At 45.4% G+C, this 50205-nt stretch carries 46 protein-coding genes and 1 pseudogene (1 of these 47 cut by a window edge); 24 read left to right on the plus strand and 23 right to left on the minus strand.

Going from position 1 to position 50205, the window contains the following annotated elements:
* Positions 1-635: the 3' portion of a YihY/virulence factor BrkB family protein gene (locus tag QUB77_RS01235; RefSeq protein WP_333169771.1), read on the plus strand. 391 nt of this gene lie to the left of the window's left edge; the window shows 635 of its 1026 coding nt (coding positions 392-1026); its start codon lies off the left edge, out of view; its stop codon occupies positions 633-635.
* Positions 636-866: 231 nt separating this feature from the next.
* Complete coding sequence (locus QUB77_RS01240) at positions 867-1529, plus strand: hypothetical protein (RefSeq protein WP_333169772.1); 663 nt, start codon at positions 867-869, stop codon at positions 1527-1529.
* Positions 1530-1693: 164 nt separating this feature from the next.
* Here the strand turns inward: QUB77_RS01240 and QUB77_RS01245 are convergent, their stop codons facing one another.
* From QUB77_RS01245 to QUB77_RS01260, 4 genes are all read right to left on the minus strand, one after another.
* Entirely contained in the window at positions 1694-2386 is a 693-nt protein-coding gene (locus QUB77_RS01245; protein WP_333169773.1) for an MAE_28990/MAE_18760 family HEPN-like nuclease, read from the minus strand.
* Between the two features lie 96 nt (positions 2387-2482).
* Positions 2483-3016: a DUF262 domain-containing protein gene (locus QUB77_RS01250; RefSeq protein ID WP_333169774.1), complete on the minus strand. Its 534-nt coding sequence runs from the start codon at positions 3014-3016 to the stop codon at positions 2483-2485.
* Between the two features lie 326 nt (positions 3017-3342).
* Positions 3343-3483 (minus strand): hypothetical protein, encoded by a 141-nt coding sequence (locus tag QUB77_RS01255; protein ID WP_333169775.1) that lies wholly within the window; start codon positions 3481-3483, stop codon positions 3343-3345.
* A gap of 46 nt (positions 3484-3529) precedes the next feature.
* Complete coding sequence (locus tag QUB77_RS01260) at positions 3530-3904, minus strand: DUF1257 domain-containing protein (RefSeq protein ID WP_333169777.1); 375 nt, start codon at positions 3902-3904, stop codon at positions 3530-3532.
* A gap of 251 nt (positions 3905-4155) precedes the next feature.
* Between QUB77_RS01260 and QUB77_RS01265 the strand changes: the two genes are divergently transcribed.
* From QUB77_RS01265 to QUB77_RS01275, 3 genes are all read left to right on the plus strand, one after another.
* On the plus strand, positions 4156-5346 hold the full coding sequence (locus tag QUB77_RS01265) for a WD40 repeat domain-containing protein (protein ID WP_333169779.1): 1191 nt from the start codon (positions 4156-4158) through the stop codon (positions 5344-5346).
* A gap of 580 nt (positions 5347-5926) precedes the next feature.
* Complete coding sequence (locus tag QUB77_RS01270; RefSeq protein WP_333169781.1) at positions 5927-8299, plus strand: PAS domain S-box protein; 2373 nt, start codon at positions 5927-5929, stop codon at positions 8297-8299.
* Positions 8299-9960, plus strand: coding sequence for an EAL domain-containing protein (locus QUB77_RS01275; protein ID WP_333169782.1), 1662 nt, complete (start codon positions 8299-8301; stop codon positions 9958-9960). Before QUB77_RS01270 ends, QUB77_RS01275 begins: the two co-directional genes overlap by 1 nt.
* A 485-nt stretch (positions 9961-10445) precedes the next feature.
* On the opposite strand, the gene QUB77_RS01280 is transcribed toward QUB77_RS01275, so the two are convergent.
* The 3 genes from QUB77_RS01280 to QUB77_RS01290 all read right to left on the minus strand — a co-directional run bounded on the left by QUB77_RS01280 (position 10446) and on the right by QUB77_RS01290 (position 14084).
* Entirely contained in the window at positions 10446-11771 is a 1326-nt protein-coding gene (locus tag QUB77_RS01280) for an ATP-binding protein (RefSeq protein ID WP_333169783.1), read from the minus strand.
* A 239-nt stretch (positions 11772-12010) separates the two neighbouring features.
* Complete coding sequence (locus QUB77_RS01285) at positions 12011-12370, minus strand: response regulator (protein ID WP_333169784.1); 360 nt, start codon at positions 12368-12370, stop codon at positions 12011-12013.
* 382 nt (positions 12371-12752) lie between these two features.
* Positions 12753-14084 (minus strand): J domain-containing protein, encoded by a 1332-nt coding sequence (locus QUB77_RS01290; RefSeq protein WP_333169785.1) that lies wholly within the window; start codon positions 14082-14084, stop codon positions 12753-12755.
* Positions 14085-14382: 298 nt separating this feature from the next.
* Here QUB77_RS01290 and QUB77_RS01295 point away from each other — a divergent pair, with 298 nt between their 5' ends.
* The 5 genes from QUB77_RS01295 to QUB77_RS01315 all read left to right on the plus strand — a co-directional run bounded on the left by QUB77_RS01295 (position 14383) and on the right by QUB77_RS01315 (position 23762).
* Positions 14383-17742 carry a DNA polymerase I gene (locus QUB77_RS01295; protein WP_333169786.1) on the plus strand — a complete coding sequence of 1120 codons (3360 nt, stop codon included), beginning with the start codon at positions 14383-14385 and terminating at the stop codon, positions 17740-17742.
* Positions 17743-17753: 11 nt separating this feature from the next.
* Positions 17754-18326: a thermonuclease family protein gene (locus QUB77_RS01300; protein ID WP_333169787.1), complete on the plus strand. Its 573-nt coding sequence runs from the start codon at positions 17754-17756 to the stop codon at positions 18324-18326.
* A gap of 531 nt (positions 18327-18857) precedes the next feature.
* Entirely contained in the window at positions 18858-19379 is a 522-nt protein-coding gene (locus tag QUB77_RS01305) for a hypothetical protein (RefSeq protein ID WP_333169788.1), read from the plus strand.
* A 368-nt stretch (positions 19380-19747) separates the two neighbouring features.
* Positions 19748-21463, plus strand: a complete 1716-nt coding sequence (locus QUB77_RS01310; RefSeq protein ID WP_333169789.1) for a HAMP domain-containing sensor histidine kinase — start codon at positions 19748-19750, stop codon at positions 21461-21463.
* Between the two features lie 550 nt (positions 21464-22013).
* On the plus strand, positions 22014-23762 hold the full coding sequence (locus QUB77_RS01315) for a calcium-binding protein (protein WP_333169791.1): 1749 nt from the start codon (positions 22014-22016) through the stop codon (positions 23760-23762).
* Positions 23763-24293: 531 nt separating this feature from the next.
* Here the strand turns inward: QUB77_RS01315 and QUB77_RS01320 are convergent.
* Positions 24294-24986: a DUF2259 domain-containing protein gene (locus QUB77_RS01320; protein WP_333169793.1), complete on the minus strand. Its 693-nt coding sequence runs from the start codon at positions 24984-24986 to the stop codon at positions 24294-24296.
* Positions 24987-25235: 249 nt separating this feature from the next.
* Here QUB77_RS01320 and QUB77_RS01325 point away from each other — a divergent pair, with 249 nt between their 5' ends.
* Positions 25236-25391 carry a hypothetical protein gene (locus tag QUB77_RS01325; protein WP_333169794.1) on the plus strand — a complete coding sequence of 52 codons (156 nt, stop codon included), beginning with the start codon at positions 25236-25238 and terminating at the stop codon, positions 25389-25391.
* Positions 25392-25396: 5 nt separating this feature from the next.
* On the plus strand, positions 25397-28012 hold the full coding sequence (gene clpB / locus QUB77_RS01330) for an ATP-dependent chaperone ClpB (RefSeq protein ID WP_333169795.1): 2616 nt from the start codon (positions 25397-25399) through the stop codon (positions 28010-28012).
* 190 nt (positions 28013-28202) lie between these two features.
* Here the strand turns inward: clpB and QUB77_RS01340 are convergent.
* The 3 genes and pseudogenes from QUB77_RS01340 to QUB77_RS01350 all read right to left on the minus strand — a co-directional run.
* A pseudogene (locus tag QUB77_RS01340) lies at positions 28203-28338 on the minus strand (DUF4277 domain-containing protein); the annotation flags it as partial.
* 313 nt (positions 28339-28651) lie between these two features.
* Complete coding sequence (locus QUB77_RS01345; RefSeq protein WP_333169797.1) at positions 28652-28858, minus strand: hypothetical protein; 207 nt, start codon at positions 28856-28858, stop codon at positions 28652-28654.
* A gap of 138 nt (positions 28859-28996) precedes the next feature.
* Complete coding sequence (locus QUB77_RS01350) at positions 28997-29491, minus strand: hypothetical protein (protein WP_333169798.1); 495 nt, start codon at positions 29489-29491, stop codon at positions 28997-28999.
* 250 nt (positions 29492-29741) lie between these two features.
* On the opposite strand from QUB77_RS01350, the gene QUB77_RS01355 reads away from it, so the two are divergent.
* From QUB77_RS01355 to QUB77_RS01365, 3 genes are all read left to right on the plus strand, one after another.
* Entirely contained in the window at positions 29742-30104 is a 363-nt protein-coding gene (locus tag QUB77_RS01355; RefSeq protein ID WP_333169800.1) for a hypothetical protein, read from the plus strand.
* A gap of 138 nt (positions 30105-30242) precedes the next feature.
* Positions 30243-30458: a hypothetical protein gene (locus QUB77_RS01360; RefSeq protein WP_333169802.1), complete on the plus strand. Its 216-nt coding sequence runs from the start codon at positions 30243-30245 to the stop codon at positions 30456-30458.
* Between the two features lie 5 nt (positions 30459-30463).
* Positions 30464-30868, plus strand: a complete 405-nt coding sequence (locus QUB77_RS01365; protein ID WP_333169804.1) for a hypothetical protein — start codon at positions 30464-30466, stop codon at positions 30866-30868.
* Between the two features lie 13 nt (positions 30869-30881).
* On the opposite strand, the gene QUB77_RS01370 is transcribed toward QUB77_RS01365, so the two are convergent.
* Positions 30882-31130 carry a hypothetical protein gene (locus QUB77_RS01370; RefSeq protein ID WP_333169806.1) on the minus strand — a complete coding sequence of 83 codons (249 nt, stop codon included), beginning with the start codon at positions 31128-31130 and terminating at the stop codon, positions 30882-30884.
* 87 nt (positions 31131-31217) lie between these two features.
* Positions 31218-32750: a threonine ammonia-lyase, biosynthetic gene (gene ilvA / locus QUB77_RS01375; protein WP_333169949.1), complete on the minus strand. Its 1533-nt coding sequence runs from the start codon at positions 32748-32750 to the stop codon at positions 31218-31220.
* 238 nt (positions 32751-32988) lie between these two features.
* Between ilvA and QUB77_RS01380 the strand changes: the two genes are divergently transcribed.
* Complete coding sequence (locus QUB77_RS01380; RefSeq protein ID WP_333169807.1) at positions 32989-33543, plus strand: GNAT family N-acetyltransferase; 555 nt, start codon at positions 32989-32991, stop codon at positions 33541-33543.
* Positions 33544-33634: 91 nt separating this feature from the next.
* Here QUB77_RS01380 and QUB77_RS01385 read toward each other — a convergent pair whose 3' ends face one another.
* The 6 genes from QUB77_RS01385 to QUB77_RS01410 form a co-directional block, all read right to left on the minus strand.
* Complete coding sequence (locus QUB77_RS01385) at positions 33635-34204, minus strand: hypothetical protein (RefSeq protein ID WP_333169809.1); 570 nt, start codon at positions 34202-34204, stop codon at positions 33635-33637.
* A 188-nt stretch (positions 34205-34392) separates the two neighbouring features.
* The gene (locus tag QUB77_RS01390; RefSeq protein WP_333169811.1) at positions 34393-35250 is read right to left on the minus strand and encodes a bifunctional class I SAM-dependent methyltransferase/HIT family protein; all 858 of its coding nucleotides are present in this window, start codon (positions 35248-35250) and stop codon (positions 34393-34395) included.
* A 21-nt stretch (positions 35251-35271) separates the two neighbouring features.
* Positions 35272-35877 carry a hypothetical protein gene (locus tag QUB77_RS01395; RefSeq protein WP_333169812.1) on the minus strand — a complete coding sequence of 202 codons (606 nt, stop codon included), beginning with the start codon at positions 35875-35877 and terminating at the stop codon, positions 35272-35274.
* A 31-nt stretch (positions 35878-35908) separates the two neighbouring features.
* Positions 35909-37507: an Hsp70 family protein gene (locus tag QUB77_RS01400; protein ID WP_333169814.1), complete on the minus strand. Its 1599-nt coding sequence runs from the start codon at positions 37505-37507 to the stop codon at positions 35909-35911.
* Positions 37508-37617: 110 nt separating this feature from the next.
* Positions 37618-38400: an XRE family transcriptional regulator gene (locus QUB77_RS01405; protein WP_333169816.1), complete on the minus strand. Its 783-nt coding sequence runs from the start codon at positions 38398-38400 to the stop codon at positions 37618-37620.
* An 11-nt stretch (positions 38401-38411) separates the two neighbouring features.
* A complete protein-coding gene (locus QUB77_RS01410; RefSeq protein WP_333169818.1) occupies positions 38412-38624 on the minus strand; it encodes a DUF2997 domain-containing protein in 213 nt (70 codons plus the stop codon).
* 82 nt (positions 38625-38706) lie between these two features.
* Between QUB77_RS01410 and QUB77_RS01415 the strand changes: the two genes are divergently transcribed.
* Positions 38707-39729, plus strand: coding sequence for a low specificity L-threonine aldolase (locus QUB77_RS01415; protein ID WP_333169819.1), 1023 nt, complete (start codon positions 38707-38709; stop codon positions 39727-39729).
* 200 nt (positions 39730-39929) lie between these two features.
* Here QUB77_RS01415 and QUB77_RS01420 read toward each other — a convergent pair whose 3' ends face one another.
* Together QUB77_RS01420 and QUB77_RS01425 are read right to left on the minus strand one after the other, a co-directional pair.
* Complete coding sequence (locus QUB77_RS01420; protein WP_190737102.1) at positions 39930-40328, minus strand: DUF4112 domain-containing protein; 399 nt, start codon at positions 40326-40328, stop codon at positions 39930-39932.
* 71 nt (positions 40329-40399) lie between these two features.
* Positions 40400-40738, minus strand: coding sequence for a helix-turn-helix domain-containing protein (locus QUB77_RS01425; RefSeq protein ID WP_333042695.1), 339 nt, complete (start codon positions 40736-40738; stop codon positions 40400-40402).
* Between the two features lie 116 nt (positions 40739-40854).
* Between QUB77_RS01425 and QUB77_RS01430 the strand changes: the two genes are divergently transcribed.
* On the plus strand, positions 40855-41553 hold the full coding sequence (locus QUB77_RS01430) for a pirin family protein (protein ID WP_333169822.1): 699 nt from the start codon (positions 40855-40857) through the stop codon (positions 41551-41553).
* Positions 41554-41793: 240 nt separating this feature from the next.
* Entirely contained in the window at positions 41794-42000 is a 207-nt protein-coding gene (locus tag QUB77_RS01435) for a hypothetical protein (RefSeq protein ID WP_333169823.1), read from the plus strand.
* Positions 42001-42162: 162 nt separating this feature from the next.
* Here QUB77_RS01435 and QUB77_RS01440 read toward each other — a convergent pair whose 3' ends face one another.
* Positions 42163-43386, minus strand: a complete 1224-nt coding sequence (locus QUB77_RS01440; RefSeq protein ID WP_333169826.1) for an RNA-guided endonuclease TnpB family protein — start codon at positions 43384-43386, stop codon at positions 42163-42165.
* A 164-nt stretch (positions 43387-43550) separates the two neighbouring features.
* Between QUB77_RS01440 and QUB77_RS01445 the strand changes: the two genes are divergently transcribed.
* Together QUB77_RS01445 and QUB77_RS01450 are read left to right on the plus strand one after the other, a co-directional pair.
* Entirely contained in the window at positions 43551-45194 is a 1644-nt protein-coding gene (locus QUB77_RS01445; RefSeq protein WP_333169828.1) for a trypsin-like peptidase domain-containing protein, read from the plus strand.
* 112 nt (positions 45195-45306) lie between these two features.
* Positions 45307-45954, plus strand: coding sequence for a Uma2 family endonuclease (locus tag QUB77_RS01450; RefSeq protein ID WP_333169830.1), 648 nt, complete (start codon positions 45307-45309; stop codon positions 45952-45954).
* Positions 45955-46027: 73 nt separating this feature from the next.
* Here the strand turns inward: QUB77_RS01450 and QUB77_RS01455 are convergent, their stop codons facing one another.
* Positions 46028-46225 carry a helix-turn-helix transcriptional regulator gene (locus QUB77_RS01455; RefSeq protein WP_332970604.1) on the minus strand — a complete coding sequence of 66 codons (198 nt, stop codon included), beginning with the start codon at positions 46223-46225 and terminating at the stop codon, positions 46028-46030.
* Positions 46226-46379: 154 nt separating this feature from the next.
* Between QUB77_RS01455 and QUB77_RS01460 the strand changes: the two genes are divergently transcribed.
* The 3 genes from QUB77_RS01460 to QUB77_RS31630 form a co-directional block, all read left to right on the plus strand.
* On the plus strand, positions 46380-46607 hold the full coding sequence (locus QUB77_RS01460; RefSeq protein WP_333169832.1) for a hypothetical protein: 228 nt from the start codon (positions 46380-46382) through the stop codon (positions 46605-46607).
* A 323-nt stretch (positions 46608-46930) separates the two neighbouring features.
* Positions 46931-48256, plus strand: a complete 1326-nt coding sequence (locus QUB77_RS01465) for a transposase (protein WP_333169834.1) — start codon at positions 46931-46933, stop codon at positions 48254-48256.
* A gap of 182 nt (positions 48257-48438) precedes the next feature.
* The coding region (locus QUB77_RS31630) for an ATP-binding cassette domain-containing protein (RefSeq protein ID WP_445251703.1) at positions 48439-50205 on the plus strand (1767 nt) is incomplete at its 3' end.

Consider the following 50205-nt stretch of genomic DNA (forward strand, 5'->3'; position numbering starts at 1 on the left):
TTCTTGCCTCGATTTGGGCATTTTCTGGAGTAATGAGCGCGGCGATGGCTGCACTCGATCGCATCCATGAAACCCCGAGCGATCGAACTAGACCATTTTGGAAAGCCAAACTTATTTCTCTGACCCTGAGTATCGGTACAATTATACTATTGATTTTGGCATCGGGAGTAGTATTTGTCAGCGACTTAATTGTCCAAGCTATTGCCCGCCAGAGTTGCCTGCTGGAGTCCGTCGCCAATTGCGATTTAAAAGATGTCCAAAATTGCTTGCTCATCGTCGGCAATTGCCCTTTAGAGTCGCAACTATTAGGTGCTTGGCGGCTGTGGCGGTGGCCGATTTCTTTGGGAATTGTATCACTAGCCTTTGCCTTTATTTACCGCTACGGGCCTAGCCGCCGTCAACCAGATATTCCTATTGTGTCAGGAGCTGTTTTTGCTGCTATTTTGTGGGCGCTATTTTCAGCTTTCTTTCGGTTTTATGTTTTGCATTTGGGCAATTTTAGTTGGGCTTACGGCACAATCGGAAGTTTTATTGTGTTGCTGCTGTGGCTGGATCTTTCTTCTTTGGTGATGCTGATCGGCGCTCAGTTGAATGTGACCGTGGGAAAGGCAATTAAACAATCAAAATTCAAATAATTTGTTAATTGTTAATTCTTATTTGTTATTTGCCGGATGCTGGCTTACCGACGGAGTAAAGTGCTGAGGATACCCGCAACAAAAGACAGCAAAATAAGTATCCAAATGACACCACCGGGAATGAAGGTCAAGATCCCAACACCTCTAAGAATCCAAACTAGGAGGGTGAGGGCCAGGATAGTCAAAAAGATGCGGGTAGATAGTCGCATTTGAAATCTAGGAGAATTAGTCATGTTGAATCTTAAAATTTTGTCTGGATCAATGATAGCTGTTTTATTGGCGATCGGCAGTTACCTCACCTTAATTTCCACTCCCGGTTCCACTGTTGCGCCTGGGGCTACAAATGTGCTGGGAGAAGCGGCAAATGCTGCTCAAAAAACACCTTCTGCAAGTTTAACAATTTCCGCTCGCACAATTGGAGCGGCCAAGGTGGGGATGACTTTCGGACAATTGAAAAAGGCTCTCGGTTCCACAGCACAGTTTAAGGTACAGTCTCCTTTTATGGTAGACTTTGATGCTGTGGCTGTCAGCCAGTCGGGAAAAGTGCAATATCGGATTATCTACGCTGCGGGTACAAAGCTAAAAGATACCGATGTCATTGAACTTTTGATGACTGAAAATGCTAATTATAAAACAGTTCAGGGCGTCGGGCCGGGAATGACTTTGAAACAAGCTGAGGCAATTTACGGCAAAGCGACTTTATCTTATAACGTGGATAATGAGATGAGAGAAGGGGTTGTATTTGCCAAGCAACCCACTAGAAACATTATGTTTGTTCCCAAGGCTGAAGGCAAACAATTTGGGGGAGTTTATGGCGCTGGTCAAGGGGGATTTTATCAGACTAATAAGTATCAGCCGAATGCTGTTATTAAGTCTGTGATGGTGCGGAAGTAAGTTATCAGTCCTGGACGCAAAAACCCGGTTTTTTAACGTAATTGCGTCATTTTAGGTTGATGGCGCGAGAAAGCGGGTTTTTTGCTGTTTCTGCGGGCTGTAATGCGTCTTCTGGGCAAAAAAAAACCGATTTCTAACCACCTCTGCGTCCAGGACTATAAAAATTAAGGATTAACTGTGGGTAACTCCAAATACTCTTCGTTGTCCAGATAATCTCTAATGTTCTCCAGTATTTGACGCAAATACTCTAGGGCTTCTTCCTTAATTTTTAAGAGTTCCTCAATCGTCTTATCTCGCCCCACTTCCTCAAAAGACTTAATCCCGTGTGCTAAGTCATTTCTATTACTTTTAATAACTACAAGGTTTTGCCCGTTTTTTGTTTTAGCAAAGTCTGTTTGATATGAAAAATCATATTTTTCTGCTATTTCTTTAATCAACCTAGCATCCACATTTCCTGAAAATAGTTTTTCGCGATCAAATGTAGCTGTGATGATATCAGTAGAGAGTTGGTGAATTGTTAAATAAAGTTTCTTAGGAGAACGATTTTTAAGATTTTGGAGGACAATCAGTTTGATTTCTGGTTTTAGTTGGTCAAAGGAGATTGCTTTATTTTTGAACTCCTCAAATATGGCTTCAATGGCATTTCGCATAGTGGATTCAACTAGGTTATACAGTAACAAAAAACCATTAGCTTTGAGAGTTTTTGCTAACTCGGGATCGATGCTTTTAATTTTGTATTTGCCAGGAGTATCGAGGAAAGCTAACTTCGTTGTCTGTTTTTCCAAGCTCTCCAGAAAAATGAAGTAATCATTCACCTCTTTGGCGCGTGTATTAAAGTCTAAGAGTAGAGTATTCATGATTGACCTAGCAGTTAATCGGCGGCACAATTACTTTGTTTCTCAAACTGGTTCCCTGAGATTGTGTGCCGTATTGAAAATGTATTTACTTTGCCCTTAAAATGTTTGTGTGCGTTCAAATAAATCTATTCGGGCTTCCTTACTTGCAACTTGGGTTAGTTGGATAATGCGAATTCTAATTCTGTTGAAGTTCCTCTGGCGAGGAAGCAGCAAATCTGCAAACTTAAATCCATTTAATTGCTTTAATTTTTTGAGTCCACTTAAGGTTAATTCGTTGTTAACAAATCTAGTTAGGCTAATAATGCGTTGTGCACCATCTACGATCTCTAAACGTGCTTCATCATTTTCATCATGACCGATCTCAACAACGAATATATAAGGTATTGGCAGCCCCCAAATTACCGATTCGATAAACTTTGATTGCCTTTCGTCATTCCACACAAGTTCACGTACGTAGTCCGGAATAAACAACTTATTAGTATCATCGTTAATTCCTTCCCTATATTTTTGAACGAGTATTTCGACTGGATACTCTTTCGTGTCGTAATTAATTTGCTTCTGCTTGTCGCGAATTTCCATTTCAGCAGCATTTCTGCGTTGAAGCGTAATTTCTTCTAGTTTCGATCGCATATTTTTAAGTAACGAGAAAGTGTTGTGGATATGATAATTTTACCACAGCCCAAGGTTGATAAATTCCTGTTCTGTTCGTAGAATTTTAGTCTTGAGGCCACCCCAGTATAAATTCTGATTTGGCTGAGAGGGTACGGACGATCGCACTTATCCAAAAAAAGTGCGCTCACAAATCTTTAGTTAACCGAAGTTGCCGCAAAAATTAGCATTTATAACGCGCTGCTGACGGAATTGGCAGGGCGGCCCAACGCAGATAAACGGTGACTGTCCCCACTGGAATCGAAGACAACCTCAAACTTAACGTGAGGTATAGTTTGTCGCAAAAACTAAAAATGCCCGTCTGCATCTGAACGACTGCAGAAGCGGGCGACAATCATCCATTGATGAGTCGGTAACAGACGGGCGATCGCGCCAACAATGCCAACTACCAGCGCCAGGATAATTAGTACGATCGCCGATCGCCACATGGTGATTCCTCTTGATAGGTAAAAACGAGTTAATCCAGGGCGAATCTTAAACCCATCGACCCACTACAACTCTGAGCGTTCCATCTGCCAAAGTTTCCTCTTCTTCAATATGAAAACCCTCTGACTGCACCGCCGCCATCAAACTTTTGCGCGCGTATTTCTGACTAATTGAATTGACAAAATCCTGCTGGTTAATTCGAGCGCCCCAAAAATCCGCCACCAATTCATAATCCTCTCCGCTGCGACGAAAACCCAAATCGTAACCATTGGATTGCCGAATCACGTACTCGGCATTAGTTTGGTCACCCCGATAACCCCGTACCTGCACATTGCACTCTACTTGATAACCCAACTCTTCCAACACTTGATGTAGCAGTTCGCCGTTCTTGATCTGAACCTTGATCGTTGTGAAGTGTGACATATCACTTTCGGATTTTTGTGTGAAACGCTAATTTGATTATAATACTATAAACTGCACCAGTCAATAAGTTAGAAGTGGCGCTCTTAAGAGAGGTTTGAGCGTCACCGAAAGCAGCAAGGGTACAAGCCCCCGGATTCATCTGTGCAGAAATTAACAACCTAGTATCCGATTACAATTACCCCGATTTATCCGTGAGTTCGGTTTTTTAAATCGTCCAATTATTCAATCTAAAATCTAAAATCTAAAATCCTATGATCGCCGACAATTCTAACCAACCCAGAGAATATGATGCCGTCCTCGGCGGCCAAAGTCAAATCCCGATCGCCGGCGCAGTTTTGGGAGGCATCGCCGGGGTCAAGCAGCGCTTCAACAGTCCTAGTATCGAGTCGCGGATTGCCGCTGTTAAAGATGCTCCTAAATACGGAGGCGCTGGTTTAAATTTAGCAATGGAGGCGCTGCTTGACCCCGCAGCAGAAGTGCAGCAAGTTGCTTATTTAATTTTGCGGCCGAGGACAGAACCTCTAGTGCGCCAAGCTTTAAAAAACTTCGTGCCTTACAAGCTTTTTGACTGCATCCGCACTGTCAAAACTGGCACAAATCTTGCCATTAGTCCCGGAGGATCTCGCACGGCGAGTTTGCACGGGAAAATAATTAGAATTTGCGATGTAGATCCAGGAGAAATACTCTATACTGTTGACAAGTATCCCCGCGCTCAAGAAACTTTTGTGCTTTGCCAAGAAAGTGAAGTGTTTGTGAGGAGTAGAAATACTCCGAAACACCGGGCGATCGAAATTTGGCAGGGAGGAGAATTGCAGCATACTTCCCTCGGACATGAAGCGGAAATTAGCGCAATTGTCGTCAGTCCCGACAGTCAAGTTATCGCCAGCGGTTCGGCAGACACTACTATCAAAATTTGGAATTTAGAGACGGGAAAGTTAATCTGTACTTTTGGCAATCTTTTAACTTGGGGAGCTCATAAAGCAGGAATTGTTAGTCTTGCTTTTAGCCCGATCGCACAAACTCTCGCTAGCAGCAGTTCTGACGGTACAATTAAACTGTGGAACCTCCGCAGCAGAGAGTGCTCCCAAACAATTAAGGGTTATGCGAATTGTCTGGCTTTGGGTCCAGACGGGCAGACTTTGGCTACTGGCGGCTGGGACAGAAACATTCAACTGCGACAGCTATCGAATCCAGATAGTTCAATCACATTGGCAGGGCATTTTAACTCGATAAATGCGATCGCCTTTAGTCCCGACGGACGCACTGTTGTCAGTGCTAGTGCGGATGGTAATATCAAATTTTGGAATGCCAGTACCGGCGAACATATTCACACTCTCAACGGACATCAAAACTCTGTTACTTGTCTTACTTTTAGCAGCGATGGTGCAACTATTATCAGTGGCAGTTTAGATAAAACTGTCAAAATTTGGGGAGTTAATTGAAGGAAGAAGGAAGTTCGGCAACGGATTCTGTAACGGATGTAGCGGATGGAATAAATAGGGAATAGGGCATAGGGAATAGGGAATAGGGCATAGGGCATAGGGCATAGGGCATAGGGCATAGAAAATAGGGCAGAAGGCAGAAGGCAGAAGGCAGAAGGCAGAAAGAAGAGGGAATCGACCTCATGATTTTCAAAACTTAAGTACCTCCTAACCATTCAGCCGCTGCCTATATTTCAATTGTCCCGATTCCCTCTTCCTCGGTGCGTGAATCTACGCAAACAAATATAATAATTTTACAATCCCAGTTCCTGTGCAAACCTAGAATTGCGGAACTGCTTTTTGCACTACTACAAATAATTACCGTAAAAATACCGATTAGCAGGCATTATTCAGCTTATTATAATTTGTGAACTGTCGCCGAAAAGCCTGAGCGATCCGCAATTTCTGAATCCTTTAAAGTAGCTTTAATATATCGCATCTGGGTCGGATGAGTATTCCTGCTAATTGTAATATTTGACTTAAAAAGTTTATGCTTAAAAGATAGGCTGGGGTTAAATATACAGTGCGCCCTAGAGTAACCATGTCACACTGCAACCAATCCATCTCTCGTTCCCGCAATCTCGCAGAAATGTGCGATACTGCTGCCAGTTGGCAGCAAAAAGCCGATCGACTAACGGTAGAATTAAGCAGCACCCAGGAACTGCTTCACGCAGAAATCGATCGGCTCAAACAAGCCAACGAAACCCTTCACGCCGCTGTCTGTTGTGCCCCAATTTTTTTGTGGGCAACAGACAGAGAAGGCAAGTTAACCCTTGCAGCAGGGAAAGGATTAGAAAATTTGGGACTCAAACCAAGTGCAACTGTCGGGCTGTCGATTTGTGAAGTTTACAGCAGCCAGCCAGATATCTTAGAAAATATTGCTGAGGTATTAGCAGGAAACGATCGTACTTGGAACATCCGAGAGAGGCATTTTATTCACGAAATTCGATCGGCAGCGCTGCGAGATGGAAACGGCGAAGTTGTCGGGGCAGTGGGTGTTTCTACTGAAATTACCGAGCGCGAGCAGTTGATCGCAACTCTGGAAACGGCAAATCAAGAATTAGAACAGAGACTTCAGCAGCAGACTGCATTCTTCAATGCAGCACTTGCCGAAAGCGAAAAAAAGTACCGCAACCTCGTAGAAACCTCCCAAGAATTGATTTGGTCGATCGATATTGAAGGCCTCTTGACTTTTGTCAATTCCGCCGCCAAACGCATCTATGGTTACGAACCGCCAGAAATGATCGGACGCCGCTTCACCGATTTTTTAGTTCCCGAGCAAGAAAGTAGACCAAGAGAAATATTTGCCCAACTTTTAGCGAGAACCAAAATTCAGCCACAAACCGCTAATTCTCCTTACGAAACAGTACACATTCGTAAAGACGGTACTCCCGTTCACCTGCGCGTCAAAAGCATCGTCAACCAAGCTGAAAACGGCGCTATTTTAGGCTTGTGCGGAACGGCGACAGATATTAGCGAGCACAAGCGATCGGAAGAAGCACTCCAAGAAGCTACAGACCAACTTCGGGCCGTTTTGGATGCTGTACCCGGACTGATTTCTTGGATCAGTTCAGATTTGCGGTATATTGGAGTCAACCAGCACTTAGCAACCTCATTCAACCTGTCTCCTGAAAGCTTTGTCGGTCAAGAAATCAACTTTCTCGACAAAGGCTCGACTTTCGGAGAACTGATCCGAATCTTTTTTAACAGTTCATCTCAGCAAACCTGCCAAGAAATAGAAATAGAAATTAACGGTTTCGTCCGCAACTATTTGATAGTAGCTCAGAAATATCATCAGGGAACCGCAGCAGTTTCTGTAGGAATAGACATTACCGACCGCAAGCGTGCCGAAGCTCTCAAAAACCAATTGATCTGCTCGCTGCAAGAATCAGAACACAAATTTCGTAGCCTTTATGAAGCCACCAGCGACGCAGTAATGTTGCTTGACGAAAAGGAGTTTTTTGACTGCAACCCCGCCACCTTAAAAATATTTTGCTGTAGCAACACAAAACAATTTTACGGCAAGAAGCTGAGCGACTTTTCTCCACAATTTCAGCCTAGCGGACAAGACTCATCCAGTCTAGCAATACAGAGAATATCGACAGCAATGCAAACAGGTAGCTGTCGTTTTGACTGGGTACACAAACGACTCGACGGTTCAGAATTTCCCGCTGAAGTGCTGTTAAATGCAATGGAAATTAACGGACGAAAAGTAATTCAAGCAGTAGTGCGGGATATTACAGATCGCAAGCGCGACGAAGATGGCATCAAAGCATCCCTTGCCGAAAAAGAAGTTCTCCTCAAAGAAATTCACCACCGCGTCAAAAACAACCTCCAAGTTATTTCCAGTTTGCTCAAACTTCAATCCCGCTACATCCAAGACAGCCACGTTAGTGAAATGTTAAAAGAAAGTCAAAACCGAGTCAGATCAATGGCCCTGGTTCACCAACAATTGTATCAATCCAAAGACTTGTCAAACATTGACTTTGCTGAATACATCCAAAATCTCGCCCACAATTTATTCCAAGCTTATGAAAATCATGCAGAAGGCGTCAACTTGCAAACAAATATTGCGCCGTGTTCTCTCAATATTGATACGGCAGTTCCTTGCGGCTTAGTTATCAACGAGCTTGTGACAAATGCCCTCAAATATGCCTTTAAAGGACAAGTTAAAGGTAAAATTAACATAGATTTCACTTTAGATAATAACAGAGTTTGCGTGCTAACTGTAAGCGACAGCGGCATTGGTTTTCCTCAAGACTTAGATTATCGCAAAGCCCGAACATTGGGTTTGCGACTGGTCGGGTCTTTAGTCAAGCAAATCCGGGGGGAAATAGAACTGTTAGAAACTGCGGGCACGACTTTTAGAATAACCTTTTGTCAACCCAAATTGCACTTGGAGGAGAAAAATTAGTGTCCAACAACAAAATTCTGATAGTTGAAGACGAGAGCATCATTGCAGAAGACATTTCCGACAGTTTGATATCTCTAGGATATAGAATAACTGGCATGGTCTATTCGGGAGAAGAAGCGATTGAATCGGCAGCCAATTTGCGCCCGGATTTAGTTTTAATGGATGTTAACCTGCAAGGAGAAATCGACGGCATTACAGCAGCAGAAGAAATTCGCTTGCGCTTTCAAATTCCAGTAGTTTATCTGACAGCTTATGCCGATGAAACTACTTTGCGACGAGTCAATAGTACAAAACCGTTCGGCTATATTGTCAAGCCATTTGAAGAAAAAAACTTGCACACAACTATTCAACTGGCACTCTACCGACATCAGTATGACAGCTTGACCAACCTGCCGAATCGTTCATTTTTGCGAGAAAAGTTAAGTCGAGTATTAGATGGTCAAAAAGAATTGTCAGGAGTCATTCCAGTTGTCACGCTTAGCTTAGATAAAATCAACCGCATTAACAGTACCTGGGGACACGATATCGGCGACTCAGTGCTTTGCAGCATCGCCCAGCGGCTAACTAACTGCATGGACAACATTAATATTGTTGCTCGTTTGGAAGCGGCAGAATTCGCGCTGATTCTCAAACCAGTTGCAGAAAAACAGGATGTGGCTAAGATTGCTCAAAATATTTTAGATATTGTATCCCAAGGTATGATTCTCAAAGATTGCGAAGTCTCTGTCACTGCTAGTATGGGAATCTGCTTGTATCCCGGAGACGGCACCGACGGAGATGAAATGCTGAAAAATGCTTATATAGCAATGTATCAATCTCAGCAAAAAGGCGGCAATACTTATCATTTTTATACTGCCAAGAATGCTAATTTTTTTATCAATACACTTCTTCAAGAAACTTGCTTGCGCCATGCTTTAAAAAGCTCAGAGTTTGAAGTATACTATCAGCCGCAAATAGACATTAAAACACGTAAAATTATTGGTGCTGAAGCTTTGGTGCGCTGGAATCATCCAGAACGGGGGCGAGTTTCCCCGGGGGAATTTATTCCAATGGCTGAAGAAATGGGCTTGATTGCACCGTTGGGCGAATGGGTATTAGAGACTGCTTGCCGGCAAACTAAAACATGGCAAAGAGCAGGTTTACCGCCCCTGCGAGTGGCAGTTAACGTATCAGCCCGTCAATTCGAGCGCAAAAATTTCACGGAAAGAGTCAGGGAGATATTAACAGAAACTGGTCTCGATCCCAAGTGTTTGGAATTAGAACTGACGGAAAGTCTGGTTTTGCAAGACGAAATTGCAGCAGCTAAAGCTTTTACGGTGTGGAGAGATATGGGGATTAGGATAGCAATTGATGATTTTGGAATGGGATATTCTTCTTTGAGTTATCCAAAAAGGTTTCCGTTTGATGCGATCAAAATAGACAAGAGTTTTATTCGCGACATTGCAGACGATCCCCAAAATGCAGCGATTACAATAGCCATTATTCAAATGGCACACTGCATGAACATGAGTGTGATTGCTGAGGGGGTAGAAAATGAGTCGGAACTTGCTTTTTTGTGCGAGCATGAGTGCGACGAAATTCAAGGTTATTTTTTCAGTCAAGCTTTGCCTAGGGCTGAGTTTGAAGCCCTGCTGAAAAGCGATAAGTGCTGGGATCTATAGGAGAAGGAAGAAGTCCGATGGCATCGGGCATAAGGCATCGGGCATCGGGCATCGGGCATCGCGCATCGGGCATCGGGCATCGGGCATCGCGCATACCTCACCACGCTTGAGAACCGCTATAATAGGTAATTAGTAATTGGTGTAATACCAATTTTTTATGAGGCCCCGTAGAATCCGAGCCCCCCTAGCCCCCCGCGTCCGGGGGGGACAAGAGTCCGATCTTTCGTCCCCCGACTATCCGCGAGAGGCGAGGGGGATCGAGATATGTGCAACTTCACATTAAATTGGTATTAGAAATTACTAAATAATTATAAAAAATGCCAATGTCCTGACAAAGAATTAGCACAACATTTTTCTTGAAATAAAAAGATAATTAAATCTAGATTGTGTGATTTGGCAGAGTCTGGTTTTCCTATCCATTTGACTAATACTGCTGTGAGTCAAGTGGAAGAAGTGACACGGAACCAGACAACGGGATCAACTACTTATGATTCTAAGGGTAGAGAAAGGGTGAATACAGCCCCTTGACCGGGCTTACTACTGGCTGTAATACTGCCTCCATGGGCTTCAATAATGCGTCTGGCAATCGCTAGACCCAGACCAACCCCATTCTTACTAGAGCGGCTCGTGGTGTAAAACTGTTCAAAAATGCGAGGTAAATCGGTTTCAGGAATGCCGCTTCCCTGGTCTCGAATTGAAATCAGAGCCTGTTGCTTGTTGCTAGAGGCAGCAATGAAAATACGAGCATTGGGGGTAGAGTACTTAATCGCATTGTCTAAGAGATTCAAAAAAGCCTGTAATAAGCGTTCCGAATCGCCCATAATCCGAAGGTCAGCAACATCAACTTCTACAGTCACGTTTTTAGCCTGCATACGAACTTCCATTGCTCTAATCGCACGGCTGATGACACTTTCTAAGGGAATGGCTTGGATTTCTAATAGCGTGACACCCGCTTCTAAGCGTCCTAAATCAAGCAAATCGTGAATTAAGCCCGAAAGCCGCTTCGTCTCCTCTTTGATAGTTTGAAAGAAGCGATCGCGCAACTCCAGCTCATCCACAGCGCCACGCTCCAGCGCATCAATGGTGACCTGAACATTACTCACAGGCGTCCGCAGTTCATGGGAAACATTCGCTAGGAAGGCTCTGCGTTCGTTGTCCAATGATTTCAACCGCTCACTCATACGATTCAGTTCCGTTGCGAGTTGGTCTAGTTCATTGCTTTGACGAATCACGAGTTTGTCATCAAACTGTCCTCTACCCACGCGAATCGCAAAGTTTCGCATCACCTCAATGGGTTTAGAGAGACTCCGGGCTAATCGATCGCTGACCAAGGTACAGAGAAGAATGGTAATGCCAAGGGCGGCTAAAATTGTCCAGATCACCCTTACAAACTGTTTCTGAAACTGTTCTAAAGTAATCGAGATGCGCAATATCCCCAACATCTGACCGTTGCGACTCATCGGTTTGACAATATAGAGGCGATCCTCCCTTGATAAAACCCCTTTAGTAACGCCCTGCACCGAATGACCGTCTAGTGCTTCTGAAACGCCAGATATCAGCAGCCAATTGGTGATTTGTCGATCTGTTTGAGGGTTAGAGGTGGCTAGGAGCGAACCTTGGGCATCAAATACACGGAGTGCGATATTGGCGGGTGCCCCATAGCGCCGAACAATGATCTGCACCCGTTGCATATCTTTTTCTTCGAGGGCATCTGCAACGCTCTCGCTCAGTGCTGTTGCCCAGTTTTCTAAATCTGTCTGACGAGACTGCATGAAAAAGGCATAAAACGTCCATAGGATATAACCAGACATAAGCGAGGTTCCTAAGACGATCAGGAGCAGGTAGGTAGCCAAGAGCTTCGTGTGGATTGAATTCCACCGAAGAGATGCTAACCATCTGCTCGTAAAGGAGTCTTGGGCAAAAAGTTTCATCGGCTCAAACATGGCTGGGATAAATGGTGTATCCGTTGTAAGTGATCCTAACCTAGCGCCATTGGTCATGGATTGAGCCAACCGAGCTATCAAACCCTTGAAGGATGCCTTAATCGCTTTTAAGTAGATTCCGCATGATGGCGGCGCAGCAAAGCTTTAATCCGTGCGAGCAATTCCTGCGTATTGAAGGGTTTGGTCACATAATCATCTGCCCCTGCCTCTAAGCCCAACACTTTATCCATATCTTGGTCTTTAGCCGTTAGCATCAGTATAGGCACATTAGAAAAAGCCCGGATACGCCAACACACTTCCATCCCATCAACTTCTGGCATCATCAGATCGAGCAGAATGAGGTCGGGTACTTGCTTGTGGAATTGTTTGATCGCGCTGTGTCCATCTGGTGCTGTAGTGACCTCATAGCCTTCCTTTCTCAGTGAGTAAGCAAGGCTTTCACAGAGTGGGGCTTCGTCGTCTACCAACAAAAGATGCGGCATTAGTATAAATAGTTATATTTGATATCGAATATCTCAAAGACAGGATTCACCGACATCTACCTTGAGAGGTACATCGTCTTGCTCCCGCTCAAGTTTTGCTGCTTACAAATACTAGGCAGCAAAACGATGGACAGTTACGAGCGGTTATACCAATTTAATGTGAAGTTGCACATATCTCGATCCCCCTCGCATCTCCCTGATACTCGGGGGACGAAAGATCGGACTCTTGTCCCTCCCCCGGACGCGGGGGACGCCAGGGTGATCGGATTCTACGGGGCCTCATAAAAAATTGGTATAAGAGGTAATTGGGAATTGGGAATTTTTCCGAAAAACTAAGGACTAAGGACTAATGACTAATGACTAATGACTAATTTAAAAGATACGATCGATCGCCCAACCAACTTCCCAGCCACAGCCCGAAACCCGAAGTAGCCACCAACAGGATAACCGTGTAAAGCCCGCTGCTAGTGTGGATCAACCTTTCTGCGGCTACCATCCGCGCCACAACTCCTGCAATAATGCCGATCGCAGCCCAAGCCCCATAAACAGTCTTAGACCCGGCGATAGCCAAGGCTTGGACGATCGCCTCCAAGCCCGCCCCAGCCAAAGCCCCAGCCCACGCCCCAATCCCCAGCCCGATCGCACCTCCGATCCCGACGGGGCCGCCCGAATGCCCACCTACTTCCGCCGCCAGCCCGCACATCAAGCCAACAACCGCCCAACAGAGGGCCGCCACCAACACCTTGACCCAATTCCCAGAACCCGTTCCAGCCATCAATCCCACCACTGTCACCACTCCCGCGACAGCCAAAACAGCAGCCACAGCCCGCGACTCGGCCTCGGAACTGGCGATCGCCCCCAAACCAGCCCCAACGGCGCCCCAAGCAGCCCCTGTTCTCATTCCTCCCGCCTGAAAACCGGCGATCGACCCCCCCACCGCCCCAGCCAAAACTAAGGCCGCCAGCCACACTTTAGGCGTTGCTGAACCCTCCGCCAGCAAAATCGCGGCCCACAGCCAATCTGCACCGCAGATTAAAGCCCACATCCACAGCGGGGCGGCTGATACCGTCAAAATCCAACCGGTCAAAGCGTAACTCGCCACGGCGATTGCCAGGGGCCACCAAGGGAAGCTTGAATAGTGTTGAGATGGCCGCACTTCCCTCGGCGGGCTTGGCGGTTTTGAGTATTGAGTTGAAAATTCTGTTTTCCTTCTCGAGGTCAGCTTTCGATAGTTTTGAGATGGCCGTGCTTCCCTCGCAACGCTTCGCCCTGGGTGCTTTCTGCCCCCCGATGCTTGACGATTGTTAGTGGTAAATCGTTTCTTGCTTGATGAGTTTTTTTGAGTGAGAAATTTTTGGGAGGCGGCTTTTGGGCGGGTTTGACGGCGCTGGGAACCACGCCTGGCGGCTGATTTTCCAGAACGCCTTCTCAGCGGCTTTTCCGGCGCAGGGGGCGGTGGCTGCTGAAACTGTTTTTCGATCGACCTCGATTCAGGCTGACTCAGAAACGACAGCAACTGCTGGTAAGCTTCATTAATTTCTGTTAATCTTTGGTGAGCTTTTTGTTGCAGGCGGTCATTGTTGGCAAACCGATCGGGATGCCACACAAACGCTAAATCCCTGTAAGCGCGCTTAATGTCTTCTAAGGAAGTTCCAGGCTCTATTTCGAGGATTTCGTAGCATCGATTAATGTCAGCCATAGGCTTCGGGCAGGTTTTTGTAAATTCGCGTGAAGCGAAGCTATCCCGTAGGGAATCATACTTAACATCTTCTACTATTCTCAGCCAAGCTGCACAGTAAGCCGCTCCCCGCTCAAGTGTCAAGCGTCCTCAAGTCTGCGGGCCAGTCGATTTTAGATTTTAGATTTTAGATTTTGGATTTTGGATTTTGGATTGAATAATTGGGGATGACTGATGATATAAGAGTTTAGAGCTTGTTGGCAGTTGGATTCTTTGCTTGAACAGTTATGACAACTGGCTACAATGAGAAAATCCTTTCGTGCGATCGGGATCTGTGTCTGTGTCGGAAAATCAAGCACCCACCTTCATCTTAGTTGACGGCCACTCCCTGGCCTTTCGCTCCTACTTCGCCTTTGCCAAAAGTCGAGACGGAGGCTTGCGAACTACGACGGGCATTCCCACCAGCGTCTGTTTTGGCTTTCTCAAGTCGCTGCTGGAAGTTATGGCGGCCCACGACCCCCAGTACATGGCGATCGCCTTTGACCTCGCCACGCCCACATTTCGCCACGAAGCAGACGACACCTACAAAGCGGGTCGAGCCGAAACACCGGAAGATTTTAAGCCGGATATGAAAAACCTGCAAGAATTGCTCACCTATTTGAATTTACCTGCCATAACTGCTCCGGGCTACGAGGCGGACGATGTTTTGGGGACTTTGGCAAACAAAGCCAGCGCGGCCGGTTATCAGGTCAAAATCCTCACGGGCGATCGCGATTTGTTTCAATTAGTAGAAACCGAAAAACAAATCAGCGTATTATATTTGAGTACCGATGAACTCAGGCGATCGGGCAAAGGCAAATCCCAAGAATACGGCCCGGAAGCTGTCAAAGAAAAACTCGGTATTTTGCCCGAACAAGTAATAGATTACAAAGCTTTGTGCGGCGACAAATCCGACAACATCCCCGGAGTCAAAGGCATCGGCGACAAAACCGCACTGCAATTGCTGGAAGCTTACAATTCCCTGGATGGAATTTATGCAGCCATCGATGAGATTAAAGGAGCAACTAAGAAAAAGCTAGAAGAAGGCAAAGAAGCTGCTTATCATTCTCAACGCATGGCGACAATTGTCCAAGACGTGCCCTTAGAAATCAACTTAGAAGATTGCCAGCTTATAGGTTTTGACGAATCAGCCTTGATTCCGATGCTGGAAAAGTTGGAATTTAAAACATTTTTAAGCAAAGTTAAACAAATTCAAAAGCGTTTTGGTGGCCCTGAACAGCCATTAGAAAAGGGCGGGCAAGATGCCCACCCCACAATCAATTCAATGGAGAGTGGAACAGGCATCTTGCCTGTTGCCGACAGTGGAACAGGCATCTTGCCTGTTGCAAAGGGCGGGCAAGATGCCCACCCCAAAATAGATAAGTCACCTCAAACTTCTGAAAGTTCAGAAGAAAATGCCTTATGGTTTTGGAGTTATGATGATACCGCCGCTCAGCAACCGCCAATTAAACCCCGAATAATTCAAACAACCGAACAGTTAAACGAATTAGTCGAACTGCTGCAAACCTTCACCGACAAAGCCTCACCCGTAGCGTGGGATACCGAAACCACCGCCCTCGAACCGCGAGACGCCGAATTAGTCGGAATTGGCTGCTGCTGGGGAATCGGTGAAGAGGATGTCGCTTACATTCCCACGGGACATAAAACGGGCAAAAACTTGGACAAAGCCACAGTTTTAAATGCTTTGCGTCCGATTTTGGAAAGCGAGAATTATCCGAAAGCGCTGCAAAATGCTAAGTTCGATCGATCGATCCTACGCTGTCAGGGAATCAAACTAGCCGGAGTCGTCTTCGACACCATGCTAGCCAGTTACGTACTCAATCCCGAAACCAGCCACAGCCTCAGCGAACTGATAAAAAAACACTTAGTCGATTCAGAAGAAAATCACAGTGTCAGCGAATCGTTAAGGGAATACTTACGCAAGAATCCCAACAGTTATAATCAATTAGTACCAAAAAACAAAACAATTGCTGACATCAGTATTGTAAAAGTAGCCGGATACTGCGGCATGGATGTTTACACTACATTTCACTTAGTAGGTAAACTTAGAGCAGAATTGGATAAAGCTGATGAATCTAGCTTTCCCGATAAGTCTTTGCAGAAGTTGCTGCTGGAAGTAGAACAGCCCCTAGAACCAGTTTTAGCAGAAATGGAATATCAGGGGGTTCGCATAGACATACGACATCTTAAAGAACTCTCCAATCAACTGGAACCACAATTAGCAGCAATTGAGCAGGAAATTTATAACGCCATACCTCTTGAGGATTTCAAGGCTTATCTCGCCCAAAAACTCGAACATATCGAACCCACTTTAGGGACGGTTCCTCAGAAAGTTTACGAAGCCGTACCTAGTGCAATTTTAAAGCCTTATCTCAAGAAAATATTGCCAAAAAATAACCTTAATTTGGCTGAAATTAAGCAGAAAGTTGACAACACAGTACCGAGTGAACTTTTAAAGTTGAACTCACCATCCCAGTTGAGCGAACTGCTGTTTGACATACTCAAGCTAAACACCAAAAAGTCTCGTAAAACCGCGACCGGCTTTTACTCCACCGATGCTTCCTTCCTAGAAAATTTGCAAGGAGACCATAAGGTTATCGATGCTATCTTAGATTACCGTACCCTGCAAAAGCTTTACTCTACCTATGTAGATGCTATACCGAAGCGGGTGCGTCCCGATACTCAGCGATTGCATACTGATTTCAATCAAACTGTTACAGACACAGGTCGTCTGTCTTCTTCTAATCCTAATTTGCAGAATATTCCAATCGGTACGGAATTTTCTAAGCAAATTCGCAAGGCTTTTTTACCGGAAGAAGGTTGGCTGATGGTGTCGGCTGACTATTCTCAAATTGAACTGCGAATTTTAGCTCACTTGAGTCAAGAACCTGTGTTAATAGAAGCTTACCAAAATAACCGAGATGTGCATACCGTAACGGCTCAACTTTTGTTTGAAAAGGAAGACATAACTCCCGACGAGCGCAGGTTTGGCAAAACGATTAATTTTGGGGTAGTTTACGGTATGGGAGCGATCAAGTTTGGACGATCGATGGGCAAGACTTCCAAAGATGGCAAGGAGTTTATTGCGAAATTTAACGCTCGCTATAGTAAAGTTTTTGAATATTTGGAGAAAGTAAAAAAAGAGGCGATCGCCCTCGGATACGTTACCACAATTCTAGGTCGCCGCCGCTATTTTGAATTCGAGAGCGAAAGCCTCCGCGACTTAAAAGGCCGTAATCCCCAAGACATTCACTCCGATAGACTTAAATCTCTCAGCAGAGATGATGCCCAATCTTTGCGGGCCGCAGCCAACGCTCCCATTCAAGGTTCCAGTGCTGATATCATTAAACTTGCCATGATTGAAGTACACAAAATTTTGCAAAACTATCAGGCGCGGCTGCTGCTGCAAGTTCACGATGAATTAATCTTTGAAGTACCTCCCGATGAATGGGAAGAATTGCAACCGAAAATTAGAACTGCGATGGAAAATGCTCCTACAATTATAAGTGCGATGGAAAATGCTCTGCCGAAAAATACAAGTGCGAAGGAAAATGCGCCAGGTATGGTACCGCTAATAGTTGACATCCACGCTGGGCAAAATTGGATGGAAACTAAATAAAACACAGAAATATGAGCCAACCTAAAATCGCCATTTTCCCAACAATAAAAACCTTAAGTGCAGTTGCTCTGCTATTGCTACTATTCGGGTGTCCGCAAAAGTTAGCGCCCAACAACTATGCTGTCAAGCGAGTCAGCGACGGCGACACCCTTGTCGCTAGCGATGCCGCCGGGAAAGATATAAAAGTGCGTTTTGCCTGTGTAGATGCACCGGAAATTCCGCACAAACCTGCTGAGAAAAATAGCCCAAACTCAGCACAAAAAAATCAATTTAAGTGGGGAAATTTAGCGCACCAAAGAATGCAGCAGCTAGTCAAACAAGGGGGCGATCGCGTTGTTTTGACCGTCACCGATACTGACCGCTACGGCCGCAAAGTTAGCGAAGTTCGCTTGCCAAATGGTACATTTGCCCAAGAAGTTTTGATCCGCGAAGGATTAGCAATGGTTTACCGTCCTTACTTGAAAAACTGTCCGAGTGCAAGTGTTCTGGAACAAGGGGAAGCGGAAGCTAAGAAAAATCGCCGCGGCGTTTGGGGAGATTCTAAGTTTGTTCCTGCTTGGGAATTTCGGAAGAGTGATAAATGATGGGAAGAAGGCCCTTCGACTTCGCGATCGGGTAAAAAGAAGGAAAATGCTAGGAGTACGAGCTAACTCTTGCGTTCGGAGTTTTATTAGTCTAGTATAGCCACAAGTTTCAACCGATTTGTATATTGACAGAGACAGGATTATGTTGTTGGGGTGCAATATGGGAACCTGTATCAGACATTTACAGTCTTGGACTTACTCAGGTTTTGTTAAACCCCGTCTATACTATAAATCTTAGGTTTAGCTGCTCCGCATCGGCCCAGAAAGCGGGTTTCTAGATACCGATGCCGATCGCCCTAATTTAGTAAAATACAATCAGGACGGGGTTCTGCTCCTACAGTCCGCAATCTGTAGAGTTTCGGCGATAGCTGACGCCAGATTCATCTAAAACCAGACATGAGTTCGATCGCGCTTTTCTCCGACCTGTTTTTTCGGAAAAGTCAACAAATGTGATAGGCTCCAGATAAACTAATAGACTGCTGACAAAAGCGGTCTATTGCAATCACCCAAAATTAACTTTAAGGGACATCAATGAATTTCAAACATCTGGTTATTTCCGGCCTGGCGCTGATCCTCGGTACTGCAATTGTAGGAAATGCGATTGCTCAAGAACTAACCGACAACGAAAAAACGGTTATTTGTCGCTTGAAAACAGAAGTTGACCAGCGGAAAAGTAACGGTCAAAAATTAGTATTTGTGCCGTTGTTGGGCCAAGTTCGCAAGCAAGTTTCATCTCCTTTTAGAGCAACACTGCATCCTAATGTGGAGTATGTTTTTGTTGCCACTTGCGACGGAAATTGTCAGGATTTAAACTTATCTCTCAAGGATGAAAGCGGTCAGGAAATCGCTGCGAGTCAAAAAACAGGCGAACTGGCGTCAATCTCTTTTACTCCCCCATCCCAAGGTCAATATCAAATTACTGCTAAGCCTGGGGAATGCACGACGGCAGAGGGTTGCAGTTACGGCCTGGGAATCTTCGTTCCAGCAAGTGCAAACGTACCTAATGCTTCCAAAATTCCTGCGGAGATAGCACAATTTCGACTTTGCCAGTAGGAGAACTGCGATAGAGTTGTGGGTTGCGAGTAGAGTAGACTCTTGAATCAGAGATCTAACTCATAACTTGCAACTTATAACTCGCTACTTATAAAATCGCAACCACGCCCGACGGTGAGGACGTTCTTAATTACTCAAACCCGGCCTTTGACTGTTTCTTGGTTCTTGGTTCTTGCTTCTTGCTTCTTGCTTCTGCTATAGTTTGTTACGCATAACTCCTCCAAACTGTCAAGCCGATCGAGCTGTGGAACCCTGCAAAGACCCCACAACTGCCGAAACCTGGCTTGAAGCCAGAACTTTATTTACCCTCCGGCAGGCATCAATTAGAATATAGATGGTGCCTCTCAAAGGTGACGAGTACATTGCTCATGTCTTTAACCTTAGCTTTGAAAAATCAACTGCAGAACCGTCCTCAAATAGGGTTGAAAAGTCTGTTGGGCCGCTTAGGTATCAGGCAGAAAATCGGCTGCGGATACGCCTTGGTCATTGGTATTGCCGTTTTGGGTGCTGTGGCGGGACGGGGAGTAGAATCCTATCACAAACAGCAAGTTAGAGAAAAACTAGCGATCGACCGAGATAAAGCGGAAATCCTGACAAACCTCAATAACACGGTGCAGGAAGTCAGAATTCAGCAGCAAGAGCTCGCGAGTCTGACGACCAAACCGCAAATTTTCGATCGCCAACGCTCGGAATTCCTGACTCGCGTGGCTCAGATGAGCGGCATCCTCGAACAACTGCAAACCCTACCGCCGACGAAGAATCCCGAGATTGCCAAAGACTACGAACTGCTTCAACAGTTCGTTCAAGTCAACGGCAAAACCGTAGAATCATACTTTCAACAAGTACAAAAATTGTTGGCTGCTGCGAAATTATCTGCTTTGAATCCGAAGCAGCAGCAGGCATTGGGGCAGAACTTGAACAATTTTGTGGCGGGCGAAACTGCTTTGAAACTCAAACAGTTTTCCGAAGATTCGGCCCAACTCGCCGGCAACTTTCGCGATAAAGCAGATGAGGCATTTAGAACCTACGAGGAAGCAGAAAAACTTGGAACTCTGATTCTGGTTTGCTCTCTAGCAGTATCCGCGGGTATCGCAGCCGTACTTGCAGCATACACCAGCCGGGCGATCGCCCGCCCCTTAGAAGCCACCACCCTCATCGCCCAGCGAGTGACAGAAGAATCAAACTTTGATTTGCAAGTACCCGTCACTACTTCCGACGAAGTGGGAATGCTGGCAATTTCGCTCAACGAACTCATTCAGCGGGTAGCAGAATATACAGAAGACTTGCACGAAGCAAAAGTAGCAGCCGAAGCTGCCAACCGCTCGAAAAGTGCATTTCTCGCCAACATGAGCCACGAACTACGCACCCCCCTCAACGCCATCATTAACTACAGCGAAATGCTGCAAGAAGATGCTCAAGATTCGGGTTCAGAAGACTTTCTCCCGGACTTAGAAAAAATTCAAACCGCAGGCAAACACCTGCTGGATATGATTAGCGATATCCTCGATATTTCCAAAATAGAAGCCGGTCACGTCACCCTTTATTTGGAGAACTTCGACGTGGCAACCATGATTGAAGAAGTGATGACGACGGCTCAACCGCTAGTAGAAAAAAAAGGCAATGCTTTAGCACTGAAAACAAAAGGCGAACTCGGCACAATGTACGCCGACCAACCGAAAGTGCGACAAATTCTCCTTAATTTGCTCAGCAATGCTGCCAAATTTACCGAAAAAGGCGTCATTACTATCGGCGTCGAAAGAATTAAAATTGAAAAATCAAGACCGACGAAACACAATAAAAATAATGATATTCAATCGGGTTCAAACTACACTTCTCAAGTTTTAATGTTTCGAGTCAGCGACACCGGCATCGGCATGACAAACGAGCAATTAGAGCAGATATTTAAACCTTTTACCCAAGCTGATGCTTCGACTACTCGCAAGTACGGAGGCACGGGTTTGGGATTGACAATTAGCCAGCGTTTGTGTCAAATTCTCGGCGGCGAAATTAGCGTCGAAAGCGAAGACGGTAAAGGTTCAACTTTTATTGTCAGTCTCCCGGAACGGGTGGTAATGCAGGGATGAAGTCAAGCGATTTTAGATTTTAGATTTTAGATTTTAGATTGGAGATTTGAGATTAAAGAATTGAAGCATTGAAGCATTGACACCACGGATAAATTCGGGGGCGGGTTTATCAGATACAGGTTTTTTATTTCTGGGTCCTGAGTCGGCGAAGGAATGAATCCGGGGGCTTGTATCTTAGATGCTTTGGGTCAGGCAAGATATGGATTTTGACACGGATACACGGATTAATGATTGAGCATTCGTCAATAGTTAGGAGGCAGATGTTCAAGGACAAAGAAAGAGCGAGGAAGGAAGAGGGAAATTTTAAAATCTATTGATATAGCAACCGCCAAGGCGGTTAGGGCATAAAATGTCAATAGCCCCAATTGCCGTGCGATCGCAAAACCCATCTCCAAAGTTGTACTCTTAAATATCAATACTTCGGACAGTTTTTGATTACCCGCCGTAGAATAAGGGTTTCAAGGCTCCAAGGCGATCGAGTACCAAGGGAAAATCGAGGGTTTCAGAGTACAAACTAAAAAGAGTCCGAACTATTGAAATATCAGGGCTTATGAATATTACTCGCGTCTCAGTTGACTCAGCAGGCAATCAGGGCAATCAAGGCCCTCCCTCCTTGACCTCTCCTTCCATTTCGCCCGACGGGCGGTTTGTGGCCTTTTATTCAGGTGCCACCAACCTCGTGCCGGGGGATACTAACAATCACCGAGACATCTTCGTGCGGGACACGCTCACCAATACCATCACCCGCGTCTCTGTTGACTCAGCAGGCAATCAGGGGAACAATGACTCCTTCAGCCCCTCCATCTCAACCGACGGGCGGTTTGTGGCGTTTTCTTCTTCTGCCTCCAATCTCGTGCCGGGGGATACTAACGATTACCCTGACATCTTCGTGTGGGACACGCTAACCAATACCACCACCCGCATCTCTGTAGACTCAGAAGGCAATCAGGCGGACGATCAGATGTACTATGGCTCCATCAACCCTTCCATCTCAGCCGACGGACGGTTTGTGGCATTTGAGTCAGATGACTCCAATCTCGTGCCGGGGGATACTAACGCTAACTCTGACATCTTCGTACGGGACACCTTCACCAATACCACCACCCGCGTCTCTGTAGACTCAGCAGGCAATCAGGGGAACAATACCTCCGTAGACCCATTAACACGCTACGACGACTTTAGACGCAGCGGGTCTAAAAACTCCTCTATCTCAGCCGACGGGGGGTTTGTGGCGTTTCAATCATATTCCTCCAACCTTGTGCCGGGGGATACTAACTATAACCCTGACATTTTTGTGCGGGACACGCTTACCAATACCACCACCCGCGTCTCTGTAGACTCAGCAGGAAATGAGGGGAACTGGGAGTCCTACAATCCCTCTATTTCAGCCGACGGGCGGTTTGTAGCGTTTAGATCTGATGCCTCCAACCTCGTGCCGAATGATACTAACGAAACCTACGACATCTTCGTGCGGGACACCCTCACCAATACCACCACCCGCGTATCAGTAGATGCAGCAGGCAATCAGGCGAACGGCGACTCTTCCAACGCGTCCATTTCGATCAACGGGCGCTTTGTGGCCTTTGATTCAGGTGCCAGCAACCTTGTGCCGGGGGATACTAGCAATGCCTCCGACATCTTCGTGCGAGACACGCTCACCAATACCACCACCCGTGTGTCAGTAGATGCAGCAGGCAATCAGGGAAACAATGGCTCCTTCTACCCCTCCATCTCAGCAGATGGGCGGAGAGTAGCGTTTAATTCAGATGCCTCCAACCTCGTGCCGGGGGATACTAACAATACCCGCGATGTTTTTGTTTCTGACACCGGCAACACTCCAGGCAATAACCCTCCTGATAACAACATCAACGGCACTCCCGGCAACGACAACCTGACTGGCACCAGCGGCAACGATATTATCAACGGTGTGGAAGGGAATGACGTACTCACCGGTTTGCGAGGCAACGATATCCTTGTCGGCGGCAACGGTAGCGATATCCTGAATGGCAGCAAAGGTTTTGACACTCTCAACGGCGGTTTGGGAAACGATATTCTAGTCGGCGGTTTGGGAAACGATGTCTTTGTTTTAGGTGCCGGATTGGGAGTTGATACAATCGCTAATTTCGCCAAGTCTCAAGATACCGTGCAATTAATCAATGGCTTGACCTTCGGACAGCTATCAATTTCGCCGGGAACTGACGGCACATTAATTACAGTAGCCAGCAGCGGTGAAGTTTTAGCTTCTTTGATAGGTGTTGCTCCCAATCTCATCGGTTCTGAAGATTTCATCTCGGTCTAGAGATAGTAAACTGGTCATTTGTGAAATCACTTTTACTCAGGGAACATGATTAAAATTGGCAAACAATCCTTGGCATTAATAGGCACAGTTATTGCATTTTTGCAACCTATTTTTACCGCTTGCTTTACAATAAATTGTTAATTGTTGACTGTTGACTGTTGACTGTTGACTAGGGGTTAAAAAAATGAAAATTGCGCGAATTATTTGTTGCGAGCTTGATTCGACTTTACGCCAGACTTTTGAAGCGGGGATTTGATATCATTCCGGCGCAGCAGGATTTGATATCAATTATCAAAATAAAGAATAATTAACAACCCGATCGCGACTGACGCACAGACTCTATCTGTAGGTGCGCCGTGTGCACCTTACATATAGCAATCCTTGCAGGAGTCGTAAATTTTTACCCCACCCCAGCCCTCCCCTGACTAAGGGGAGGGAGTAAGAAATTCACAAATGATGCGAGGATTGCTATATCGGGGTTCTGCGTAAGTTTTGATAATTCCCAGGTTTTGACCTGGGAATATAGCAAGCCTACAGAACAAAGCCTTGTACAACAGTAGTTTTCAAGACTCCCTCAAAAGTGCGTTCTGTCTTGTCCACCAGGACAACAACACTGCGCCCGTTCGGAGACAAACGAACTTCTCGGATTGAATAAGAGAACACCCAATCTTGAAAATTGTTCAGCGATCCGAGGACACGCTGCCGACCGTTATGATTAATTACAAGACGCATTGCGGCGCTTTCTTTGCCAGGGGGAGTAGTTTTTTGCCGCTGTTCCAGGCGAATTTGTAAAGGCTTTGCGGTATTGACTTTGACGGCGACTGTCTCGCTTCCATTGGCTCCGGGAGTACGAGAAATAATGTTCAGTTTAGTTCCAGCTTGAGGAGGAGTTAACTTCAATGTTTGCCTGTTATTCCAACTTTTTTTAAGCAAGTCATCTTCTGCGATTTTAGTGCTTTTATTGGAGTCTGGCTCGCCATATGTAGTTTGGATACACCCATTTTTGATGCAGGAATTTGCAGCAACTTGGACAATTTGCAATTTTGCTTTGGGAATTCCCGCTCCTGTATCTCTGGAACTTTCTAGATACAAGTAGTAATTGCTGTCGGCGGAAAAACCAGACATCCGGTGTGCGGCACGCCAGGTATTTGCCAAAGCTTCAGGGGCTACTGCGATCGCGGCACTTGCTATAATACCTAACGAAATTAAAGGTAAAATTTTCATAGCTATATTTTCCAGGTGTGAGAGTTATAGCGGCTGTTATTGATGAGTAAAACAATAACGCTTTGGGTTTAGCTATAGGACTGTGACGCTTCTCAAGTCCTCTCTCCTATTTACATGAGTGTTTCTCCATTTTCCGCAGCAGGAGACTGTTTAAGAATATGCCGTTTTTTCAAGCGGCACTAGAAAGCATTTTTAATGTGAGAGTGGCTTTTATCCAAGAGTGCAACTTTTAGGGGCGACAGTTTGCTTTTGGCTGCCAGAGACTGCGACAAAGGACGGAAATACCTATCTACAGATAGGGGAACACCGATCCGATCGCCCTCCGCAACTCCCTACAATGACAATTGTACGGGCGATCGAGCAATTGCCTCTACAGCAGTCATCATTTTCTATTCAGGGAATTAAAATTTATGCAACCGAATAATCCAAACCAATTTACAGAAAAAGCCTGGGAAGCCCTCGCGCGCACCCCCGAAATCGTCAAAGCAGGTCAGCAGCAGCAGCTAGAAAGCGAACACTTGATGAAAGCTTTGCTGGAACAAGAATCGGGACTGGCTAGCAGCTTGTTTAACAAAGCTGGAGTTTCTGTAGCAAAATTGCGCGATCGCACTGATGAGTTTATCAGTCGTCAGCCCAAAATCACTGGAAGCGGCGGCAACGTTTATCTAGGTCGTTCTCTCGACACTTTGCTCGATCGCGCCGAAACTTATCGCAAAGAGTACGGCGATGAATTTATTTCGATCGAGCATTTGATACTAGGTTACGTTAAGGACGATCGTTTTGGCAGAAATCTACTACAAGAATTTAAACTAGATGAAGCCAAGCTCAAAGATATCATTACCCAAGTTCGGGGGAAGAACAAAGTGACCGATCAAAATCCCGAAGGCAAATACGAAGCGCTGGAAAAATACGGCCGAGATTTGACAGAAGCAGCGCGTCAAGGCAAACTCGATCCGGTAATCGGACGGGATGACGAAATCCGCCGCACGATTCAAATTTTGAGCCGTCGCACCAAAAATAATCCGGTATTGATTGGGGAACCGGGAGTCGGCAAAACTGCGATCGCCGAAGGACTCGCCCAGCGAATTATCACCGGAGATGTGCCACAATCTCTCAAAGACAGACAATTAATTAGCCTAGATATGGGCGCGTTAATTGCAGGTGCAAAATTCCGGGGAGAATTTGAAGAACGCTTGAAAGCGGTGCTCAAAGAAGTTACCGACAGCAACGGCAAAGTCATCTTATTTATCGATGAAATTCACACCGTTGTCGGTGCCGGCGCCACTCAAGGATCGATGGATGCTGGCAACTTACTTAAACCGATGTTAGCGAGGGGAGAATTGCGCTGTATCGGCGCTACAACTCTCGACGAATTCCGCAAGTACCTCGAAAAAGATGCGGCACTAGAACGCCGTTTTCAACAAGTTTATGTTGACCAACCGACAGTTGAAGATACTGTCTCGATTTTGCGGGGCTTGAAAGAACGGTACGAAGTTCACCACGGCGTTAAAATTTCTGACAGCGCCCTAGTGGCCGCGGCTACTTTGTCTACTCGATATATTAGCGATCGCTTCCTTCCAGACAAAGCCATTGACTTAGTGGACGAAGCAGCCGCTAAACTCAAAATGGAGATTACCTCCAAGCCGGAAGAACTAGACGAAATCGATCGCAGGATTTTGCAGCTAGAAATGGAAAGACTGTCGCTGCAAAAAGAAAGTAACTCTGCTTCGATCGAACGTTTGGAAAGACTGGAAAAAGACTTAGCCAACCTCAAGGAACAGCAAAACGGTTTGAATGCCCAGTGGCAATCGGAAAAAGGTGTCATCGGCAGCATTCAAAAGATTAAAGAACAGATTGATAAGGTGAATATTGAAATTCAGCAAGCTGAATTAAAATATGACCTGAACCGCGCTGCTGAGTTGAAATACGGCACGTTAACTCAGTTGCAAAAACAACTGCAAGAAGCGGAAACTCAACTGACAGCAACTCAAACCACAGGTCAAACTCTGCTGCGGGAAGAAGTTACAGAAGGTGACATTGCGGAGATTATTTCCAAGTGGACGGGAATTCCGATCAGCAAGTTGGTTGAATCGGAAATGCAGAAACTTCTGCACTTGGAAGATGAACTGCACAAGCGGGTAATCGGACAGGATGAAGCGGTGACGGCGGTTGCAGATGCAATTCAGCGATCGCGCGCAGGTTTAGCCGATCCCAATCGTCCGGTTGCGAGTTTTATCTTCCTCGGCCCCACGGGTGTTGGTAAAACTGAGTTAGCTAAAGCATTAGCGTCTTATCTGTTCGACACGGAAGAGGCGATCGTGCGAATTGATATGTCGGAATACATGGAGAAACACGCGGTTTCGCGGTTAATTGGTGCGCCTCCGGGATACGTCGGCTACGACGAAGGCGGACAATTAACTGAGGCTGTGCGCCGCCGTCCTTACTCCGTGATTCTATTCGATGAAATTGAGAAAGCGCACCCGGATGTATTCAACATCATGCTGCAAATTCTGGATGACGGCCGCGTTACCGATGCTCAAGGTCACACGGTAGACTTTAAGAATTCTGTGATTATTATGACATCGAATGTTGGCTCTCAATACATCTTAGATGTGGCGGGAGATAACGAACAAATGCGGAGTCGGGTGATGGAAGCGATGCGCGGAACTTTCCGCCCCGAATTCTTGAACCGGATTGATGAGATGATTATCTTCCACGGTTTGAGTAAGACGGAACTGCGGCAGATTGTGCTGTTGCAAGTTAAGCGCTTGGAAAAACGGTTAGCCGATCGCAAAATGTCTCTGAAATTGTCGGAATCTGCGATCGACTTCTTAGCAGAAATAGGTTACGATCCGGTTTACGGTGCGCGGCCTTTGAAGCGGGGAATTCAACGCGAGTTGGAAACGCAAATGGCTAAGGGTATTTTGCGGGGAGATTTTGCTGACGGCGATACCATTTTTGTGGATATCGAGAATGAAAGGTTGGCGTTTAAGCGGCTGCCGGCACAGTTAGTGACTGCCAAATAATTTGAGTAAGGTGGGCTGCGGCCCACCTTATTTTTTTGAGGGGCGATGGTTCTTTTTTTGACCGCAGATGTAGGCGGATGGACGCGGATGGACGCGGATGGGATGGCGGGCGATCGCTTGTGGCTTTGATGGCGATTTTTGTGAAGAGTTTTGTGGTTCCTACTTGATAATATTGGTCGAGTGCTCTTCCGAATCTATCGTCGTCTAGATGTTCAGGTAGTATTCCCTTTCCTATTAGATAGGATGTTGATTTTTTTACAAAAAATTGCTCGAATATGTATAATGGCGCTTAAAAATCCTAGTCCATTTAAAATCATTGCTTTCATGACTTGTCCTGGGCTGAGAATTTCTTGGGTTGTTATTCCTACTATGAAAGTTGACTTCTTCTACTAATTCCATCTTGTCTATTATGCTTGCTACTATTCCTAGATGGTCTAAATTTACGACTTTTATGGGTTCTTTGGGCTCATTCATGGTTTTTTCCTCTTTGACCCGCGATGAGTTCATTTTAACTCAAAAAGCCTGAAGTGATTGGCCAGCAATCACTTCAGGCTTAAATTTTTCAAATTTATAACCATCAATTCTGTTTAAAGACCTGCGGAATGTGGGAGAAAACAATATCTCCTTTTTTTAGCTTCACTAAATTGGCTCTCCATCTTCAAGGGTGTAAATATCAGGTTCGTCGTCAAGGAATTGAAATGCTCTTCCGCTTTGGGCTAACTGGGTTATTTCCACAGTAGAAGGATAGGGGATGTTATTAAATAGTTTTGCTTTTATTAGCAATTGCTCCTCTTCTGAGAGTGTCTGGATGATTTGTACTAAGGATTCAATGAGTTTTGTATTCATAGCTTAAAAAATCTGGGGATATTTTATTTTATTCAACAAGGCAACCTCCAATCATTGTAACAAAACAACTAAGAGCGTGAATCGAAGCTATCCCGCAGGGAATCGCCCGATCCAGTAAAATTCGGAGATAGCACAGATTTACTCCTCGAAGTCCACCTGCTTAACCTGCTCTAAAGGTATATCTAGCGCTTCTGCAATTTGCTCGTCGCTCAAACCAAAGTGCCGTAATTTATCTATTGTTTCAATCTTAGTTTGATTTTTGCTTTTCTGCTGCAAGTCGGCAGTTTCCGGCTGACTTATATCTGGGGTAGGAGTAGAGGGAGTAGAACAATTATTGACGTAGCTAATTCTGTTATTTTGAAATGTATTATTCTTGCCAAGAGTTATATTCTGATTTATCTGTCTTTCTATAACGGATTCAAGATTACTTTTTTTCACTTGTTCGCCAAACACTTCAGATAACATTTGTAAAAGCTCGTGACTAGCCTTTTTAACGTGCTGGGAGCTATAACCATAAGTTTCTGCAACCTCCGCATATCTTTGACGATTCAGTATTCCCGAAATAATTTTTCGCTGCAAGTTATTTAGACGTTTACCTGTGTTGGTATAGACAGCTTCATCGACAAATTGCAATATCTGAGGACTGTCCATAGGTGGGATGGTGAGAGAATTTTAGTTACTATAGCAAACTTTTTCCAACTTTTTCCAACTTTTTGCACCTTGGATCTCAATTTTTGGAAGTTCCAACTTTTTCCAACTTTTTCTGCTGTTGAGTTTGACTAGAGCGGTCTATCATAGAAAAAAATAAACCTAAGCTTGAATTTGCAAAGCTCAAAAGCTTTTTGAGGTAATTTAAACCCAAAAAAGGTTATTAGTTATCATTATGGCAGCATCCAACAAAAGACAAGCGAGAGAACAAGCACGCTCGGCTATCAATAAATGGGCTTTGGGATTTGCAAGTGTGGCTTGGATTCCAGGTTCTCATTATCTAATGACTGGAGGCGATGTAACAATGGTTATCCAAGTCGGGTCAATTTTTGATGTTGATATGGATAAAACTCAAGCTGGGGCAGTATTTGCTACAATTGCGGCTCCACTCATTGGCAGTAAACTTGCACACTCAGTCCTTGATTTTGTTCCTGTTTTCGGATGGGCAGCAAAATCAGTGGTAGCTGGTGGAGTTACAAAAGCTGTTGGTGAAGCACTCATTGCGTACTTTAATGATTGCTCAAATCTTGCCGAATAAAACACTACGGAATATCATACCACAGCGCGATCGCAACTAAGATACGATCGCGCCTATCTTTGTAAAACTCCCCTGGAAGTTGCAATTACTACGTTAACCTGCTACCCTTAACATAGACGCATCGTAGGAAAACAACTGATGACACTAACAGAATTACTCCCTACAATTAGACAACTGTCTGCGATCGAGAAACGAGAGTTAATCCGCATTCTAATGGCGGAAGAAGATATCATTGAGGATATTTCCCCTTTGGAACCTTACAAGATTTACTACCTACCAACACCCTACGATACTTTTGGTGCTGGTGCAGCTTTGATGCAGGCAATGAATCTGGCTAATCACAACGAAAACTGAGTATTATGCGATTTCAATACTCTACCAATGACCCCTCTCAAGATGAGTTTGATAGCCTACCCCGCATTCCCTTGATTCTGCACCACAATAACCAGGGAGTCGAAGTTGTTGGGTTAGTAGATAGCGGTGCAACCGTGAATGTATTGCCTTACCAAATAGGAATTCAGCTTGGCTTAGTTTGGGATGATAGCAAAGCCATCATTCGACTGGCTGGTAACGTTGGTAATCAACCAGCGATGCCAGTATTTTTCATGGCTGAAATAGGGGAGTTGGCTCCGGTAAGATTAGTATTTGCTTGGGCAAAAAGTGACAGCGTATCATTGATTCTGGGACAGACAAATTTCTTCTTAGAATTTGACGTTCACTTTTATCGTTCTAGGCTTGAGTTCGATATTGAGCTGAAGCGTTAATCTCCACCAGAATTCATGTACCCAGCGCATCCCATAAATCTGACATGGGCTCATCAAAATCCTCGGCAATTACCAACGGCATCCCGCGCAGAGGATAATGCTTTTGCGCTGTCAATCCAGCACTCGAAATCTCAGCTAAATCGATCGCCCGAAAACCCTCCGATTTCGACAAGCGCGTCTGACGCAAAAAACTCAATAGCACCTCAAGTACATCATCTGAGGCTTGCTCAATCTCGCTGATTAGTTCTTCCCGGAGTGTCATACTCTGGCATTTTCCTTGCTAGACTTCTTTACCGATTGTATCGACGAAAGGCGATCATTTTGGACGATCGCCCTTTCCCAAAAACCCCTACCTCAAAAACAACTTATACGCCGGATTCTGACTCTCATCCCCATACTGATAGCCCAGCGTATCCAAAAAAGCCTGCCATTCCTGCATCTCATCCGGCGGCACCTGAATTCCCACCACAATTCGCCCGTAATCAGCCCCGTTATTTCGATAGTGAAAAACGCTAATATTCCAGTTAGGGCTCATCGAACCGACAAACTTCATCAACGCACCCGGACGTTCAGGAAATTCAAAGCGATAAAACAATTCATGATCGGCAAGCATCGAACGCCCGCCCACCATATGCCGCACGTGCAATTTCGTTAATTCATCATCAGTTAAATCCAAAGTCTTGAAGCCACAATCTTCAAAACTTGCCGCTATCTTCACCGCATCGGCACGGTTTTGAATTTGTACACCGATAAAAATATGTGCCTCTTTCTCATCCGCAATTCGATAGCTAAATTCAGTTAAATTGCGTTTCCCTAGACATTCGCAAAACCTGCGGAGACTTCCCGGTTGTTCGGGAATTGTGACTGCGAAAATGGCTTCGCGGCGTTCGCCAAACTCGGCTCTTTCTGCTACAAAACGCAGCCGATCGAAATTCATGTTCGCGCCACAAGCAACAGCAATTAATGTTTGTCCTGCGATTTGTTCCCGTTCCACGTAAGCTTTCGCACCTGCGATCGCCAAAGCGCCAGCAGGTTCTAAGATCGATCGCGTATCTTCAAAAACATCCTTAATCGCCGCGCAAACATCATCCGTATGCACCAAAATAATCTCATCCACATACTCCTGACACAACCGAAAAGTTTCCTCCCCCACTTCCCGCACAGCAACGCCATCAGCAAATAAACCCACCTGCGACAAACGCACCCGTTTACCCGCTTTCAGCGATTGATTCATTGCATCAGAATCCACCGGTTCGACGCCAATAATTTTAATTTCCGGCCGCAACCGCTTGACATAGGCCGCAATTCCCGAAATCAATCCACCGCCACCAATTGCCACAAAAATCGCGTGAATTGGTTTTTGATGTTGCCGCAGAATTTCCATGCCGATCGTACCCTGTCCAGCAATCACGTAGGGGTCATCAAAAGGGTGAATAAAAGTCATACCTTTTTGGGCCTCTAATTGACGCGCAAAAGCGTAAGCATCATCGTAAGCATCCCCATGCAAGACTACCTCTCCACCACGGGCTATCACCGCATTTACCTTTACCTGCGGCGTCGTTACGGGCATGACTATGATCGCGCGAGTTCCCAGGTGGCGGGCGGCGAGGGCGACTCCTTGGGCGTGATTGCCGGCGGAAGCTGCAATGACACCTTGTGCTAGCAAATCCGGCGACAGTTGCGCCATTTTGTTGTACGCCCCCCGCAGCTTGAAGGAAAATACCGACTGCATATCCTCTCGCTTCAGCAAAAGTTTATTGTTGAGCCGTGCTGATAGATTCGGGGCGGATTCTAGGGCTGTTTCTTGAGCAACATCGTAGACGCGGGCGGTGAGGATTTGTACCAGGTAATCGCAAAGCATGGGGTTAGCAGGTTGGTTGATGCCGGATGGTGGGATAATTGTACGGCACTTGTGTTAGTATTTTGCGGCGAATTGTCGATCGGGCGATTCCCTGCGGGATAGCTTCGCTTCACGCAAATTTTCAATAATAACTTTTCGCTTTGGGAACATAAAGAGCCTGAAGGCTATGAATAATATTTCGTTTTTGCCGCTTACCCCGGTTATAAAATCCCGTTGATGAGCGTATTAGTCCGTAATCCTTGATTTAGTATGTAAATTCATGAACGTACAAATTACAGATTTGCGTGCGGTTGACGAACCAAAAATTCAACAGGTAGCTAGATTAATAGTTGAAGGTTTTAAAGAGCATTGGCCCGATGCTTGGCCCGATCTAAATTCTGCTTTGCAAGAAGTGCAAGAATCTTTGGAACCGGATCGCATCAGTCGAATTGCTGTCGGCGACAACAATCAAGTTTTGGGATGGATTGGCGGGATTAAACAGTATGACGGTAATGTTTGGGAACTGCACCCGCTGGTAGTGAGAACAGAATTTCGCGGACAAGGAATTGGTCGATCGCTCGTAGCTGATTTAGCAGCAGAAGCTAAAAACCGGGGAGGGCTCGTGCTGTGGGTAGGTACCGACGACGAAGACAATCAAACAACTCTTTCAGGCATCAATCTTTATCCTAACGTTTGGGAACACGTCGCCAAAATTAGAAATTTGCGCGGTCATCCCTACGAATTTTATCAAAAAATGGGTTTTGCGATCGTGGGAGTGATGCCCGACGCGAACGGAATTGGCAAGCCAGATATTTTCATGGCAAAGCGGTTGTAAAGTTTAAGGTAGGTTCTAAATTTACTGACTGGTGGCTTGCCAATCCAACACTTAGCAAAAGTAGTTGTTGAAAGTTTCCCAGAAAATCGGTCTAGTCTGGACGTGCGAACCCCGTTCGAGGGTCGCTAATAAACAAACCCAGAACTAACGAATCCATCACCGTATCCCAGACAGGAGTCAAACGTTCAGCATCATCAACCCAGTAATCAAAAGTAATCAAACACTGAACATTAGAACCCAACCCAATACAAATTCGCGAATAAGCTTCCCGCTGTTCTGGAGGGTCGATAAACTTAAATTCAGTCCAAACAATGCGAGCAGTTTGCCGCTTCAGTTGGATAATGTCCCCAGGAGCGATCGGATTTCGCGTATCCTCTTCAACCAGCTTCTGTAATAGCGGCACCAGCGGAAAATCTGCCCAATTATTAGGTGGTAGCAAATTAAACGAAACCTCCAAACGACAATCATCATCCGGCGGCTTTTTATCCGTAAACCGGAACGAGTTAGTATCCGGTTCAAAATGCCAATCTTCCGGGACATCAAAGCGGACTGCACCTCTTCCTGCTACAAAAATTCGAGTTCCAGGCTTTGACTTCCAATTGTGGTCTTCTTTGAGTTCTAGAGTTTCCTTGAGCCATTCTTGCTTTTTGCGCTTAGACATAAACAGAACACCAAATTGCTGCTAATGTGTAGTTTTAGACCTTGCGAACACATTTTAACTCTATTTTCCTCGCCGTTTGCTCAAATATAACAATCCTTACAAAAATTATGAATTCCTCTCTTCTCTATTCCTCTGTGTTCTCTGCGCCTCTGCGGTAAAAAATAATTCCTTTCACAATTGGCTAACTTTTATTTTTCACTCTTCGGAATCACATACCTAATTCCACCTTTATTCCCAGTCGCATCGCCCTTGTAACGGGGGATAACATGAATAGCCGCGTGACTGCGACTTTGACCAGCCTGTTTATTAATATTGATTCCCACATTAAAACCGTCTGGCTGAAACTCTTTACTTAACATTTCTTGTACCTTATTAGCCATAAACCAGCAAGCCGATTGCTCTCGAAATGGCAGTTCAAAATAATTAGCAACGTGACGCTTAGGGATGATTAAAACATGACCCTTGCTGGCGGGATAACCGTCAAACATCGCATAAGCTGTTGCTGATTCAGTTAGCAAAATTAGGTTTTTATACGGATTGCAGAATATGCAGTTATTAGTAGAATTTCGTTGATGGTTGTAATGCACGTATTTGTAAATTTCGCAAGACTCATCTAGGTGAACTGCCTTAAATGGAAGTTTGACAATGCACTGATATGTAGGTTTTTTGTGGACATAATGTTCGCGAAAGCCTTCTTTTTTAATATCCCTTCTCACCGCAAAATACGCATTCCCTCCCGGTTTCAACAGGTGCGACACTTCCATCAGAACATTAGCTTGTTCTTCAGGAAACAAAACATTCAAAACATAAAAGCAAATGATTGTGTCGAATTTATCTTCGGGGAATTCCGGGAAATAATAAGGGTCATAACCCGTAATATCGAAGCCTTTTTGCTGCAACAATTTCACATCGCTGCCCCAGCCGCACCCAAAATCTAAGATTTTCCCTTGCAGCAAGTTTTTATCCAATAAAAATCTGGCTGGAAATGACAGGTAAATTCTTTCGATGGCCGTCAGGTGGCTGAATTTATTTTGTTGCTTTTTCATGGCGGCATAAATTTGATTAAATTAACTTTTGCGTAAAGGTTTTGCGATAATTCCGAGAATTTTGTCAACTTCCTTGATATAGTAGTCGGTCAAATCGATAAAGACTGTTTGATTTACTAATTTAAGAAATTTCCAAGCATTCCCCGTAGTAACGCAGCCGTAAATCGCCTCAATCTCATCATTTTGCTGCTGGTTAAATAGCTGGGCTCCCAGCATTTCAGCGATGCACTGTCCGAGTCCGCTTTTAATGTTTTCGTTTTTCGCTTCTACTAAAGTGATAACTGGTGTGCGAATTTCATACAAATCGCTGGAGGCGGTGAGGATATAGTCGCAATAGCCATTAAGTCCGCTTTTGGCATCGGCGTTAAATTCTGTACCGGAAAAAAAGCCGATTTGGAAGTTTAAGATGCGTCGCACTTCTAGTAAGATGGGTGCAATAATTAATTCCGATCGCGCTTTTTCCGTATTAATCGCGGTGGCAAGGGGGATGTATTCTGTTAAAGTTGTTTTGAGATAGTCACTAGGTACGATCGCCTCTACATCAGCAAACAACACGGTTTTTTCATCAACGGTGAGGTTAAAAGCCGATCGCACTTTTGAAATCGTAGTAAAATCGCTGTATGCCATTTGTGAAATCCTTCTGTATTCTATTGTATCATTATTGCAGTTTGGCGATCGCCCCTTTTTCCACCAACACCTTACCAGTCACCAAATCCCGCACCGTAGCCAACAAAACCCGCCTCTCATCCACCTCAAAACTCACCGAAACCCTGTCAATTCCCAATACCCCAGGCGGGTTCAAATGCGCCACACAAACCTGCTGGTGATGGCTTTCCAGAGACCGAAACTCCGTTTTTTTGTTGAGAAAACTGCTCGTCATTTGCCCTTTTTCGTTAAAAATAACCTCCGCTTGCGATACCTCCGCAACTTCCCCAATATCTAACCGAATTTCCCTTTGCCCTTCAATTGCCACTTGCAGCGTCAACTCTTCGGAACTTTGACAGGGATACTTCATTTCCTTGCTAAATATCGGCGAATAATCATAAGCTTTAGCATAAGGTTCCCAGAGGCGAATTGCATAGCTGTGCCGCAAATAATCGTCAACACAGACCAATTGTGTCAACCCTAAAGCACCGTGTACCACTGCTTCAAAAGGTTTATTTCTTTGGACTTTTTGTCGCCCAAAATACGAAACCACTAAATTAGATACAGCCGGAATTAAAGAAGTTCCTCCTACCAGCAAAACCTGTTCGATATCTGCTTTGCCGATACCTTTTCCTAGTGCAATACTCAGCACTTCATCTAAAGTTTCCCGCAACTGTTCTAACAACTGCCTAGATTCCAGAATTTCCTCAAGCTTGTCTCGGTTTAGCTGCAAGTCGTAAGACATAAAATTTTCATCGTCGAACCAGCTTTCCTTCGCCTCATTAACTTGAGAAAGTTGAATTTTTAATTTTTCCGCTATTTCTAATAAGTTTTGCCAGCCAACTGGGCCGACTTCTGCCCGCGACGAACCAATTTGCCGCAAATAATCTTCCACAATCCAGATATCAATATCTTCGCCGCCTACATAAGCATCAGATTTTGCCAACACTTCGGCACGCATTAAATTTGGACTTTGAGATTTGCTATTTTTGACTGAGGAAGGTGGGGCAGTGCGAACTAAACTTAAATCTAAAGTTCCGCCGCCAAAATCCACTACTAAAACTAAAGAGCCGGGGCGTTGTACTGCATATCCCAGGGCGGCGGCTGTGGATTCATCTATTACCTGAACTTCCGCAACTCCCAAACTTTCTCCTAAGTCGCGAAACCAATCTAGATATCGCTCAAATGCTCCAACTGGGACTGTAAAAATTACTTTGTCTGGCTGTATATTTTGTATATACAACTGTTTCCAAATAGTTTTGATAAACTGTTCGGCTACTGATTCTGACGTGTAGGTTTCGCCATCAAGATTGCGGGGTGGGGGCTGAAAGTCGGCGGCTAAATTGCGTTTAAAAGCTTTAAAAAAACGGTCTGGCTGGGCTTGCCCCAAACGCTGCGATCGCACTTTTTCTCCCAATATTAACTCTCCCGCATTTTTTACAAAAACTAAAGTCGGCACTACAGAGATTTCTCGAACATCTCCGCTCAAACTATTAGTTTGGAAAATCCGGGAGATGTCGCCCAATCTCAAAGTTTCTGGTGTTTTCGTATCCGGGTTAAGAATGCAAACAACCGTATTGCTGGTGCCGAAGTCAATGGCAACTGTAGTCATGTCAATTTTAGATTTTAGATTAAGTTTTTTATGTCGCTGGAACGATGCAGTTAACTTGAGATTCCTCGACGCATCTACTATAATTGTAGGGTGCGCAGTGCGCACCTTACTTAATTTTTCATTCCCGCTGGAAGGGTACGACTAACTTTAGCAGGAGTAAGAATTCGCTCTCCCTCGCGATATCCGACAAACCGAATATAAACTAATTCTCCTTCGGTTATATCCTCAACATCCGGCTGGTGCAACTGCGGATTGTAAGCAGTTTGTTCCCACGCAGAACCAATCATTTCAAAATCCCAAGTTGACAAAAGATTTTCTAAGGGAGTAAACAAAGCTGAGAGATTTTTGGCGGGCATATCCGGCTTGGCTTCTGCCATTTTGCGGGCGGCGGGATAGTTGGTTAACAAAGTTTGCAACTGTTCAAAGGTAGCGCGGCGAAAATCGGCAGTTAGTTGAGCTTTTTGCTGCTGCAATTCTTCTCGCAGCCGGAAACACTGCTGCCTCAATTCTTCTATTTCGCTGGGATCAGTTGTGATTGTAGCGGATATGGGCAGTGCGAGCAAAGTGCGATCGAACTCTTGGAAATTCAAATTCAGCACTGTTGCCAGCCGTCTCAGTTGGTCTAGCGTGAGTTTTCCCACGTCTCCCTGCCGCACTAAGCGCACTCCAAAGCGACTTAAGCCTGCTTTTTCGCCTAAGTCTTGCCAATCGAGAATGTCTAGCTGATTCATGCGTTCCCGCAGAATTTTATCGTACTTAAACTCGATCGCATCTCCCGCCTCAGATGCAGCATAAAGGTAGACTAAAATGAGAAAAATGCCCCCGACAGCCAGCGCGAAGCTGAAGGCAGGCACTGTTGTTACATCAACTGTTGCACCGAGGATCTCAAACATCTTTAACTCTTCTAAACTTGTTTTAAAGTCTGCGTTTGTTCAACGGTCAAATTTTCTTCGCCTTCGTAGTATTCTGGCAGCAAGTCTTGAGATTCTATTTTTCCGAGGGCTTTTTCAATTCCAGCGGTGGTTTCAGTGCAACTCGAACCAGTGGCATTGAGGACGGTTTCGGTAATTTTGCCGTCTTTGCCGATGCGGTATTCTATTTGGCGGTATTCTGCCATAATTCTGCCTCTTGGTTTAATGCTTGAGTGTTGACTGCTGAGGATTGAGTTATATTATAGATTCTATTTACCAATTATTCTAATGAATTTTTGTAGCGACAATGCAACCGGGGTTTCGCCGGAGATTATGGCTGCGATTGCAGCAGCTAATTGCGGTGCTGTGATGTCTTACGGAGATGATGAATATACGCAGCGTTTGCAAGTTAAATTTTCGGATTTGTTCGAGACATCGGTGACTGTTTTTCCTGTAGCAACAGGTTCGGCTGCTAATGCTCTGGCCCTGGCGGTTGTTACTCCTCCTTACGGGGCTGTTTACTGTCACGCCGACTCTCATATTAATCGGGATGAATGCGGCGCCCCAGAGTTTTTTACAGGCGGTGCAAAGTTAGTGACACTAACAGGAAATCATGGTAAAATAGAGGCAGAGACTTTAGGAAAAATACTCGATCGCGCTGGTGCAGGTGTCGTCCACCACGTACAGCCCGCAGCCGTCAGCATCACTCAAGCAACGGAAGCCGGGACAGTCTACAATCCAGCGGAAATTTCCCACATTTCGGAAGTGGTGCGCGCTCACAATTTGCACCTGCACATGGATGGAGCTCGCTTTGCCAATGCTGTTGTCAGTTTGGGCTGTTCTCCGGCTGATGTCACTTGGCGCGCCGGTGTGGATATTCTCTCGTTTGGAGCGACAAAAAACGGCGCGATGGGTGCGGAAGCTGTGGTTTTTTTTAATCGAGAATTAGCAAAGACTTTCCCTTTTTACCGCAAGCGCAGCGGGCATCTTTTCTCGAAAATGCGGTTTTTGTCGGCGCAGTTGGAAGCGTATATAACTGATGATTTGTGGCTTAAAAATGCGGCTCATGCCAATAGTATGGCAGCCAAATTAGCCCAAGGTTTGGCGGAAGTTGAGGGAGCGAAGTTTTGCCATCGGGTTGAAGCCAACGAGATTTTTATTCAACTTCCCGAATCTGTAATTACATCGGTTTTAGCTGAGGGTTTTCTGTTTTATCGGTGGGATGAATGTACTGTTAGACTGGTAACGGCTTTTAATACTAGAGAAGAAGATGTTATTGCTTTGGTGGAAGCGGCTAAACGACATCAGTGATTATTTCGTAAGGGCGAGTTTTACGAATAATATCGGACGAGTACCAACAATCTAGATAAACCCGCCCCCCACAACAGATAACCCACATCAACATTAAATTTGAATCGAATGCGGAAAATCTACATTCTGATTTTTCGTTTAATGGGGGCGAGCTTGAGAGATTGTTGGTTATTTACAATTATTGTTTGTGAAATTCGTACCTACAATTTAATAGATTGAGGAACAGGTTCGGCAACTGCGGCTAGTTCTGGTTCAGCTTCTTCGAGGTGTGCTTCTAAAAGCGCCAGATTTCTCATGTTTGATTTATAAAAAGCATCGAAGATATCTCCGACTAAAGGTACTGAACCAACGACGGCTTCTAGACCGATATTGTAAATCATTTTCCCTAGAGTTTTTTGGGGAATGTTGAATCGAGTTGCTAAATAAATTAGGTAGGCGGAAAACGCGGTATCTACGATATCCCCAGCACCCGGAACTAAACCGATAATGGGGTCTAAGCCGATGCGAAATTTAGTGCCGGGGATGCCAATGGCGGTATCCATCAGGCGGCTGAGTTTGCGGATGCGGTTGAGGGTGGCGAGACGCTCTATGTTGTTCATATTATTATTCTTGAACTAGGTTGAAAATTTGAAATCTGTCGGAAGACGGAAAAAAAACATCTACAAACCGCTCATTTTCCATCTTCGCTAATATGCTGAATTCCCCATTCGTGCATGGCATTAATAATCGGTTTGAGACTTTCGCCCAAAGGCGTTAGCGAATATTCAACTTTTGGCGGCACTTGCAGGTAAATTTCCCGGTGCACGATCGCGTCTGACTCCATTTCCCGCAGTTGCTGCGTCAGCATCTTCTGAGTAATGCCATTGACAGCTCGTTGCAGCTCGTTAAAACGCTTCACTCCTTGAAACAACTCCCGCAGAATCAAGACTTTCCAGCGCCCGCCAATCACCTCTAGAGTGCGTTCTACAGGGCAATTTGCTCGATCGACCTTTGCTTCTTGGACTTGCATAGTATCTTTTTGGTAAGTACCGCACTTTTAAGTGCGTACTATCCATAATAGCTTGACTCGGTTTAAAATAAAAACATCAAAGAAATACCCGATAAATTTCACTGAGGATTCAGAAAATGATTACCGTCAGAAAAAGTGAAGCAAGAGGACACGCAAATCACGGTTGGCTCGACAGTTACCACACATTTTCTTTTGCCGGCTATTACGATCCAAATTATATGAATTTTCGATCTTTGCGGGTAATTAATGAGGATTTCGTTAGCCCTGGCAGAGGTTTCGGCACTCACGGGCACAGCGACATGGAAATCATTACTTATGTATTAGAAGGAGCATTAGAACATAAGGACAGTTTGGGTACTGGTGCAGTGATTAAACCCGGTGAAGTACAGCGGATGAGTGCAGGTACGGGGATCAAGCACAGCGAGTTCAATAACTCGCAAACAGACCCGGTTCATTTGCTGCAAATCTGGCTGTTACCTGATACACAGGGTTTGGCTCCGAGTTACGAACAGCGGGAGTTTCCCCTAGCAGAAAGGCACGGAAAACTGCGTTTAGTGGCGGCACGAGATGCGAGAGATGGTGCTGTGAAAGTGCATCAAGATGTGGATTTGTATGCGGCTGTTTTGGATAAAGACTCGCGGGTTTCTCATGCTTTGCAGCCGAATCGCCACGCTTGGGTGCAAGTTGCTCGCGGCTCGGTTTTGCTCAACGGTTTGCCTTTGAAAAATGGCGACGCTGCGGCGGTTAGCGGTGAGTCTGAATTGGCGATTGAAGCTACGGCCGATGCTGAATTTTTGCTGTTTGATTTAGCATAAATTTCCGCACCCTACTTAGTGGGTAAGGTGCGCATTGCGCACCCTACTTAGTTATGGTTAGTGATGAGTAGTAAGGTGCGCATTGCGCACCCTACTTAGTTATGGTTAGTGATGAGTAAGGTGCGCATTGCGCACCCTACTTAGTATGGGTTACTTCTTAGGAAATAAGTAAATAGGAGGAAGAAAGTAATTTTTATTTCTGCTATTTTTACTAAGGCTAAGTGTTTAGGATAAATTTTTATGGAACACAACGTGATCGCCAGAAAGCATCTTGTTTGGAGCCTCCTCACTGGTTTAGCAGTAGGCGCGATCGCAGGCGCACCCCTCGGCTGGATGGCTAATGGGGAATTTTCCGAGCAGCGTATGGCTAAATTTATCGTTTGCCAACAAAAAAATAGAGATAAGCCAGTTGCTATGGTTGAGTCTATTTGTGGTTCCCAATTCTAAATTTTTCTGCTAGCCAGAGGGCTGTGTCAAATATTGTGAGGCTTGTGCGAATGTCGAAAGTTCGATCGTCGCGCAGGCATTTTGGCGTTGTCAACCGTCAAGATGCCACAAACCGGAAAAGTTATGCGTCAGTTGATATGTGGGTATGGTGAACTACCCACACTAAATCGAAACGATTATAGTGTGGGCTTCTAACATCACAGAGGAATGCCTCAGAACAGACTTGCGTCCAATCTTTGGTCTTACTTCCCCTCCGTTAGCAAAAACGGCTGTTCCATCCGTCTGTACTATCCTGATGCCTTCCGCTCTAATGTTTATTGCGGCGTTACCATCACGGTCATGACGAGTACCGCAATTAGGACAAGTCCACTCCCTAACATCAAGCGGTAACTTATCAATCTGGTAATAGCAATTAGAGCAGAGCTTGGAGCTGGGGAACCAGCGGTCAATCTCAACCAACTTGCCACCTTTTTTTTCTAGCTTGTAAGCTAGGAAATTGATAAAGATTCCCCATCCCACATCAGATATGGCTTTAGCTAAATTGTGATTGCGTACCATGCCTTTGACATTAAGATTCTCTACTACGACAACTTGGTTTTCGTTGACGAGCTTTCGTGAAAGCTTATGTAGAAAATCCTGACGGGATTTACTTACCCGTTCGTACACTTTAGCTACAGTCTTTTTGGCTTTGTTCCTTGAATTACTTCCTTTCTGTTTTTTAGCTAGCTTTTGTTGCTTGCGTTTGAGGTTTTTCTCGTGTTTGGCGAGATGCTTAGGGTTATCATACTTAGAGACTTTGCAGCCATTGCTCGTAATAGCAAAATGAGTCAATCCCAAGTCAATCCCAATTACTTTTCCTTCCGTTGAAACAGTCGGATTGTCGCCTTCACTCTCCGTCAATATTGAGGCAAAGTATTTCCCAGAAGGATTTAAACTAACCGTAACGGTTTTGATTGTTCCTTCTATGTTCCTGTGCAACTTGGCTTTAACTTTGCCGACCTTGCCAGGAAACTGAACAAACCCGTCAAGTACCTTGACATTTTGAGGATATTGAATCGATTGCTTACCATGCTTTGACTTGTAGCGCGGGAACCTAGCACCACCTGCAAAAAAGTTTTTATAGGCGGTTGTGAGGTTGAGCGTTGCTGCTTGCAAAACTTGGCTATAGCATTCAGACAACCAAAGTGTTTCTTCGGCTTTCTTGAGTTTTGGTAAAAAGGCATTGAGTGCTGACTGACCAAGGCTTTTACCCGTTTCTTTGTAAGTCTCAATTGACTTGTTTAGAGCATAGTTCCACCACCATCTGGCACAGCCAAAGTGCTGAGACAGTATGGCTTGTTGCTCTAATGTTGGATAAAGTCGAACCTTGATAGCAGTATGCAGCATCTCATTGCCTCCTTACTGTATTATACACATTCCAGTAAAACAGCTACAAAGATAAAGATTTGGAGATTTCCGTACCTACAATCTCCCTGCCTTTCATCCCGCCGCTAAACTGGGTACAGTTATAGCGGGGGACAACAGGAGCGAGGAGTTAAATTGACACAATCATGAACTACAGCAGAACAATTCCGGCTATTTTGAGTGCTACGATCGCCCTGAGTTCGATCGCCCTCATCCCACTGACATCACCTCAAATTTCCCTCGCATTAACCGCCGACAAAGTTAAAACCGTTGCCCAACAAATTACTGTTCGCATCCAGGGGACAAAAGGCGGTTCTGGAGTAATTTTAGAAAAACAGGGCAGCACATACTATATTCTCACAAACTGGCACGTTGTCGATAAAGCAGGCGATTACGAGGTCGTAACTCCCGACGGCAAAGCTCACTCTGTATACTATAGCCTCGTGCGGCGAGTGCCAGGGATGGATTTAGCCGTCGTGCCCTTCAGCAGCACTCAAAGCTACCCCCTGGCTAAATTAGCCAATTCTGCAGCAACTAAGGGAAACAAGGCTTATGTAGCCGGCTGGCCGATATCCGGCGGTTCTCTGAGACAGCCGATTTTCATCGCCACGGAAGGTCAGCTTACCGGCCGCCAAACTCCTTGGAACGGCTATACTTTGGTATACAACAACTTAGTGAGAGCGGGCATGAGTGGGGGCCCGGTACTCGACGATGCAGGGCGAGTTGTCGCAATTAACGGCATTGTTAGGTTAGAGGAAAACTCCGATAAAATCGTGGCTGCGGGAATAGAAATCAATACTTTCATGAAATGGCGATCGACTATTTCGCTGCCAGTCGTTCCCCAATCTCCTACTGCCGGGAACCCAAAAACTCCGGCGAATAATGCGCCCCGCACGCCCGCAAGTGCGATCGCCTTTGCTGCCACAAATACCCTCAAAGGGCCTTCGGAAGTTGTCAGTTCCCTTGCCCTAGCTCCAGCTTATTTTACTACAGGAAATAGCAACGGCACAATCTCAGTTTGGAATTTTCCCAGCGGGCAATTAAAAACTACCCTGCAAGGTCACACGGAAGCAGTAAACGCATTGGCCGCGAGTGCGGATGGCAAGGTGTTAGCTAGCGGCAGCGACGACAAAACTGTGAAAATTTGGAATTTAGAAACTGGCGCGGTTTTACGCACTTTGAGCGGGCATTCCAATGCAGTTTCGAGCGTTGCTGTTAGTCCTGATGGTCAATTTGTAGCCAGTGGCAGTTGGGACAAAACGATTAAGATTTGGAACCCGAAAACGGGGAAATTACTGCGGACTTTGACCGGGCATTCTGGGTTGGTGAATGCTGTTGCAATTAGTCCCGACAACAAAACTTTAGCTAGCGGCAGCAAAGACGGTTCAATTAGGTTCTGGAATTTAGCTAGCGGTCAAGCAATTCGCACGATTGGCGGCAAAAACTTGTCTGTTTTGTCACTAGCTTTTACTGCCGACGGCAAGAGTTTAGCGGCGGGAAATAGCAACGGTACAATCGGTTTGTGGAATGTTGGAAACGGGCAGTTAATTCGGCGTTTAAGCGGGCATACCGATGGAGTTTGGTCTGTGGCATTCAGTCGGGATGGCACTACGCTGGTTACTGGGAGTTGGGATAAGAGTATCAGACTTTGGGATGTGCGATCGGGCGAATTGAGAGGTAATTTGAGCGGTCATGCTGGCTACGTTAGCGCTGTGGCGATTAGCGCGGATGGGAAGACTATTGTTAGTGCTGGTTGGTTGGGGGAAATTAAGATTTGGAAAAGGAGTTGAGATTTTTTTATTTAACCGCAGAGGGCGCAGAGGGCGCAGAGGAGGAGAAGAGAGAACAGGGTTTGCATTTGATTGAGTGGTGTTATACGATCGAGATATTTGGGATAAAAAAATGAGTGGACTAAAGACTAAATTGCCTACAGACACCTGGGTAGTAGCAACCTGGGAAGAGTTCATAGCGATGGCAGATGACCCTGCTTACAGTAAAGCCAAATGCTACTATCGCAACGGACAAATGAGGATTGAAACTATGTCAGTAGGGCCAGACCATTCACGAGATAATGCGATCGCACTTTTCGCAATTAACTTATTTTGTACTATCAAAGGTATTTCTCTTAACGGATTGGATAACTGTAGCTACCGGAAAACAGGAGTGCGAGAGTGTCAACCGGATGTATCTTACTATATTGGAGAAAGAGCGCAATTAGCACCGAGGGGAAGTTCGATCGCAAGTCTTGACGTTACCCCACCGCCAGATTTGGTCATAGAAGTTGCTGACTCAACTTTGGCTGATGATATTGGTGAAAAACGGTTGCTTTACGAAGAGTTAAAAGTCGCTGAATATTGGGTAGTAGACGTGCATAAATCTCAAATTATTGCTTTTGCGATTATTGCTGATAATGGCAGTCGGCGGCTTGTGCGATCGGAAGTTTTGCCGGGATTAACTATTGCTTTGTTGGCAGAGGCTTTGCGGCGGAGTCGCACTGAAGATCAAGCGCAGGTAGGTGCTTGGTTGTTAGCTCAATTTCAGCAGCAGTAATCCAAATAGAAAGCGATCGCCCTCTCTGCAAAAAAGCGCGATTGTCCGACCTACTTTATCTTAACTCCCGAAACTACACGACTAAATCTTCGATCGAGAACTTCAATAAGTCGCACAGGGCTTTCATCTGTGCTGGGTATAGCTTGGGGACGTGTCTGTCGGTTTCCCAGTTGATGACTGTCGATTCCACCACATTACACGCTCTTGCCACTTGTATTCGAGTCAAACCTAGACTTTCACGTCTTTCTCTTAGCTTTTGCCCCAGCGTCATTATCTGTCCCGTACTTAGTTCAGTTGATTCTATTTATTCAGTTGACTATATGTAGTTCGTGCCATAACCTAGAGATAGACACAAAGTCTAACAAAGGTCAAAAGCCAGTCCGCGCCCTAGACAAGCATTGAACTGGCTTTGGCTCCAACACTGAATGGAGACAAACTTAATTATGCCCTACAAACAGCGCCTTAACAGGTGGTTGGTTGTTCGCCTGCTTCCCAATATGCAGCGAATCACTGTGGCCCACTTTTTCAGGCATTCCGATGCTGACGGCTATCTGCGGATCGTCTGGCAGTTAATCCCCAAGGCTCAATTTGTGATTGTTTTTAATGCCGATATCAACCTAGAAACAGCGCCTAACAACATCGAAGGCAGCTAGTTGAGGGTTTGGTTAGGCACAGAACCTACTGGTAGGGTGCGTCGGTTGGTAGCGATTCGATGTACATCGGCTAATCATTTCCCCGCGCCGCACCCTACTACCTAGCATTTTGCTTCAACTAGACAGCAGGAGTGCCGCGCTCTACCGCAGGGCGTGAGCGTCGGAAGGAATGCGCGTGAGTGAAGAGATCCACCCCTGACCAAAACCGACAATCTTTAGATGTTGGAAGGGAAGGGGTGGTCGAAGAACGAACAGATTCCTGATCCTGCCCGTTGTTTTTACTATCTTCACGAGATACAATAATACCAAAGTTCGTGAAAATAATGTCCCAAGTAATCACCGCCAAGCTAAAACTAAAACTGACTGCCGAGCAAAAAGCTTTGGTGTCTCAGACTGCTTTAGCCTACCGAGATGCCTTGAATTACACTTCACAAGTTGCTTTTGATGCAGGCAAAACCAGCAATGGTGCTAAGTTACAGAAAGCGGTCTACAACGAATTGCGGGTTCGATTTGGGCTGGGAGCGCAAATGGCTTGCAATGTACCCAGACAAGTGTCTGGAACCTATAAGACTCTGTGGACTAAGGTAAAACAATCTAACGATGCTATTGCTAAAGGCTACACGAAGAGACGGTATAAAGGGCTAGACAAAGCCCCCAAATATATATCTCGAACTTGTACCCTAAATTATCAACGTGACTACTCTTTTAAAGCCGAGAGGCAAGTGAGTATCATCACTCTCCAAGGTCGAATAGTGGTCTCGTATGATGGTTACAATAAGCATTTAGATTTAATTGCTAATGGTGCCAGGATTGGAGCGGCTAAAATTGTCTATCAGCGTTCCTCCAAGATCTACTATCTGATGGTAAGTATCGAAATAGAAACGCCTAAGAGTGACCCACTGAAAATAACTAGAGTCTCTGGTGTTGACGTGGGTATGCGCTACTTAGCGGTGGAAATAGACTTGCAAAATAAGGCTAAATTCTACTCAGGGAAGAATGCTAGACATAAAGCTAACCGCTACCATAAAGCACGGATGACTCTTCAGCGTAAAGACACTCGTTCAGCGAAGCGAAGACTAATCGCTTTGTCTGGGAAAGAAAGACGGTTTATCGCTGATGTCAACCACCTGATCAGTAAGGATATTGCCAAACCTAACACCCTAATTGGACTAGAAAACCTCACCGGAATACGGGACAGGACTAGGAGGAAATCGGGCAGGAAGGCAAGCAAAAAGAGACGTAGAGCTAATCGAAATAAAGCTAAATGGTCTTATGCCGAATTGCACGGGTATATCGACTACAAAGCCAATCTAAATGGTTCGTTAGCAACTAAAGTTCCGGCTCATGACACATCGAAAAGTTGTCCTAAATGTGGACATAGTTCGGATGCTAATAGACCAAACAAAGGACTATTGTTTCGATGCGAATGTTGTAGTCATGAGTTACACGCTGATTTGGTGGGTGCGCGAAATATTGCAATGAGAGCGTTGCTTGTCCGGCAAGACTGGATGAGCACGGGGAGCTTGTCAGCATCCCCTGATGTATCGAGCGGTGAAACCAAAGCCCAAATCCTACAAAGGTTTTCGGAATTGCGGTGGAGTTCAGATACAAGCCCACATCATAGCGGTACTCCGCTTGATGCTGGGTAGTTGACAGTCCGATCGACCCTTATGATAGATTTGGTTCTTGCCAGACTACACTGGAAGACAAAATCAAATTAAAAATTTCGCCATAAATTCGATCGACGCGCTGTGCTGGGGGGACTCTGCACTCGGCGGAGTCAATCTAAAATCTAAAATCTAAAATCTAAAATCCACATGACTTCTGACAAATGATTGAAGTAGAACACTTAAGCAAAACTTACGGTTCGACCGCAGCGATCGCGGACGTGTCTTTTTCGGTCGAATCAGGAGAAATTCTCGGTTTTTTGGGGCCTAACGGCGCGGGCAAAACCACAACCATGCGGATTTTGTCGGGATATTTGCCGGCATCCAGCGGTACGGCCCGCATCGCCGGCATGGATGTTCACGAAAACTCGATGGCCGTCAGACAGCGCATCGGCTATCTGCCGGAAAACCCGCCACTGTATCCAGAAATGACTGTGGAAGGGTTTCTGTTTTTTGTCGCCCGGATCAAGCAAGTACCTGCGGGCGATCGCGCGCGACGAGTTACCTCCGCGATCGAACGCTGCGGCCTGGTTGATAAACGCAAAGTTTTAATCCGCAAGCTTTCTAAAGGATTTCGGCAGCGCGTCGGTATCGCCCAGGCGATCGTCCACGATCCGCCGGTCATTATCTTAGACGAACCAACCGTCGGCCTCGACCCCCGACAAATCATCGAAGTCCGCAATTTAATCAAAAGTCTTGGCGGCCAGCACACAATCATCCTTTCCACGCACATTCTGCCGGAAGTCAGCATGACTTGCAACCGCGTTACCATCATCAATCGCGGAAAAATCGTCGCTGCGGGTAGTCCCGAAAATTTGATGGGAGAGTTGGCCGCCGGAGAGGGCTACGAACTCGAAGTTGAAGGCGAAGGGGATTTGGTAAACAGTCTGCTGTTGCCTTCTTTGGGAAACTTGCGGGGAGTTCGATCGGTGGAATTGATTCCAAGCAATCAATTTTTAGTGGGTCGCTACCGCCTGCGGGCATTGTGCGAACCGGACATAGAACCCGGACGAGAAATTGCCACAGCTATCCTCGCCTCTGGATTCGGACTCTGCGAAATGCGCCGCAATCGGGCTAGTTTGGAAGATGTGTTTTTAAGGTTGACAGCGGCTGAAAAGAAACCGGAAAATCTGGTGCACAGCGAACCGGAGGTCGATCGAAATCTGCAAGAAGCGGCAGAAACTCAAGAGTCGATCGCGGATTCTCATCAATCCGAATCGCAACCGATTGTCGAAAATCTGCAAGTTTCAGATAGGCAAGAGTCTCTCTATGATTCTCATTCAGCATCGGAACCAGTTGCAGAAACCGTAGAGTTGATAGAACATCCTCAACCAGAATCAGAACCAGTTACAGAAACCGTAGAGTTGAGAGAACATCCTCAACCAGAATCAGAACCAGTTGCAGAAACCGTAGAGTTGAGAGAACATCCTCAACCAGAATTAGAACCAGTTGCAGAAACCGTAGAGTTAAGAGAACATCCTCAACCAGAATTAGAACCAGTTGCAGAAACCGTAGAGTTGATAGAACATCCTCAACCAGAATTAGAACCAGTTGCAGAAACCGTAGATTTGAGTGGAGGGAAGCATCTCAGTTTGGGTGTCACAGGAACCCGATCATCTTACTCGCTACAGATATCTAAACAAGCAAGCAGAATGCTCACTTTTGTAAAAAATCTTTTTTCCAAAAGTGAAAGACTCCCGATAGAACCTTCTCCACCAAAACCGATTGTCGAAAATGTAGAAGTTTCAGAAACCGTAGAGTCGATCGAGCATTCTCAACCAGAATCCGAACCAGTTGTAGAAACACAAGAGTCGAGCGACTATTCTCAACCAGAACCGATAGTCGAAAATCTGCAAGTTTCAGAAACCGTAGAGTCGATCGAGCATTCTCAACCAGAATCCGAACCAGTTGTAGAAACACAAGAGTCGAGC

Origin of the sequence: Microcoleus sp. AT9b-C3, assembly GCF_036705485.1 — a bacterium.
In the GTDB taxonomy this organism is placed as follows: Bacteria; Cyanobacteriota; Cyanobacteriia; order Cyanobacteriales; family Microcoleaceae; genus Microcoleus.

What these genes read in the sequence shown, in the direction of transcription:
- QUB77_RS01240 (WP_333169772.1), top strand. Translation starts at nt 867, where the DNA reads ATGTTGAATCTTAAAATTTTGTCTGGATCAATGATAGCTGTTTTATTG.
- QUB77_RS01245 (WP_333169773.1), bottom strand. Translation starts at nt 2,386, where the DNA reads ATGAATACTCTACTCTTAGACTTTAATACACGCGCCAAAGAGGTGAAT.
- QUB77_RS01250 (WP_333169774.1), bottom strand. Translation starts at nt 3,016, where the DNA reads ATGCGATCGAAACTAGAAGAAATTACGCTTCAACGCAGAAATGCTGCT.
- QUB77_RS01255 (WP_333169775.1), bottom strand. Translation starts at nt 3,483, where the DNA reads ATGTGGCGATCGGCGATCGTACTAATTATCCTGGCGCTGGTAGTTGGC.
- QUB77_RS01260 (WP_333169777.1), bottom strand. Translation starts at nt 3,904, where the DNA reads ATGTCACACTTCACAACGATCAAGGTTCAGATCAAGAACGGCGAACTG.
- QUB77_RS01265 (WP_333169779.1), top strand. Translation starts at nt 4,156, where the DNA reads ATGATCGCCGACAATTCTAACCAACCCAGAGAATATGATGCCGTCCTC.
- QUB77_RS01270 (WP_333169781.1), top strand. Translation starts at nt 5,927, where the DNA reads ATGTCACACTGCAACCAATCCATCTCTCGTTCCCGCAATCTCGCAGAA.
- QUB77_RS01280 (WP_333169783.1), bottom strand. Translation starts at nt 11,771, where the DNA reads ATGTCTGGTTATATCCTATGGACGTTTTATGCCTTTTTCATGCAGTCT.
- QUB77_RS01290 (WP_333169785.1), bottom strand. Translation starts at nt 14,084, where the DNA reads ATGGCTGACATTAATCGATGCTACGAAATCCTCGAAATAGAGCCTGGA.
- QUB77_RS01300 (WP_333169787.1), top strand. Translation starts at nt 17,754, where the DNA reads ATGAGCCAACCTAAAATCGCCATTTTCCCAACAATAAAAACCTTAAGT.
- QUB77_RS01305 (WP_333169788.1), top strand. Translation starts at nt 18,858, where the DNA reads ATGAATTTCAAACATCTGGTTATTTCCGGCCTGGCGCTGATCCTCGGT.
- QUB77_RS01310 (WP_333169789.1), top strand. Translation starts at nt 19,748, where the DNA reads ATGTCTTTAACCTTAGCTTTGAAAAATCAACTGCAGAACCGTCCTCAA.
- QUB77_RS01315 (WP_333169791.1), top strand. Translation starts at nt 22,014, where the DNA reads ATGAATATTACTCGCGTCTCAGTTGACTCAGCAGGCAATCAGGGCAAT.
- QUB77_RS01320 (WP_333169793.1), bottom strand. Translation starts at nt 24,986, where the DNA reads ATGAAAATTTTACCTTTAATTTCGTTAGGTATTATAGCAAGTGCCGCG.
- clpB (WP_333169795.1), top strand. Translation starts at nt 25,397, where the DNA reads ATGCAACCGAATAATCCAAACCAATTTACAGAAAAAGCCTGGGAAGCC.
- QUB77_RS01345 (WP_333169797.1), bottom strand. Translation starts at nt 28,858, where the DNA reads ATGAATACAAAACTCATTGAATCCTTAGTACAAATCATCCAGACACTC.
- QUB77_RS01355 (WP_333169800.1), top strand. Translation starts at nt 29,742, where the DNA reads ATGGCAGCATCCAACAAAAGACAAGCGAGAGAACAAGCACGCTCGGCT.
- QUB77_RS01360 (WP_333169802.1), top strand. Translation starts at nt 30,243, where the DNA reads ATGACACTAACAGAATTACTCCCTACAATTAGACAACTGTCTGCGATC.
- QUB77_RS01365 (WP_333169804.1), top strand. Translation starts at nt 30,464, where the DNA reads ATGCGATTTCAATACTCTACCAATGACCCCTCTCAAGATGAGTTTGAT.
- QUB77_RS01370 (WP_333169806.1), bottom strand. Translation starts at nt 31,130, where the DNA reads ATGACACTCCGGGAAGAACTAATCAGCGAGATTGAGCAAGCCTCAGAT.
- QUB77_RS01380 (WP_333169807.1), top strand. Translation starts at nt 32,989, where the DNA reads ATGAACGTACAAATTACAGATTTGCGTGCGGTTGACGAACCAAAAATT.
- QUB77_RS01385 (WP_333169809.1), bottom strand. Translation starts at nt 34,204, where the DNA reads ATGTCTAAGCGCAAAAAGCAAGAATGGCTCAAGGAAACTCTAGAACTC.
- QUB77_RS01390 (WP_333169811.1), bottom strand. Translation starts at nt 35,250, where the DNA reads ATGAAAAAGCAACAAAATAAATTCAGCCACCTGACGGCCATCGAAAGA.
- QUB77_RS01395 (WP_333169812.1), bottom strand. Translation starts at nt 35,877, where the DNA reads ATGGCATACAGCGATTTTACTACGATTTCAAAAGTGCGATCGGCTTTT.
- QUB77_RS01400 (WP_333169814.1), bottom strand. Translation starts at nt 37,507, where the DNA reads ATGACTACAGTTGCCATTGACTTCGGCACCAGCAATACGGTTGTTTGC.
- QUB77_RS01405 (WP_333169816.1), bottom strand. Translation starts at nt 38,400, where the DNA reads ATGTTTGAGATCCTCGGTGCAACAGTTGATGTAACAACAGTGCCTGCC.
- QUB77_RS01410 (WP_333169818.1), bottom strand. Translation starts at nt 38,624, where the DNA reads ATGGCAGAATACCGCCAAATAGAATACCGCATCGGCAAAGACGGCAAA.
- QUB77_RS01415 (WP_333169819.1), top strand. Translation starts at nt 38,707, where the DNA reads ATGAATTTTTGTAGCGACAATGCAACCGGGGTTTCGCCGGAGATTATG.
- QUB77_RS01420 (WP_190737102.1), bottom strand. Translation starts at nt 40,328, where the DNA reads ATGAACAACATAGAGCGTCTCGCCACCCTCAACCGCATCCGCAAACTC.
- QUB77_RS01425 (WP_333042695.1), bottom strand. Translation starts at nt 40,738, where the DNA reads ATGCAAGTCCAAGAAGCAAAGGTCGATCGAGCAAATTGCCCTGTAGAA.
- QUB77_RS01430 (WP_333169822.1), top strand. Translation starts at nt 40,855, where the DNA reads ATGATTACCGTCAGAAAAAGTGAAGCAAGAGGACACGCAAATCACGGT.
- QUB77_RS01435 (WP_333169823.1), top strand. Translation starts at nt 41,794, where the DNA reads ATGGAACACAACGTGATCGCCAGAAAGCATCTTGTTTGGAGCCTCCTC.
- QUB77_RS01440 (WP_333169826.1), bottom strand. Translation starts at nt 43,386, where the DNA reads ATGCTGCATACTGCTATCAAGGTTCGACTTTATCCAACATTAGAGCAA.
- QUB77_RS01445 (WP_333169828.1), top strand. Translation starts at nt 43,551, where the DNA reads ATGAACTACAGCAGAACAATTCCGGCTATTTTGAGTGCTACGATCGCC.
- QUB77_RS01450 (WP_333169830.1), top strand. Translation starts at nt 45,307, where the DNA reads ATGAGTGGACTAAAGACTAAATTGCCTACAGACACCTGGGTAGTAGCA.
- QUB77_RS01455 (WP_332970604.1), bottom strand. Translation starts at nt 46,225, where the DNA reads ATGACGCTGGGGCAAAAGCTAAGAGAAAGACGTGAAAGTCTAGGTTTG.
- QUB77_RS01460 (WP_333169832.1), top strand. Translation starts at nt 46,380, where the DNA reads ATGGAGACAAACTTAATTATGCCCTACAAACAGCGCCTTAACAGGTGG.
- QUB77_RS01465 (WP_333169834.1), top strand. Translation starts at nt 46,931, where the DNA reads ATGTCCCAAGTAATCACCGCCAAGCTAAAACTAAAACTGACTGCCGAG.